General features: G+C 39.8%; 48 protein-coding genes (2 of these 48 running past the window's edge). 18 read left to right on the top strand and 30 right to left on the bottom strand.

From position 1 onward, the window contains the following. A protein-coding gene (locus tag ACKWB9_RS00785; protein WP_414001070.1) for an ArnT family glycosyltransferase crosses the window boundary here: on the top strand, window positions 1-1,176 show its 3' portion. The gene continues 312 nt to the left of window position 1, outside the view; only the last 1,176 of its 1,488 coding nucleotides appear in the window; the start codon falls outside the window, past its left edge; the stop codon is at window positions 1,174-1,176. Here ACKWB9_RS00785 and bioD read toward each other — a convergent pair. Genes bioD through ACKWB9_RS00770 form a run of 3 tightly spaced genes read right to left on the bottom strand, consistent with a single transcriptional unit; the run spans window position 1,168 to window position 3,325 of the window. Continuing rightward, window positions 1,168-1,785 (bottom strand): dethiobiotin synthase, encoded by a 618-nt coding sequence (bioD, locus tag ACKWB9_RS00780; RefSeq protein ID WP_414001069.1) that lies wholly within the window; start codon window positions 1,783-1,785, stop codon window positions 1,168-1,170. The genes ACKWB9_RS00785 and bioD overlap by 9 nt on opposite strands. Then, entirely contained in the window at window positions 1,785-2,171 is a 387-nt protein-coding gene (locus ACKWB9_RS00775) for a putative signal transducing protein (RefSeq protein ID WP_414001068.1), read from the bottom strand. Before ACKWB9_RS00775 ends, bioD begins: the two co-directional genes overlap by 1 nt. A 5-nt stretch (window positions 2,172-2,176) precedes the next feature. Then, on the bottom strand, window positions 2,177-3,325 hold the full coding sequence (locus tag ACKWB9_RS00770) for an aminotransferase class I/II-fold pyridoxal phosphate-dependent enzyme (RefSeq protein WP_414001067.1): 1,149 nt from the start codon (window positions 3,323-3,325) through the stop codon (window positions 2,177-2,179). 354 nt (window positions 3,326-3,679) lie between these two features. Here ACKWB9_RS00770 and ACKWB9_RS00765 point away from each other — a divergent pair, with 354 nt between their 5' ends. Continuing rightward, on the top strand, window positions 3,680-4,084 hold the full coding sequence (locus ACKWB9_RS00765) for a DUF2975 domain-containing protein (protein ID WP_414001066.1): 405 nt from the start codon (window positions 3,680-3,682) through the stop codon (window positions 4,082-4,084). 1 nt (window position 4,085) lies between these two features. Next, a complete protein-coding gene (locus ACKWB9_RS00760) occupies window positions 4,086-4,289 on the top strand; it encodes a helix-turn-helix domain-containing protein (RefSeq protein WP_414001065.1) in 204 nt (67 codons plus the stop codon). A gap of 52 nt (window positions 4,290-4,341) precedes the next feature. Here the strand turns inward: ACKWB9_RS00760 and ACKWB9_RS00755 are convergent, their stop codons facing one another. The 6 genes from ACKWB9_RS00755 to ACKWB9_RS00730 all read right to left on the bottom strand — a co-directional run bounded on the left by ACKWB9_RS00755 (window position 4,342) and on the right by ACKWB9_RS00730 (window position 14,192). Next, on the bottom strand, window positions 4,342-4,620 hold the full coding sequence (locus ACKWB9_RS00755; protein ID WP_414001064.1) for a F0F1 ATP synthase subunit epsilon: 279 nt from the start codon (window positions 4,618-4,620) through the stop codon (window positions 4,342-4,344). 75 nt (window positions 4,621-4,695) lie between these two features. Beyond that, on the bottom strand, window positions 4,696-6,204 hold the full coding sequence (atpD, locus tag ACKWB9_RS00750) for a F0F1 ATP synthase subunit beta (protein ID WP_414001063.1): 1,509 nt from the start codon (window positions 6,202-6,204) through the stop codon (window positions 4,696-4,698). Between the two features lie 335 nt (window positions 6,205-6,539). Further along, a complete protein-coding gene (locus ACKWB9_RS00745) occupies window positions 6,540-9,293 on the bottom strand; it encodes a TonB-dependent receptor (protein WP_414001062.1) in 2,754 nt (917 codons plus the stop codon). A 187-nt stretch (window positions 9,294-9,480) separates the two neighbouring features. Further along, complete coding sequence (glmS, locus tag ACKWB9_RS00740) at window positions 9,481-11,325, bottom strand: glutamine--fructose-6-phosphate transaminase (isomerizing) (protein WP_414001061.1); 1,845 nt, start codon at window positions 11,323-11,325, stop codon at window positions 9,481-9,483. Window positions 11,326-11,484: 159 nt separating this feature from the next. Continuing rightward, the gene (locus ACKWB9_RS00735) at window positions 11,485-13,377 is read right to left on the bottom strand and encodes a DUF4270 domain-containing protein (RefSeq protein WP_414001060.1); all 1,893 of its coding nucleotides are present in this window, start codon (window positions 13,375-13,377) and stop codon (window positions 11,485-11,487) included. Between the two features lie 5 nt (window positions 13,378-13,382). Further along, window positions 13,383-14,192 carry a glycogen/starch synthase gene (locus tag ACKWB9_RS00730; RefSeq protein ID WP_414001059.1) on the bottom strand — a complete coding sequence of 270 codons (810 nt, stop codon included), beginning with the start codon at window positions 14,190-14,192 and terminating at the stop codon, window positions 13,383-13,385. Between the two features lie 103 nt (window positions 14,193-14,295). Between ACKWB9_RS00730 and panC the strand changes: the two genes are divergently transcribed. From panC to radA, 6 genes are all read left to right on the top strand, one after another. Beyond that, entirely contained in the window at window positions 14,296-15,141 is an 846-nt protein-coding gene (gene panC, locus ACKWB9_RS00725; RefSeq protein ID WP_414001058.1) for a pantoate--beta-alanine ligase, read from the top strand. 13 nt (window positions 15,142-15,154) lie between these two features. Next, window positions 15,155-15,505, top strand: a complete 351-nt coding sequence (gene panD, locus ACKWB9_RS00720) for an aspartate 1-decarboxylase (protein ID WP_414001057.1) — start codon at window positions 15,155-15,157, stop codon at window positions 15,503-15,505. A 47-nt stretch (window positions 15,506-15,552) separates the two neighbouring features. Beyond that, a complete protein-coding gene (locus ACKWB9_RS00715) occupies window positions 15,553-16,518 on the top strand; it encodes a lysylphosphatidylglycerol synthase transmembrane domain-containing protein (protein ID WP_414001056.1) in 966 nt (321 codons plus the stop codon). A gap of 28 nt (window positions 16,519-16,546) precedes the next feature. After that, entirely contained in the window at window positions 16,547-17,689 is a 1,143-nt protein-coding gene (locus tag ACKWB9_RS00710; RefSeq protein ID WP_414001055.1) for an alpha/beta hydrolase, read from the top strand. A gap of 44 nt (window positions 17,690-17,733) precedes the next feature. After that, the gene (locus tag ACKWB9_RS00705; protein WP_414001054.1) at window positions 17,734-17,904 is read left to right on the top strand and encodes a hypothetical protein; all 171 of its coding nucleotides are present in this window, start codon (window positions 17,734-17,736) and stop codon (window positions 17,902-17,904) included. A 73-nt stretch (window positions 17,905-17,977) separates the two neighbouring features. Beyond that, complete coding sequence (gene radA / locus ACKWB9_RS00700) at window positions 17,978-19,339, top strand: DNA repair protein RadA (RefSeq protein WP_414001053.1); 1,362 nt, start codon at window positions 17,978-17,980, stop codon at window positions 19,337-19,339. 105 nt (window positions 19,340-19,444) lie between these two features. Here radA and ACKWB9_RS00695 read toward each other — a convergent pair whose 3' ends face one another. After that, a complete protein-coding gene (locus tag ACKWB9_RS00695) occupies window positions 19,445-20,485 on the bottom strand; it encodes an aldo/keto reductase (protein WP_414001052.1) in 1,041 nt (346 codons plus the stop codon). A gap of 53 nt (window positions 20,486-20,538) precedes the next feature. Next, window positions 20,539-21,303 (bottom strand): exodeoxyribonuclease III, encoded by a 765-nt coding sequence (locus tag ACKWB9_RS00690; RefSeq protein ID WP_414001051.1) that lies wholly within the window; start codon window positions 21,301-21,303, stop codon window positions 20,539-20,541. 280 nt (window positions 21,304-21,583) lie between these two features. On the opposite strand from ACKWB9_RS00690, the gene ACKWB9_RS00685 reads away from it, so the two are divergent. Next, entirely contained in the window at window positions 21,584-23,662 is a 2,079-nt protein-coding gene (locus ACKWB9_RS00685) for a TonB-dependent receptor family protein (RefSeq protein WP_414001050.1), read from the top strand. A 99-nt stretch (window positions 23,663-23,761) separates the two neighbouring features. On the opposite strand, the gene katG is transcribed toward ACKWB9_RS00685, so the two are convergent. Beyond that, window positions 23,762-25,975: a catalase/peroxidase HPI gene (katG, locus tag ACKWB9_RS00680; protein ID WP_414001049.1), complete on the bottom strand. Its 2,214-nt coding sequence runs from the start codon at window positions 25,973-25,975 to the stop codon at window positions 23,762-23,764. A 405-nt stretch (window positions 25,976-26,380) separates the two neighbouring features. Between katG and ACKWB9_RS00675 the strand changes: the two genes are divergently transcribed. Further along, window positions 26,381-26,758 carry a hypothetical protein gene (locus tag ACKWB9_RS00675; protein ID WP_414001048.1) on the top strand — a complete coding sequence of 126 codons (378 nt, stop codon included), beginning with the start codon at window positions 26,381-26,383 and terminating at the stop codon, window positions 26,756-26,758. A gap of 106 nt (window positions 26,759-26,864) precedes the next feature. Here the strand turns inward: ACKWB9_RS00675 and ACKWB9_RS00670 are convergent, their stop codons facing one another. Next, a complete protein-coding gene (locus tag ACKWB9_RS00670; protein ID WP_414001047.1) occupies window positions 26,865-28,406 on the bottom strand; it encodes a glycine--tRNA ligase in 1,542 nt (513 codons plus the stop codon). Window positions 28,407-28,442: 36 nt separating this feature from the next. Next, on the bottom strand, window positions 28,443-29,339 hold the full coding sequence (locus tag ACKWB9_RS00665; RefSeq protein ID WP_414001046.1) for a hypothetical protein: 897 nt from the start codon (window positions 29,337-29,339) through the stop codon (window positions 28,443-28,445). Between the two features lie 285 nt (window positions 29,340-29,624). Here ACKWB9_RS00665 and ACKWB9_RS00660 point away from each other — a divergent pair, with 285 nt between their 5' ends. Beyond that, the gene (locus ACKWB9_RS00660) at window positions 29,625-30,086 is read left to right on the top strand and encodes a ComF family protein (RefSeq protein ID WP_414001045.1); all 462 of its coding nucleotides are present in this window, start codon (window positions 29,625-29,627) and stop codon (window positions 30,084-30,086) included. 48 nt (window positions 30,087-30,134) lie between these two features. After that, window positions 30,135-31,754, top strand: a complete 1,620-nt coding sequence (locus ACKWB9_RS00655; protein WP_414001044.1) for an Ig-like domain-containing domain — start codon at window positions 30,135-30,137, stop codon at window positions 31,752-31,754. On the opposite strand, the gene ACKWB9_RS00650 is transcribed toward ACKWB9_RS00655, so the two are convergent. Beyond that, entirely contained in the window at window positions 31,738-32,526 is a 789-nt protein-coding gene (locus ACKWB9_RS00650; RefSeq protein WP_414001043.1) for a nitrilase family protein, read from the bottom strand. The two genes, ACKWB9_RS00655 and ACKWB9_RS00650, sit on opposite strands and share 17 nt — an antisense overlap. Window positions 32,527-32,564: 38 nt before the next feature. Next, window positions 32,565-33,044 (bottom strand): ankyrin repeat domain-containing protein, encoded by a 480-nt coding sequence (locus tag ACKWB9_RS00645; RefSeq protein WP_414001042.1) that lies wholly within the window; start codon window positions 33,042-33,044, stop codon window positions 32,565-32,567. 250 nt (window positions 33,045-33,294) lie between these two features. Here ACKWB9_RS00645 and ACKWB9_RS00640 point away from each other — a divergent pair, with 250 nt between their 5' ends. The 3 genes from ACKWB9_RS00640 to ACKWB9_RS00630 all read left to right on the top strand — a co-directional run bounded on the left by ACKWB9_RS00640 (window position 33,295) and on the right by ACKWB9_RS00630 (window position 36,495). Further along, complete coding sequence (locus tag ACKWB9_RS00640) at window positions 33,295-35,487, top strand: PAS domain S-box protein (RefSeq protein ID WP_414001041.1); 2,193 nt, start codon at window positions 33,295-33,297, stop codon at window positions 35,485-35,487. 1 nt (window position 35,488) lies between these two features. Then, window positions 35,489-35,899 carry a response regulator gene (locus tag ACKWB9_RS00635; protein ID WP_414001040.1) on the top strand — a complete coding sequence of 137 codons (411 nt, stop codon included), beginning with the start codon at window positions 35,489-35,491 and terminating at the stop codon, window positions 35,897-35,899. A gap of 188 nt (window positions 35,900-36,087) precedes the next feature. Further along, window positions 36,088-36,495 (top strand): response regulator, encoded by a 408-nt coding sequence (locus ACKWB9_RS00630; protein ID WP_414001039.1) that lies wholly within the window; start codon window positions 36,088-36,090, stop codon window positions 36,493-36,495. Between the two features lie 6 nt (window positions 36,496-36,501). On the opposite strand, the gene ACKWB9_RS00625 is transcribed toward ACKWB9_RS00630, so the two are convergent. Then, window positions 36,502-37,869 (bottom strand): DUF5689 domain-containing protein, encoded by a 1,368-nt coding sequence (locus tag ACKWB9_RS00625; protein WP_414001038.1) that lies wholly within the window; start codon window positions 37,867-37,869, stop codon window positions 36,502-36,504. Between the two features lie 22 nt (window positions 37,870-37,891). Beyond that, on the bottom strand, window positions 37,892-40,633 hold the full coding sequence (locus ACKWB9_RS00620) for a carboxypeptidase-like regulatory domain-containing protein (RefSeq protein ID WP_414001037.1): 2,742 nt from the start codon (window positions 40,631-40,633) through the stop codon (window positions 37,892-37,894). A gap of 110 nt (window positions 40,634-40,743) precedes the next feature. Between ACKWB9_RS00620 and ACKWB9_RS00615 the strand changes: the two genes are divergently transcribed. Further along, on the top strand, window positions 40,744-41,799 hold the full coding sequence (locus tag ACKWB9_RS00615; RefSeq protein WP_414001420.1) for an endonuclease/exonuclease/phosphatase family protein: 1,056 nt from the start codon (window positions 40,744-40,746) through the stop codon (window positions 41,797-41,799). A gap of 32 nt (window positions 41,800-41,831) precedes the next feature. Here the strand turns inward: ACKWB9_RS00615 and ACKWB9_RS00610 are convergent, their stop codons facing one another. The 9 genes from ACKWB9_RS00610 to uvrC form a co-directional block, all read right to left on the bottom strand. Continuing rightward, window positions 41,832-42,428 (bottom strand): 3-keto-disaccharide hydrolase, encoded by a 597-nt coding sequence (locus ACKWB9_RS00610; RefSeq protein ID WP_414001036.1) that lies wholly within the window; start codon window positions 42,426-42,428, stop codon window positions 41,832-41,834. Between the two features lie 81 nt (window positions 42,429-42,509). Beyond that, the gene (locus ACKWB9_RS00605) at window positions 42,510-42,968 is read right to left on the bottom strand and encodes a hypothetical protein (RefSeq protein ID WP_414001035.1); all 459 of its coding nucleotides are present in this window, start codon (window positions 42,966-42,968) and stop codon (window positions 42,510-42,512) included. Between the two features lie 93 nt (window positions 42,969-43,061). Beyond that, window positions 43,062-45,776, bottom strand: a complete 2,715-nt coding sequence (locus ACKWB9_RS00600; RefSeq protein WP_414001034.1) for a TonB-dependent receptor — start codon at window positions 45,774-45,776, stop codon at window positions 43,062-43,064. A gap of 167 nt (window positions 45,777-45,943) precedes the next feature. Beyond that, window positions 45,944-47,581: a glucose-6-phosphate isomerase gene (gene pgi, locus ACKWB9_RS00595; protein ID WP_414001033.1), complete on the bottom strand. Its 1,638-nt coding sequence runs from the start codon at window positions 47,579-47,581 to the stop codon at window positions 45,944-45,946. Then, the gene (locus tag ACKWB9_RS00590; protein WP_414001032.1) at window positions 47,562-48,854 is read right to left on the bottom strand and encodes a peptidoglycan DD-metalloendopeptidase family protein; all 1,293 of its coding nucleotides are present in this window, start codon (window positions 48,852-48,854) and stop codon (window positions 47,562-47,564) included. Before ACKWB9_RS00590 ends, pgi begins: the two co-directional genes overlap by 20 nt. Window positions 48,855-48,860: 6 nt before the next feature. After that, window positions 48,861-49,826: a tryptophan 2,3-dioxygenase family protein gene (locus tag ACKWB9_RS00585; protein ID WP_414001031.1), complete on the bottom strand. Its 966-nt coding sequence runs from the start codon at window positions 49,824-49,826 to the stop codon at window positions 48,861-48,863. A gap of 6 nt (window positions 49,827-49,832) precedes the next feature. Next, window positions 49,833-50,612: a DUF3108 domain-containing protein gene (locus ACKWB9_RS00580; protein WP_414001030.1), complete on the bottom strand. Its 780-nt coding sequence runs from the start codon at window positions 50,610-50,612 to the stop codon at window positions 49,833-49,835. A gap of 358 nt (window positions 50,613-50,970) precedes the next feature. Further along, window positions 50,971-53,274 carry a patatin-like phospholipase family protein gene (locus ACKWB9_RS00575; RefSeq protein WP_414001029.1) on the bottom strand — a complete coding sequence of 768 codons (2,304 nt, stop codon included), beginning with the start codon at window positions 53,272-53,274 and terminating at the stop codon, window positions 50,971-50,973. After that, a complete protein-coding gene (gene uvrC, locus ACKWB9_RS00570; protein ID WP_414001028.1) occupies window positions 53,258-55,045 on the bottom strand; it encodes an excinuclease ABC subunit UvrC in 1,788 nt (595 codons plus the stop codon). The genes ACKWB9_RS00575 and uvrC overlap by 17 nt, the downstream gene beginning before the upstream one ends. Window positions 55,046-55,545: 500 nt before the next feature. On the opposite strand from uvrC, the gene ACKWB9_RS00565 reads away from it, so the two are divergent. Beyond that, a complete protein-coding gene (locus tag ACKWB9_RS00565) occupies window positions 55,546-56,127 on the top strand; it encodes a 5-formyltetrahydrofolate cyclo-ligase (RefSeq protein ID WP_414001027.1) in 582 nt (193 codons plus the stop codon). Here ACKWB9_RS00565 and ACKWB9_RS00560 read toward each other — a convergent pair. The 3 genes from ACKWB9_RS00560 to ACKWB9_RS00550 form a co-directional block, all read right to left on the bottom strand. Beyond that, entirely contained in the window at window positions 56,091-56,762 is a 672-nt protein-coding gene (locus ACKWB9_RS00560; protein WP_414001026.1) for a lipoprotein signal peptidase, read from the bottom strand. The genes ACKWB9_RS00565 and ACKWB9_RS00560 overlap by 37 nt on opposite strands. 32 nt (window positions 56,763-56,794) lie before the next feature. Next, the gene (locus ACKWB9_RS00555; protein ID WP_414001025.1) at window positions 56,795-57,340 is read right to left on the bottom strand and encodes a hypothetical protein; all 546 of its coding nucleotides are present in this window, start codon (window positions 57,338-57,340) and stop codon (window positions 56,795-56,797) included. A gap of 116 nt (window positions 57,341-57,456) precedes the next feature. Further along, window positions 57,457-57,671: the 3' portion of a TraR/DksA family transcriptional regulator gene (locus ACKWB9_RS00550; protein WP_414001024.1), read on the bottom strand. Its footprint extends 169 nt past the window's final position; only the last 215 of its 384 coding nucleotides appear in the window; its start codon lies off the right edge, out of view; the stop codon is at window positions 57,457-57,459.

The following is a 57,671-nucleotide window of genomic DNA, read 5'->3' as shown; positions in this document are numbered from 1 at the left end:
TATTTTACCTATAAAATAGGATCCACCATCAGTTCCAAAAAAGTTGCGATTTGGTCGGCTATGGGCTGCATTGCCCTTCAAAGTCTTTTTGGAAGTATTCAAGGGGTCATGTCCGAACATATCTGCATGACTTTTTTTATGATCGCGATCTATTTTTTTATTAAAAAGAAAAACAGTCTTTCATTGTTATTCGTAGGCTTGCTCATGGGCATAAGTTTAATGGTAAAATTAAATTTAGCCTATGCCGCACTTTTTATCGGTCTATATGCTATTTATTTTTTTATTGATGAAAAGCGATATGGCGAAGGGTTTATTGGGGTAGGTCTATACGGTATCGGCATCATCATGGTCATACTTCTTACTATTTTGCCCTATTATTTGGAAGGGTTGGAAAATTTATGGTGGAAATCCAATTTTAAGGCACCCGTGGACTATGCGAATGCCCGGCGGTATTCCATTTTTAAGTTGATGCCTTTATTCATGGGCATACTGGCTTTTCTCCTTTTTTCCTGGAAAAAAAAGTATCTCGATTTTAAAAATCGGACGGTCCAGATTTTAACGGTCGCCATTTTTGGAGTTTTGGTTTCTTTTGTAAAAGCGGGAAGAATAAACAGCCATTATCTTATTCAGTTATATCCCTGCCTTGTTATTCTGGTGGGTATCGTAATTTCCAAATTCGATTTTCTTAAAAAGGCCAAAGTTTACCCTCTTTATCTTATCATCTTATTGCTGGTTCCCGCAGAGAGTTATTTGGAATATTATCGCATCGTAAAACACAAAATAGAAAAGGGGACTTTTTATAATGGCGAAGGCTTTTCGGCACCAAAGTATATTCTGGAAAACAATCTGGATACGGACAATATTTTATTTTTAGGGTATCACATCGGGTATTGGGTATTAGACGTAAAGCCGCCTACCAAAGCGGCTACGCACCCGAGTAACCTTACCAAGGACGAAATGTTCGCGGCCTATGAAAACCCCAGAAAAAATGCCATGGACGAGGTGCGGTATATTATGGATTCGTTACGGCCCAAAACCATTGTCGTACGAAAAAATCGTCGGGTCTTTGATCAGAAGGAAATAGTACTCAATACCTATATTGATGCGTATTTACTTGAAAATTACGAAGTACGGGCTACCGTGGAAAAGGCCGAAATACTACAGCGTTTAGAGTGATTCCAAAGAGGAACGAAATGTATCGGCATATTTTTTGATCACTTCCTTATTAAATGTTTCTTCTTCGTTAATCCTACCGATCAACGGCACTCCCGTCTTATGTAGTATAATATCCTCTGTTGATGGATGGGCATCGCCACTGAACAAAACGGAAACATTATATCCTTTTAATTTCAGCAAACCGATAGTTAGTAAAGAATGGTTTATACTGCCCAGATAGTGTCTGGAAACCACAATTACCTTATATCCCGGCATAATAATATCCAATATGGTATCTTCTTCGTTTAGAGGTACTAACAATCCCCCGGCCCCTTCAATGACCAAATGGTTTTTAGTTTGCGGTTCTTTAATATGGAACCTGTCTATGCGCTCACCATCAATTTCCGCTGCAGCGTGTGGGCTCATAGGGCTCTTGAGTTCATAGCTACTGGGATGGATCGTTGTTTTTGTATTGGAGATAAGGTCCGCTACTTTCTTGCTGTCCGTATTTGCCAATTCCCCTGCCTGAACAGGTTTCCAATAATCGGCCTGTAAGGCCTCTACGATAATGGACGAGGCAATGGTCTTTCCTACTTCGGTAGATATTCCGGTAACAAAAATTTTCTGCATCAGTGGTTCGGTTTCGTGATTATACCACAATTTAAGCACTTGTATTTTCTTTTTTCAAAGAAAGGGAAAAGTTTATGAAAAACACTTTTTCTGCCATAGTACACTTCGGATCTACTTGCTTTGCAGTTAGGACATACAATAGGATTGCCATCATTATCCAAGGCATAGGCCCGAATTTCATTATAAATCTTCAATGCGCATTCCCTATCCTTCCCGTACACTTGTAACTTTACCCCTCCTATGGCATTGCTTATAAGCGGGTCTGAATTCAGGGTGTTTTCATCCCTAAGAAATACCGGGATCCCTTCGGATTCCAATTTTCCTTTGATAATCTGCACATCTGCGGCGTATTCAAAAGTGGCCAAAAGAAAGAACGTATCTTCCATAGTAACTATATGTATTTCGACAATAACTCCAAGACCAAACCTATTTCTTCTTTGGAATTTGTACTATGAATACAAAAACGAAGCCGTTCCTGACCCTCTGGAACTGTTGGCGAGAGTATTGCCTTGACATTAAAACCTTTTTCCTGTAGGGTATGGGAAACTTTCTTTACTCTGGTATTCCCTTTTACAAGACAGGATTGAATAGCGGAACCACTGGCTACAAACCTTTGTTCCAACCCCAATTTTTTAAGCTTATCCTTGAACCCTTCAATATTTTCCTTTAATCTTCCCAATTCTTCGTGCCCTTCTTGTTTAAGGTAGTCATATGCCGAAATAATGGTGGCGATACAATGTGGTGGCAACCCGGTGGAATAAATAAGGCTCCGGGCATAATTCACCAAATAGTCCTTAAGCTTCACGGAACCTAAAATAGCGGCGCCGTGGGTACCCATTCCCTTACCAAAGGTAACCAGCCGGGCAAAAACCTCTTTTTGCAGCCCCAATTCCTGCAAAAGGCCTTCCCCTTTTTTACCACAAATACCAGTGGCATGGGCTTCATCAACAATCAAATGATAGTTATTGGAACCACAAAACTTAGTCAGTGCCTTTAGATCAGGTGAATCACCATCCATGGAAAATACAGATTCCGTGACCACATACACCTCGGCATCCTTGCTGATCTGCGCCTGAATTTTTGATTTCAAATCCGCCAAATCGTTATGTTTGAACTTATAGCTTTTGGCCAAACTCATTCCCATACCGTCCCGGATACTGGCATGGATCAATTCATCGTAAAAAATAAAGTCGCCCCGTTGCGGTACCGCACTAAACAAACCTACATTGGCATCATAACCGGAATTAAATATCAGGGCACTTTCGGCATTATGAAATTCCATTAGTATAGACTCCAAATGACCATATAATTTATGATTTCCCGTTAATAGTCGGGAACCTGTTGCCCCATTTTGTGTTATGTTTTCCGTTAGCAACAATTGAAATGTTCTGGAAAATATGGTTTCATTATGTGCAAAGCCCAGATAATCATTGGAACAGAAATCCACCAGACCGGAAGAGGTATCGCCCAAAGTACGAATGGCATTTTCCTTATCTCTTTTGGCCAGTTTGTTTTGAAGGTTTTTCGGGAAACTTGACATGCTGTCAAATGTAGGACGTTTATGGAAAAAAAGGGGCCTCCCAAGTCAATAATTGAATATTAAAATAACGTATTTAACAATTTACGACTCATAAATTTCAATGTTCAATTCTAGGTGTTCGGTTTACAAGGCCAAAGAACCATTAGTGATTGAATGGATTAAAAAATCAGTATTGTTCCACATTAAATTATTGTTTTTCAATAATTTTTATATATTTGTTATCGTTAAACAATAATTTTAATTAAAATGAAGATGTTCGGGCCAAAATCGCTTTCTATGTATTTATATTATGTCTTTTGTTTCCTGGCTTTGGGCATCTTATTACTTCTTTTGTTCATCTTGACTTCCCTTTTAATGGAGAATTATGAACTTCTAGAAAACCGATTTGGCATTAAAATTCCTCTAACCGGTTCTTATATCCAGGGAGTTTATCAATCCAATGTGATTACAACTATAGCCTTAACACTTTTCTTTTATGTTCTGTTTTTCTATAAGTTATCTTCGATATTAAAAACTTTTAAAGCAAAAACCTTGTTCACGGCAACTGCTATAAAACGATTAAATCACTTTGCATTATTTAATTTAATCGGAAGTCCACTTGCATTTGTTCTTATACATTTTGCCATAATGAAGCACACTACTTTTAGGGATTTGCCAACATACTTACTTCATCTTATACTGGGGGTTTTTATTCTTTTTATTGTTACCGTCTTTAAAAAAGGATATCAAATTCAGGCTGAAAATGATCTAACTATATAATATGGGCATTGTTGTAAACTTGGACATCATGTTGACCAAACGAAAAATGAAGAGCAAGGAGTTGGCCAAAGCCATTGGTATAACGGAGGCCAACTTATCAATCTTAAAATCAGGGAAGGCAAAAGCCATTCGTTTTTCTACCCTTGAAGCTATTTGTACTGTATTGGACTGTCAACCTGCCGATTTACTAACCTATAAACCATAAAAAAGCCATACAAATTGTATGGCTCTTTAAGTCTTATACATCCTTCGTTGTCCTAATCTGCCAGAACGATTACTTTATTGTCCTTCATCTCAATAGTTCCACTAGAGATATTTAAAACGGTCTTACCAGCTGCATCACTGGAAAACTTATTTTCATAAGCTTCATCAATACTGATGTTTCCTTCTATTTTGACCTGACCTTCCTGCAACAACGAGACAACCGGTGCGTGATCGGTTAACATTTGAAACTCTCCGTTTATTCCGGGAACGGTTACGGATGTAACTTCTCCTGAAAATAACGTAGCTTCTGGTGATACAATTTCTAAATACATATTATTAGTTAGTTAGCAATTGCAGTTGACAGTTGGCAGTAACTGAATACTGAAAACTGATTACTGCTTACTCATTTACGCTTCGGCCAACATTTTTTCTCCAGCTTCGATCGCTTCTTCAATGGTTCCTTTAAGGTTGAAGGCGGATTCCGGCAAATGATCCAATTCACCGTCCATGATCATATTAAAGCCTTTAATGGTTTCTTTAATATCTACCAAAACCCCTGGAATACCAGTAAATTGCTCGGCCACGTGGAAAGGTTGCGAAAGGAAACGCTGTACACGTCTTGCCCTACCTACGGCCAATTTATCTTCTTCGGATAATTCCTCCATCCCCAGAATGGCAATAATATCCTGTAATTCTTTATAACGTTGCAGAAGTTCTTTTACACGTTGTGCACAATCATAATGGTCATTACCCAAAATCTCCGCAGTCAAAATCCTTGACGTGGAATCCAATGGATCCACAGCGGGATAAATCCCCAACTCCGCAATTTTACGGGACAATACGGTGGTGGCATCCAAGTGGGCAAACGTGGTTGCCGGTGCCGGATCCGTTAAGTCATCCGCAGGTACGTAAACCGCCTGTACCGAAGTAATGGAACCTCTTTTAGTTGAGGTAATACGCTCTTGCATAGCTCCCATTTCCGTTGCCAATGTAGGTTGATACCCTACCGCAGAAGGCATACGTCCCAATAGTGCCGAAACCTCTGAACCTGCTTGTGTAAAACGGAATATATTATCCACAAAGAAAAGTACATCTTTTCCTTGACCTTCTCCTGCACCATCACGGAAATACTCGGCAATGGTCAATCCGGACAATGCAACCCTTGCACGTGCCCCGGGAGGTTCGTTCATCTGTCCAAAAACGAATGTCGCCTTGGATTCTTTCATCGCTTTTTTATCTACTTTAGATAAATCCCATCCGCCTTCTTCCATGGAGTGTAAAAAGTCGTCCCCGTATTTTATAATACCGGATTCCAACATCTCGCGAAGCAAATCATTTCCTTCCCTTGTTCTTTCTCCTACTCCTGCAAATACGGAAAGGCCACCATGACCCTTCGCAATGTTGTTGATCAATTCCTGGATCAATACCGTTTTACCAACACCGGCACCTCCAAAAAGACCAATTTTACCTCCTTTTGCATAGGGTTCGATCAAATCGATTACCTTGATTCCCGTAAACAATACTTCGGTAGAAGTTGAAAGGTCTTCAAATTTTGGCGCTTCACGGTGAATCGGCAATCCATCCTTACCGGATTTTGGAAGTTCCCCGAGACCATCGATAGCATCTCCGATCACATTGAACAAACGGCCGTATACATCATCACCTATAGGCATTTGAATCGCATCTCCAGTTGCAGCAACCTCCGTTCCCCTGCTCAATCCATCCGTTGAATCCATGGAAATTGTTCTTACCGTATTCTCACCAACGTGAGACTGCACCTCCAGAACCAGTTTGGACTTATCTTTATTCGTGATTTCCAAAGAATCATAGATTTTTGGAAGATCGGCGCCAGACTGAAACTCTACATCTACCACTGGTCCAATGATTTGCGAAACTTTACCTGTAACTTTTGACATTACCTTATCTGTTTATGTATTACGTTTAAAATCAAGCTGAAAAATGCTTTCATTTTCAGGCTGCAAAGATATACTATTCACGCTAAAATGAAAATTAGTTTCCACTCTTTTTTAAGCCTAAAAAAAAGCACCTGATCTAGGTGCTTTTTTTAAATGAGAATTTTCTTGAAACCCTTTGTTTTCTGTACATAAACGATGTTCCGTCAGTTTTGCCCAATCTAAAGATCAAACCTGTCGGAAACTACAAAAACCGTTTTAATCTCCCGCCAAGAACAATGAAACGGAAAACCCCGGGACACTACCTGAAGAGATTATTTGGATTTAAATTATAATCTTTAAAGGTTTATACCCCATGAAATATAAAAGATAGACCCTATTAAGCCGGTACCGGTGGCCGTAAAATACTCTTCTCCTAAAATATTGGATCCCCCGGCCTTGAATACGGATTTAATACTCGGTACGGCGTAATTGACCTGTGCGTCCAAAACAGAATATGCCGGTACCTGACCATCGGCAAAGGTGGCTTCCCAGAAAAATGTATCGCTCCATCTGTAATTGACATTAAATCCAAAGTTCTTGAACAAACTCGTATTACCAAAAGAAGCCTTCACCTTGTGTTTTGGCGTATTAAAATTTGTCTCAAAATCTGGAAAGGCCGCTCTATCAAATTCAAAATCGGCATAGGTGTAATTGGCTCCCAGATCAAAGTTCCCTAAAACCTTTACATTCACTCCAATAGTGGCTCCATAAGATTCAATATCCGCCCCTGCCGTTGTGTATACTTGATATACCTGAAAATCCTCATTTTGCAATGCCAATAAAGACAGTGTGTTGTCCCCGGCCTCTCCATAAAACGGAACAATAACGTTGGCCGTTGAGTTAAAATTTTGATACTTATTGAAATACCCGCTCAAATCTATGGAAACCTTGCCTAATTGTGCCCTATACCCTAACTCATAGGCCGTTATTTCCTCTGGTTTTACCAGGTCTGTAGTTATGGCCGTGGGTGCGCCAACCTGAACCGAATTGGCCGAGAAAGCGTTTTCATAGGCGGCCCTTCCCCTCACAGTGGCAGTATTGGAACCAGTGAGTGCGGCCCCTGCTTCGCTTAGGGTAAAGGTCCTAACGTCCCTATCTAAATTACTGGGTGCCGAGCCCACCAAAATAGCGGGCCCAAGGTTTAATCCTATAAAGAGGCTTTGCGTATCCGGGTTTCTAAAACCTTGTTGTGCCGAGACCCTAATATTATGGTTTCTCCGCTTCCCCAGGGTATAGACCAATGAACCTCTGGGCGATAAAAAGCCATCAAAAAATTCATTCTTATCATACCTTATGGACCCCGTAAATTTAAGACGGTCCTGTAACAGGTTTTTTTGAACCTGTAGGTATGCCCCATATTCCCCATAGGTAATGGGCCTGTCTATATCGGTGAAAATTGTTCCATTGGAATTTAGAACATATTCCCTAAATGAACTTCCTATTTGGATATCCGCAAAATCCTTGGTCAAATAAGAAAAATTATAATTGGCATCCACATGACGCAATTTGGTATTGTCTATGAACCTTGCGCCCGTTAATATGTCACCATCTGCGGTAATTCTGTTAAAGGCTGAAATAAACGCTGGTGAACCGGGCAAAAACCTTCCTGTATCCGCTGCTTGTCTTGCTGCGGCATGGGCAGTGGCATCATCCAACTGTATTCCTGTACCAACTCCCAGTTTTGCCCCGATAAAAGTCCTGGCATAATCTCCGAACCAATCCTCGTCCGATTTCCAGGCCCTATTGATGTTTATGGCCGCAAACCTTGAATCATATGTGTCTCCGGAATTTTCCGAAGTTAAATATCCTCTCAAGAAAAAGTTATCGTTCCTGATCTCCAGTTTATGTTGTTGCATTATAAAGTTACGGATAGCATATCTACTAAAGCCCTGATATATGGTATTACCTCTACCTACCCGGCCATTATATATAATTTCAAAATCATTGGCAAATGGTCTGTAATGCACAGAAAAATCGGTCTTTACACTTTCGGCCCCATAGTCCAGCATAACGTCTCGCTCATCATATCCGGTCCTGGTAACACGGGCAGACCCGATTGTTCCTGAAGGTAGTCCGCCCAAATCGTCAAAATCCAAGGTAGTTCCTACAAAATCCCCGTAAACGTTCAATCCTTCATATGCGGGATTTGCCCTTGTAGCTCCGGGTCTTGCCAAATCCTCTGTATTGTTCGCATGCCAATCTTCGCCCTTTAATATGGATAAATTGGCCTTTACCGCCAATTTATCATTGAATGCATGGGCAGCTCGGATTCCAAAATCATAGTATTGATTGGTTCCCGCCGCATCCTGATCGGTAAATCCCGTTTTAAAATAGGCACTTATGCCCTGAAAGTCGAACGGATTTTTACTTCTCATAAAAAGAATGCCATTAAAGGCACCGGCACCGTAGAGCGCAGAAGATGCTCCCGGTAAAATTTCCACGCTTTGCACTTCCAGTTCGGACATCCCGACCAAGTTCCCCAACACAAAATTCAGCCCTGGAGCGGAGTTGTCCATACCATCCACCAGTTGTAAAAATCTGGTATTGGCAAATGTGGCAAATCCTCTTGTATTTATAGATTGAAAGGTTAAACTGTTGGTGTTGACATCTATGCCCTTTAAATTCTGTAGACCGCTATAAAAAGATTCTGATGGGGTATTTGCAATTTCCTTTAGTCCAAAACGCTCTACGGAAACGGGTGATTCAAAAATCCGTTCCGGGGTCCTTGAAGCGGAAAGTACCACTTCGTCCAAAAATGTTTGCGATTCACTTAAAATCACCGTAATAGTCTGATCGTTGGCAGTTATCTCCTCCAAACTTTCCGTAAATCCTATACTTGTAATCCTTAATTGAAAAGGAGGGGTTTCCGAGGTCTGTAGGGTAAAATTACCATCAAAATCCGTAACCGTACCTATTGCCTTACCGACAATAACGATATTGGCCCCGGGAATGGGTTCGTTGTTTTGATCTACAACATTCCCGCGGATCGTTGTCTGGGAAAGACCAATATTCACAGACAAAACCAATGCTAAAAATAGTATTGTTCTCATTAGAAATTTGAGTTAAGAGTTAGTTCATGTTTCAAGATACAGATTATTTTATATGGAATATAACAAAATGAAAAAAATTATGCATGCATAGTATTATTTTTATGGAATTAGGTCTAAAACCCACAATATCAACAAAAAAAAGGCTCAATAGTATTGAGCCTTTATATATAATTCGTTATTAGGAATTTTATTCCACAGTAACCGATTTTGCCAAATTACGCGGTTGATCTACATTACAACCTCTCATGACCGCTATATGGTATGATAATAACTGCAGCGGTATCGTTGTCAATAACGGTGAAAGGCTTTCCGAAGTTTCGGGAACTTCTATCACATGATCGGCAAGTTCGGTCACCTGCTCATCTCCTTCTGTGACAATAGCGATTATCTTTCCCTTCCTTGATTTTATTTCCTGAACATTACTCACTATTTTTTCATAATGACCTTTCTTGGTCGCTATGACAAAGACCGGCATTTGTTCATCGATCAAGGCAATAGGGCCGTGCTTCATCTCCGCCGCAGGATAACCTTCGGCATGAATGTAGCTAATTTCCTTTAATTTTAACGCCCCTTCAAGGGCTACGGGAAAATTATACCCCCTTCCCAAATAGAGGCAATTGGTAGCATCTTTATAAACATCGGATATAATTTCAATAAGCGTATTGGATTCCAAAGCTTTTTCCACTTTGTTGGGTACGTTTTCCAATTCGGTCAAATATTCATGGTATTCCGTCTCCGAGAAAATTCCTTTTGCCTTGGCCAGTTTTAACGCTATCAGGGTCAAAACCGTAATTTGGGTAGTAAAAGCCTTGGTAGAGGCCACTCCTATTTCAGGACCGGCATGGGTATAGGCCCCGGCATGGGTCTCACGGGCAATGGACGACCCCACTACATTACATACCCCAAAAACAAATGCTCCTTTCTCTTTGGCCAACTTTATGGCGGCTAGGGTATCCGCTGTTTCTCCGGACTGTGAAATGGCAATAAGCACATCCTTATCCGTTATCACAGGGTTTCTATACCTAAATTCCGAGGCATATTCCACTTCTACCGGGATACGGGCCAAATCCTCAAAGATATATTCGGCCACTAGGCCAGCGTGCCATGAGGTTCCACAGGCCACGATAATAATTCTATTGGCATTCAGGAACTTCTCCATGTTATGATCGATCCCTGCCATTTTAATCAATCCCTGATCGGCAAGCAATCTTCCTCTATAGGTATCCTTAATAGCTCTTGGTTGTTCATATATTTCCTTGAGCATAAAATGGTCATAACCCCCTTTTTCAATCTCCTCCAAATTCATCTGAAGTTCCAAAATCCTGGGATAGGCAACAGCATCGTCCTTGATCTTCCGTAGTTTGATTTCCTTGCCCAAACGTACTATGGCCATTTCTTCATCCTCCAGGTACACTGCATTATTGGTGAACTCTATAAAGGGGGAGGCATCCGAGGCAATAAAGAATTCATTTTCACCTATCCCTATGGCCAAAGGGCTTCCCAACTTGGCTACAACGATCTCATCCGGTTTTTGCTTGTCAAAAACCGCTATGGCATACGCTCCTACCACTTGATTTAGAGCTATCTGTACTGCCTGACCCAACATAACCCCCTCGGTCTTTTTTACTTCTTCGATCAAATTGACCAGTACTTCGGTATCCGTATCGGAAGTAAATGTATAGCCTCTTTTGGAAAGCTCTTTTTTTATGGACTCGTAATTCTCTATAATTCCGTTATGGATAATGACCAAATCCCCGGAATTTGAATAATGCGGATGTGAATTAACATCATTTGGCACTCCATGGGTAGCCCATCTTGTATGCCCTACCCCCAAGCTTCCTGTCAAGGAAGTTTCTTTGGCCTTAAGCTTAAGGTCCTCTACCTTTCCTTTTGTTTTTGTCAAATTTATCCGAACCCCATCGAATATGGCAATCCCCGCACTGTCATAACCTCTGTACTCCAGTCTTTGCAACCCTTTGATTATAACAGGAAATGCTTCTCTATGACCAATATATCCTACAATTCCGCACATAATTTGATTTTGTTTGGTGGTTTATCAAAAAGAATTATATAAAAATACTGGAATACTTAAAATTTTGTTCCAGTTCTTGGATGTAAAACGATTTATTTCTATATAATGGTATAGGCTAAAACGAAAAAACAGGATTAGAAGTATTTGAAGCTCAAAAATTTAGTCTATCCGGGTATAGAAAATCTCCAATTTTAATCTTTTTTCAAAATCGGGGTCATTTTCGGGAAGATCGGGCCCAAACAACACCGTGCTCAACGGGGTTATCGTAGCTGTGGTAGGCACATCTTTTTCTCCTTCGGTAAGCATGGCATTGGAAACACTTATATTCTGAATATTTGAAGTTAAGGTCAACCCCAAGACAGCATTTGTAGAATCCCTTACTATAATGTTGTTAATATGATCTGTAATCCGAACCGTATATTTTATACCATCCCCATTGGATTTTTCAATAACACCATCATAGTTAAGGAATTGCCCAAAAAGGTTATCCGATTCGCTCCGCTCCGTATTGAAATTATATAGCTGTGCGCCGGTCTCGGCATTATACAAATACAACCTCGGTGGTTCTATGGTACCTCCCACGGCATTCAATTGTTCCCTATCTATATGAAAAACAAGATTGGCCTCGTTAATGATCCAATTCTCCTGTTTGATTTCATCAATAACATTCTCGGCCCCGTCCAAGGCTTCAAAAAGATTAATTTGGGTCATAATCCCAGCACCACCTTTTACATAAATTCTTGAGGCGTTTTCCCCATTGTCCAATGTAGAAGCTATTTCAGGAGGGTATGCTTCATTTTTAAAGGTATTTACCGCATTCCCGGAAATAGGGGCCCCGGCTTGAGGTTGTGATAAAAAAGAAAATACAAAGTTCCTTTCTTGCAATTCTATAGGATCACTGGCAGTACTATTTGCTATATGTCTCTTGAACGTATATGTTAAGGTAATATTGGCCCTCCTTAAATCTAAGAGCAGGAGCAAATCTTCATTATTTACAGCGCTAAGCGAAAAGTGTAACCCCCTCATAAATTCATTAAAATTTGCTGTGCTTAACAACTCCGAACTCCCTTCTTTATCCAAGATATTATCCTGAAAAAATTGAGGATTCAACCTTACCCTTATCCCCGGGGGTTGTCTATTAAAAGTCAACGATTCATCTACATCCTCTGTAGTTTCATCATCTTCCCTAGGAATCAACCACTCCTCATCGCTTAACATATGCACATCATCAAACAAAACATCCGATACAAAAGCGGGAGAAAATTCCTGGGACGAAAAATATTGCTGTGCTTCTTGAAAGTTGGCATTGGGATCCAAATCCCTCAAAAAAAATGTAGACCGCTCAACCTTTAAATTAAAGTTAATGTCCTTATCCTTAAATTCCTCGTACACTTCATCGTTAAAATAAATACTGTCCAACTCTATTCTTCTAGCGAAATTATTGGGGAATATAGTTTCATTATTCGAATCATTTATTCCATCACCATTTGCATCTACACTATTCGGATTAAGAGGGTCTGTATTGCCAACTGTTTCAGCTCTATTGGAAACCCCATCACCATCACTGTCATTATCCGGATCCGTTGGCTCCAAATCAAATGCATCCTCTACACCATCATTATCACTGTCCCTAGAGCCGCTCCTCGTCAAATAGGGTATGTACAAAATAACTTCTTTAACGGTTTCCTCCTCATCTATGGTAGCAACATTTTCATCGGTTTCCGCATTATCTTCCCTTGCTTGGGAGAATATCCCAAAAGTGGGATTACCGGACGCCAATGAAACTTGAGAGGTAATAAAAGCATCCGTTTTTCCGTAGACCGGATCGTTAAAGCTCCCTAATTGGTAAATAGGCAATTGGTCGGTCCTTACCGCCTCTATATTCTTATTAAAGGCGAATACATCATAAACCCTCTTCCCCGTAACGAACGGATCCGTTCCTACTACCCCTGCACCAACAGTAGTAAGATCTTCCTCACAGGAGTTAAAAAATACCACAACCACGGCTATACCCAATACCAGGGAGATAGGATACTTTACATTAAAGTTCATTCAGATTATTTTAAAACTTCGGTGTTATAAAAATTAGCATATGCTTCCTCAAATTCTTGGAAGGAAACATAAGGCAACACTGGTTTTTCTAGGTTGGAAATATGTGTTTTTATATCCTCCGGAATCTCTTCCGAGGCTAAAATAACGGCATCTGAAAAATCTACGGCAACTTTTAACAAATTATTATACGTAGGTTGGCCCAATGCGGCAATTTCTTCCTCTGGGATACCATCAAAAGTTATGCGTTTTAACATATCTTTGTCCAACTCCCCTTCAAAAGTTTTACCATACACGGAGAGTACTATTTTACTGTCCGCAAAAAGAGGTTCGTCCGAATAGTATTTTTTAAGGTAAAGTGGCAATAAGCTGGCCATCCACCCATGAACATGGATGATATCCGGGGACCAGTTTAACTTTTTTACAGTTTCCATTACTCCTTTTGCAAAGAAAATGGCTCGCTGATCATTATCCGGGAAAAAATTACCCTGCTTATCCGAAAATGTAGCTTTACGTTTAAAATATTCTTCGTTATCTATAAAATAAACCTGGATACGCTCTCTGGGAATAGAAGCTACCTTAATAATCAAAGGCATGTCCATATCATTGATTACCAAATTCATCCCGGACAAACGGATAACCTCGTGCAATTGATGCCTTCTTTCATTAATATTTCCATATCTGGGCATGAAAATCCTTATCTGGCCACCATTGCTGTTAACCATTCGGGGAGCTTCATATGACATTAAGGAAACTTCGTTTTCGGGTAGATAGGGAACTAATTCTGAAGATACGAACAATATCTTTTTACCATTCATAAAGGCTATTTTTTATTTTTCGCTTGAACGTAGCTGCGAAATTACAAAAAATAAAGAGATTAGCGGTATTTATAGTAAGTTTGCTCGCCAATGAACGGTATGCATGTTAGTATTTGAAACCAAAAAAGAACTTCAAAAAAAATTAATGGCCCTATGGTCGGAGGATAACCTTGGATTAGTGCCTACAATGGGAGCGCTCCACGAGGGGCATGCTTCTTTGATCAGAAAAGCCCTTGACGAAAATACGCATGTAATCGTTAGTATCTTTGTTAATCCTACCCAGTTTAATAATACCGAAGATCTTGAAAAATATCCCCAGACTTTATCCGCAGATGTGGCGTTAATCAAATCCATATCGGATGATATTCTGATCTTTACCCCCACCATTAATGAAGTATATGGGAAATTGGTTACGCATAATGTTTATGATTTTCAGGGTCTTGACAAGGTCATGGAAGGCCGGTTCAGGGATAATCATTTTAATGGGGTAGGCACTATTGTTGAATTGTTGTTGACCCTGATCAAACCAACAAGAGCCTATTTTGGGGAAAAAGATTTTCAACAACTCCGTATTATTCAAAAACTGACAAAATTGCGCAACATTCCGGTCAAAATTATAGGTTGCCCAATTGTTCGCGAACCCCATGGCTTGGCCATGAGTTCCAGGAATGAAAGGTTAAATATGGAACTGCGACAAAAAGCCGGCTTTATTTATGAAACCCTAATCGCAGCAAAAGATAAGTTTGGCACGGAAAATGCCTTACAAATAAAGAAATGGGCAATAAAAAGGTTTAAGCGACATAAGGATCTTGATCTGGAATATATTGAAATCGTGGATATTGAGACCTTGGTCCCAGCCGAACAAAAAACAAAAAACAAGAAATATAGGGCGTTCATTGCCGTTTATGCCGGAGGTGTACGACTTATAGATAATATAGCCCTGAATTGATTAATTTTGTCCCATGCAAATAGAAGTTGTAAAATCCAAGATTCACCGTGTAAAGGTAACGGGTGCTGATCTTAATTATATAGGTAGTATAACCATTGATGAGGATTTAATGGATGCCGCAAATATAATTCAAGGGGAAAAGGTGCAGATCGTTAACAACAATAATGGTGAACGTTTGGAGACCTATGCTATTCCGGGCCCAAGGAAAAGTGGGGAAATCACATTAAATGGTGCAGCGGCAAGAAAAGTTGCCAAAGGTGATGTTCTTATATTAATTACCTATGCGCGTATGGATATCGAGGCCGCCAAAAAATTCAACCCATGGTTGGTATTCCCTAATGAGGAAAATAATTTATTGACCTAAACTATGGAATATCTTGGTTAAATATCAAGTTTCAACTATCGTACATTTTGACCAATTCCCTAAAAAAAACCTTAAAGATCGTTATTCCGATATTAATCGGTTCCGCGCTGGTACTCTACTCTTATTTAACCACGACCCCGGAAAATCGCGAACAAATATGGGACTCTATAATAAATGCCAATTTATGGTTGGTAGGGCTGTCCATTCTCATTGGAATATTGAGCCATGTATCTAGGGCGATCCGTTGGAACTACCTTCTGGAGCCTTTGGGGTATAGACCCAAGCTCCGAAACAATATCCTGATTATTTTCATTTCCTATTTTGCCAATTTACTGGTCATTAGATCAGGTGAAATCCTTAGGGTAACGGCTCTGGACACCTATGAAAATATTCCTTTTGAAAAAGGCCTCGGCACCGTAGTGACCGAACGGATTATTGATGTCATCATGCTACTGTTCGTGATTTTCATAGCGCTACTGCTCCAAACCAAGGTTATTTTTGAAATTCTGGAAAAAAACGGAATAGGGCTGGCAGGATCAATCGGGATATTGATCGCAGGAATATTGGGGCTTCTGATCGCCATCAGAATCATAAAAAAATCACCTTCGCCCATTGCCGTTAAAATCAAAACCTTTCTTACGGGTCTTCTGGACGGGGTCTTGAGTATTTTTAAAATGAAGCGCAAGATTGCATTTATATTTCACACCCTATTGATCTGGGTATGTTATATCGGCATGTTCTGGGTTATTAAATTTACAGTTCCGGAAACCGTGGACCTATCATTGGGACAGCTTTTAGTAGCTTTTATAGCAGGTTCATTTGCTATGGTGGCCACTAATGGCGGCCTAGGCCTCTTTCCCATTGCAGTGGCCGCTACATTGGCCGTTTTTGGAATAAGCGAGAATTCCGGGGAAGCTTTCGGATGGATTATGTGGAGCAGCCAAAACCTCATGTTAGTCGTTTTTGGTGCAATATCTTTTCTGCTCTTACCGTTATTGAACAGAAACAGATAGTATTCTCCATACTAGCCAAAATAATTGCATGCAACGTATTTTTCTTCTTTTACTGTTAAGCATAGGATCAATAACAACGGCCCAGGTCAAACAAGAAATCTTTGAATCTTTTAAACTTCAGGAAAGAAGGGATGTACAATATTATTTTCCCGAAAATCTGGACGACACCAAAAAATATCCGTTGATCATAGTGCTAGATGCAAAATATCTCTTTGATCAGGTAGTGGCCACTTCAAAGTTTTATAGCCAATTTCATGGGATGCCCGAAAGTATTATAGTCGGCATCGATCAAAGCAAGAACGATATTAGATATGAAGATTGTGCTTTTGAGAAAGATAGCGGCCTACCTACCGAAAAAGGCAAAAAATTCTTTGAATTTATTGGTATGGAACTCATTCCATATTTAGATCTGAATTTTAGCACAGCTCCTTTTAAAATGATCGTAGGTTATGACATTACGGCCAACTTTCAAAACTATTGGTTGTTTAAAGATCGTTCCCTCTTTAATGCCTATGTATGTATTTCACCAACTTTGGCACCAGAAATGGAAAATCGTGTTCCTTCCCGTTTAGGAAGTTTTGACAAGCAAATTTTTTACCAACTTATTGTAGAAGGTGAGCAAAATAGGGATACTCCTGCCATTATGGCCATGGATAAGGGTATTAAGGCAATTGATAAGGAAACCTTGCATTATTTCTTTGACCAGTATCCGGGCGCAGACCATATTTCCATAGCTGCCTATGGAATAGGCAGGGCCTTTGACAATATTTTTGGCATGTTCAAACCTATAAGCCCCAAAGAGTATAAAACAAAGATACTTACCTCCGAAGAACCTGTTTTTCAATATTTGGAGGACAAATACCAGGATATTGCCGATCTTTTCGGTTTCAGCAAGCCTGTAGAACTCAACGATATTATGGCCATATATGCCGCTTCCAGAAAAAAAGAGGATTTTGAATCTTTAAAACCGTTGTCCAATTTATGTAAAGCGGAGTATCCGGACAGTATGCTCGGTTTTTACTTTGAAGGCGAATATTATGAGCAATTGGGCGAGCCTAAAAAAGCGCTGAAAACTTTTGAAAAAGCTTTTCAAATGGAAGAAATAGACTTCCTGACCAAAGAAATGGCCTTGGAAAAAATGGATGCCCTTAAAGCCGATTTTGGATTCTAAAATAACTTTACCCTACCTATCCCAATAAACTTTACCTACTTTTTATGATCAAGGGCAATTTTAAGTATTACATATTTTCGGGAATTTTATTCACCTATTATGGATTAAAAGGTGAATTTGTTTTACTCTATAGCGGTACTGCGCTATTTATGGCCTGGGCTTCTTTTTTTATTGCCTTTAGCAATTACAATAAGGAAAATTCCAGGGATGAATAACCCTTTCCCAAAAACAAACCCTGAACATTTTCAAACTTCTTGCTACCTTTAGCCCAAACAGGAAAAGCAAGGGATGGCCAAAACAAAAACGGCATTTTTTTGTCAAAACTGCGGTACACAATACGCTAAGTGGGTAGGGCAATGTTCTGCTTGTAAAACATGGAATACCGTTATTGAAGAGGTAGTTCAAAAAGAGGATAAAGCTAGTTGGAAAGCTCTTTCCAATACTGCGAAAAAGGTTTCAAAACCATTATTGGTCAATGAAATAAGTACGGAAAAAGAACTTCGCTTAAACATTTTTGATCTAGAATTTAATCGGGTCCTAGGCGGTGGATTGGTTCCTGGTGCATTGGTGCTCTTAGGGGGGGAACCGGGAGTGGGGAAAAGCACGTTGCTCTTGCAGATCGCTTTAAAACTGCCGTACAAGACCTTATATGTTTCGGGAGAGGAGAGTCAGAAACAGATAAAAATGAGAGCAGATCGTATTCACCCCCATAGCGAAACCTGTTTTATCCTTACCGAAACCAAGACCCAACATATATTTAAACAAATAGAAGTTACCGAACCGGACATCGTAGTTATAGATTCCATACAAACCCTTCATTCTGACCATATAGAATCCGCAGCGGGCAGTATTTCCCAAATACGGGAATGCACTGCGGAGCTTATCCAATTTGCCAAGGAAACGAATACTCCCGTTGTTTTAATTGGCCATATTACCAAAGATGGTTCCATTGCCGGCCCTAAAATTTTGGAACATATGGTAGACACCGTTCTCCAATTTGAAGGGGACCGCAATTATGTGTACAGAATACTGCGTTCTTTAAAAAACAGATTTGGATCAACTGCGGAACTGGGCATTTATGAAATGCACGGTGGCGGACTTCGTGAGGTAAACAACCCCTCCGAAGTACTCATTTCCAAAAATGACGAAGGTCTTAGCGGCACGGCAATTGCCGCTACGGTAGAAGGCATGCGCCCCTTACTTATTGAAATCCAGGCCTTGGTAAGTACAGCAGTCTATGGAACGCCCCAACGATCCACTACAGGTTATAACGCCAAACGTTTGAACATGCTCCTGGCGGTTTTGGAAAAACGTGCCGGATTCAAACTGGGCGCTAAAGATGTGTTCCTAAATATTACAGGAGGTATATCTGTAGATGATCCGGCCATAGACTTAGCGGTAGTAGCCGCTATTTTATCCAGCAATTCAGATATTCCCATTGAAAAAGGAGTCTGTTTTACGGCCGAAGTGGGTCTTGCGGGAGAAATACGCCCTGTGCAACGGGTGGAACAACGGATTTTGGAAGCGGAAAAATTGGGCTATACTTCTATAATTGTATCCAAGAACAATAAAATTGGCCTAAAGAATACCAAGATAAAAGTGCAATTGGTTTCCAAAATAGAAGATGTGGTAAGCCATTTATTTGGCTAACGCTTGCTCCTAAAAATCCGGGCTGCCAATAACAGGACCAATATCACGGCCAAAATCAATACCAGCTGGCCAAATCCTACTTTTAAAAAAACAAAACTTATCATATTATGGTGCCGGGTTTGGAATCTGGTTATAAATCTCCTCTATGCCTGTTAATACATCATCCGAAAGGGTAACATCAATACTCGAAATGTTTTCCTGAAGTTGTTTCATAGAAGTGGCCCCAATAATATTGCCCGTTACAAACGGCCGTGAATTTATAAACGCCAATGCCATTTGAGCCAATGACAGATCATGGGCACGGGCAAGTTCATAGTATTTTTGTGTGGCCGCTATGGACATCTTACTACTGTATCTGCTATAATTGGGAAATAAGGCCAATCGCGACCCTTCGGGCAATCTATTCCCTAAATACTTTCCGCTAAGCACGCCAAAACCTAATGGGGAATACGCCAACAGGCCGATCTGTTCGCGCATCGCAATTTCGGACATGCCGATCTCGAACAAACGATTCAATAAACTGTACGGATTCTGAATCGTAATGCATCTTGGTAAAGAGGCGTGAACCTTACTTTCCTCCAGAAAGCGCATGGTACCCCATGGTGTTTCATTGGAAATGCCCACATGGCGTATTTTACCTTCCCGGACCAAATCGCGTAATGTTTCCAGTACCTGATGTATATTGTCTTCCCAATGATCGGGGGTATTATGATTATATCCCCTTTGCCCAAAATAATTGGTGTTCCTTTCCGGCCAATGTAGTTGGTATAAATCAATATAATCCGTTCGTAAACGTTCCAAACTTCCATCGACCGCCGTAACAATAGATTCTTTACTGAAACCTGAAGTTCTTATAAACTTGGAGAATTCCGCCTTGCCCGCTATCTTACTGGCAAGAATAACGTTATCCCTGTTGCCCGTTTTTTTGAACCAGTTCCCAATAATTTTTTCGGTAACCGATTTTCTATCAGGATGTGGGGGAATAGGGTAGAGTTCCGCGGTATCAAAAAAGTTGACCCCCTGATCAAATGCATAATCCATTTGTTCGTGCCCCTCGGCCTCCGTATTCTGGTTGCCCCAGGTCATGGTGCCCAGACATATCTTACTCACTTCAATATCCGTATGGGGAAGGTTGGAATAAATCATTAATTAAGGGTTCGGGTTTTTAAAGACGCAAAAATACAAAAATAAGCACTATACTATTCCGCTATCTCTACCAATATGGGGCAATGATCGCTATGTTTTGCTTCGGATAAAATAACCGAACGTTTAAGCCTGTCCTTTAAAGTTTCATTTACCATTCCATAATCCAAACGCCAACCTTTATTGTTATTTCTGGCATTGGCCCTATAGCTCCACCATGTATAATTATGGGGTTCTTTGTTAAAGTGGCGGAAACTGTCTATAAAACCGCTTTCTATAAAACCTCCTATCCATTCCCGTTCAACAGGTAAAAACCCCGAAACGTTTTTGTTCCTTACGGGATCGTGAATATCAATAGCTTCATGGCAAATATTATAATCTCCCAAAACAATAAGATGGGGTCTTGTTTTCCTTAGCTCATCCGCATATTTTTGAAAATCGGCCATATAGGTAAGCTTGTGCTCCAAGCGATCCATATTGGTCCCGGAAGGCAGGTACATACTCATTATGGAAATCTCACCGAAATCCGCACGGATATTCCGTCCTTCAAAATCCATATACTCTATTCCCGTGCCGTATTCAACATGGTCGGGTTCCGTTTTGGTCAAAATTGCCACGCCGCTATATCCTTTTTTTTTGGCACTGAACCAATAATTATACCCATACCCTGCAGCTTCAAAAAGAGATAAATCCAACTGATCTTGGTTGGCCTTTATTTCCTGAAGACAGACCACATCCGGATCCACGGTTTTCAACCAATCCAAAAAACCTTTGTTCAATGCGGCACGAATGCCATTAACGTTATAAGATATTATTTTCATTATTGCTACTGCTTATTCTTTAGAATTACTGTGATCCGCCGGTCAATAACCTTCGCCACGGTCCATTTACATGTTATAAGTTATATTTCAAAAATAAAGCTTTAATGCGTGTTATAGTCGGCATGGTCCATATAAATTAATCCTCGGGGGCAATTATAAATTTACCTCCCGTTTAGCTCGAATTATGCAATAGAAAATCTATTACGTCTCGAAATTGCTTCAAAACCATCTTAGATGATTTTGGGTTTTAATACCTATTTTTGAAACTATAATCGCTTTCATGAAATACCTTTTTTACGCCCTCTTCCTATCTGTCGGGTTTTTAAGTCTTGGACAAGAAACCATAGAAAAGGACAGTATTACCGTTTTACAGGAAGTGATAGTTAGTGATACCCTGACCGCAAAAAACAGTATTGGTATTGTTCCTTCCCAAATTATCGGAGCCAAAATCTTTCAAAATCATAGTCCGGTGGATCTGGTGAATTCCATTAATCAGGTTTCAGGAGTATATACCCTTTCGGGAGCATTGAATACCAACAGGATTACCATTAGGGGCGTTGGTGCCCGTACTCCTTTCGGTACGGATAAATTACGTTTATACTACAATAACATTCCGGTGACCAATGGCACCGGTTTTTCAACGATCGAGGCTTTTGATTTAGAAAACCTTACTTCGGTCGAAATAATAAAAGGGCCTAAAGCAACAGGATTTGGGACCAATTTAGGCGGTGCCATTGTATTGAATACCAAACGAATAAGAAACCGATCTACAAGATTGACCAATAACACAACAATCGGTTCCTATGGGCTTTTTAAGAACAGTCTGGGTTTTACGCATTCCGATGATACTTTTCATTTGACCCTACAATATGGTCATACCGAAATAGATGGTTATCGTGAGAACAACCGTTTTGAAAGGGACGGTCTATTGTTAAACTCGAACTTTAAATTAAGCCAAAAGAGCGAACTGGGCCTTTTGATAAACCATATTGATTATACGGCCCAAATTGCCAGTTCTATTAGCCAATCCGCTTTTGATGAGGATCCTACCCAAGCTGCTTTCACCTGGAAATCTGCCCAGGGATTTGAAAGCAATAATTACACCTTAATTGGACTTACCCACCATTATACGATCAATTCTTGGCTAAAAAATACGACCAGTCTCTTTTATACCTATCTAGATCATTATGAGCCTCGCCCTTTTAATATTTTGGACGAATACACCAACGGTTATGGTTTTAGGACTTTATTTTCCGGCAAACGGAATTTGGCAAAAAAAGAACTCTCTTACACTTTGGGCGGTGAATTGTATAAAGACGAATACACTTGGGAAACTCTTGACAACCTATATGAAGAAAATAATGGCAACGGAAGCCTTGAAGGTGAACAAATATCGGACAACAAAGAATTCCGAAGGCAATTTAATGGGTTCGCTACGTTGACCTACCCCTTTTCGAATGCGTTCTCCGCACAGATCGGCATCAACATCAATAAGACCAAATATGATTTCAGGGATTTGTTCAATACAGGAACGGGCAATAAAAATGCCGAAAGAAACTTTGATGTCTTATTGCTTCCGAGCCTGGATCTTAATTATAGGGTGTCTTCCAACGGAAATCTCTATGCGAATATTAGCCGTGGCTATTCCAATCCAAGTCTGGAAGAAACTTTAACGCCCGATGGATTGATAAATCCCGATATAAAACAAGAAACCGGAACCAATTACGAGTTGGGATTAACACTTGGAAATACACAAAAAAAGCTAAAATTTAATATGGCCATTTATAGGATGGACATTAAAAATCTTTTGGTGGCGGAAAGAGTGGGAGACGATCAGTTTATTGGTAGAAATGTAGGAAAGACCAAACACCAGGGTCTGGATCTGGATTTAAGTTATAGCATTCCACCCATTGTGAAAATAAATCTGACCCCGTTTATCAGCTATACATTTAGCGATCACAGTTTTGTGAATTTTGTGGATGACGACAATGATTTTTCCGGCAATCCTTTGACCGGGGTTCCCAAACACAGGTTAAACTCTGGAATACAGGCCAATTTTGGAAATGGCTTTTACATAAATACCGTTTTCCAATTTGTGGATGAAATTCCCTTAACGGATGCCAACTCATTATCCAGCGACTCTTTTTCCATCTTAAACACCAAAATGGGCTACCGGACTTTACTCTTTAAAGACTTGACACTTGGGATAAATTTCGGGATCAATAATATTGCGAACACCAGATACGCGCGATCCGTATTGATCAATGCCAGAAGTTTTGGTGGCAGGGAACCCAGATATTTTTATCCCGGAAACGATAGAAATTATTATGGGGGTTTACGATTAAGCTATCCGTTATGAACAGGTTTGCTTCTATTTTATAAATCCACCCGTTGGGACAAATAAAAAAGCATCCCGAACCAAATCGGGATGCTTTATATAAATCTGCACCTTAGTTATTTAAGCCAAATCAAAACGGTCCAAGTTCATGACTTTGTCCCAAGCGGCAACAAAATCCTGTATAAACTTTTCTTGAGAATCCCCACTCCCATAAACTTCCGCAATGGCCCTAAGTTCTGAGTTGGAGCCAAAAATCAAATCAACACGGGTTCCCGTCCATTTCAATTCTCCGGTTACTCTATCCCTTCCTTCAAACACCTGGTCATCTTCTGAAGTAGCTTCCCAAGTAGTTCCCATATCCAATAGATTGGTAAAGAAATCATTGGTCAATGTTTCTGGCCTATTGGTAAAAACACCGTGTTTGGAATTATCGAAATTCGTATTCAAAACACGCATTCCCCCAATGATGGCAGTCATTTCGGGAGCGGTCAATGTCATTAACTGGGCTTTGTCCACCAACAATTCCTCGGCAGATACGGAATAACGCTCTTTTCTATAATTTCGGAATCCATCCGCACGTGGTTCCAATGCCTCAAATGACTCGGCATCCGTTTGTTCATCCGTAGCATCGTTACGACCAGGGGTAAAGGGCACGGTTATCTCATAACCTGCATTCTTGGCGGCCCACGCTACACCTACACATCCTGCCAAAACGATCGTGTCCGCCAGTGAAACTTTTTTGCCACCCGATTGCGCATTGTTGAATGCTTCTTGAACTTTTTGCAGCGCACTCAAGGTTTTGGACAATTGTGGCGGATCGTTTACTTCCCACGTTTTTTGAGGGGCGAGACGAATACGGGCACCATTGGCGCCTCCACGTTTATCGGAACCGCGATACGTTGAGGCCGAAGCCCATGCTGTACCGACCAATTCTGAAATCGAAAGCCCTGAACCCAAGATTTTACCTTTTAAATGGGCAATATCGTTAGCATTGATCAATTCATGGTCTATGGCCGGAACAGGGTCTTGCCAGATCAAATCTTCCTGTGGCACCTCAGCACCCAAATACAATGATTTTGGCCCCATATCGCGATGCGTCAACTTAAACCAGGCTTTGGCATACGCATCTGCAAATTCATCGGGGTTTTCATAAAAATGTCTGGAAATTTTCTCATAGGCCGGATCCATCCGTAAAGACAAATCTGTGGTCAACATAAACGGGTCGTGTTTTATGGACGGATCATGTGCATCTGGCACCGTACCGGCACCGGCACCATCTTTTGGTTTCCATTGATGGGCTCCCGCAGGGCTCTTGGTCAATTCCCATTCATAACCAAAGAGATTTTCAAAAAATTTATTGCTCCATTGGGTCGGGGTATCTGTCCAGGCACCTTCCAACCCACTGGTAATCGTATCGGCTCCTTTGCCCGAACCAAAATTATTTTTCCATCCCAAACCTTGCATCTCAATAGAGGCCGCAGCGGGTTCTTCTTCCACATATTCCGCATCGTTGGCCGCACCATGGGTCTTTCCAAAGGTATGCCCTCCGGCGATCAGGGCCACGGTCTCATAATCGTTCATGGCCATACGGCCAAAAGTCTCGCGAATATCATCAGCCGCCGCAATCGGATCGGGAACACCGTCCGGGCCTTGCGGGTTTACATAGATCAATCCCATATGTGTAGCTCCCAACGGGTTTTCCAATTCTCGGTCTCCTTTAAAGCGATCTACGCCCAACCATTCTTTTTCCTTCCCCCAATAAACATCCTCTTCGGGTTCCCAAACATCGGCACGCCCTCCGGCAAAACCATACATTTTCAGTCCCATGGATTCGTGTGCGCAGTTCCCTGCAAGAATCATTAGATCTGCCCAGGAAAGTTTCTTGCCATATTTCTGTTTTATGGGCCAAAGCAACAACCGGGCCTTATCTAAATTGGCATTGTCCGGCCAACTATTCAAAGGAGCAAAACGCTGCATTCCTGCACCTCCGCCGCCACGACCGTCCGAAATACGATAGGTGCCAGCGGCATGCCATGCCATTCTAATAAAAAGTGGACCGTAGTGCCCGTAATCCGCAGGCCACCATTCCTGGGAATCCGTCATTAAATCATAAAGATCTTTTTTAACTGCGGCCAGATCCAACGATCTGAATTCTTTGGCGTAATCAAAACCCTTCCCCATTGGATCCGATAAATCCGAATTTTGACGAAGAATACCTATATTCAATTGATTGGGCCACCAATCGCGGTTTCTGGTACCACCGCCTGCCGCCTGCTCCATGCTTCCGTTTAAAAACGGACACTTGGTCACATCACCATTATTTGTATTATCCATGTAAAAATTATTTTGAGTGTTTTATTTTTTTAAAAGTACAGCACTTATCCATACGATTACCGATCACATTATTTTTTTGAGCTATCCAAGTATTAATAATTTTTATGACGATGGAAAAAAGTATTGTTTTTGATTATTACTGGTCACAAAAAAGAAAAATGATCGAACTAGGACTTATACAATAGCATCATTTTACATCAGATGACTTTTTCACAGTTTTTTTGATGTTCTAAAAAATTGAACTCCTGGTTTCTACCCCGCTTTTGGTCCATTCCTTTATGAACTTTAAGTACTTTCCCGAACCTATAAAATGGGTCATATTTATTTTTTAGTATCTTGTAGTCATACACTGTGTGATTGTATATTGCTGTTACGCAGCAAATTAAAATAACTAAAACTATAGCTATGGCCTGCCCGAACACTCGAATTAGAAAAACCGGTTCTACCAATCCGTTTGTTGGCTTTTCGTTACATTCTAAAAGTGCGGCGGCTATGGAAGCACGGCAAATAGGTGATGCACTGGGGCACATAGCTGCCGATACCTGGTTTGCTACTAAAAGCTGCGAAGCACCTTGTGAAACGGTAACGAATACTGTAGTAAGAGTTAGGGTAACCACTCCTATCAAAAGAGGTTGGTGGGTTTTATTTATTGTTGTCTGGATTATCCCGATACCTATTTTTTTATACGGTTGGAAAGCACATGCCGTTGCGGACTGGGAAGCTTTCTTTATGTGCCGTAATCTTGGACAAATAGTTGGTATACAAGATATTGATGAACCCTAAAATTCAGGGTTCGGAAGAATACTTGTCTTTACTTTCTTTAAATACTGCTATAACAGTATTAACTCCATTGATCATCGGAGTTTTTGAAGGGGACAACCTTCACCGATCAAATTCTCTTTAACCATTCCCGCATATCCACCGCTGCCGAAATTATTGCCTTAAGTTCGCTGATCTTCACACGTTGTTGTTCCATACTATCCCTATAGCGAACGGTTACGGTCTTATCTTCTAAGGTCTGGTGGTCCACGGTAATACAGAATGGGGTCCCGTTGGCGTCCTGTCTGCGATATCTTCGTCCTACGGCATCCTTTTCATCATAGGTGATATTGAAGTCCCATTTAAGGTCATCTGCAATACCTTTGGCCAATTCCGGCAAACCATCTTTTTTTACCAAAGGCAAAATAGCGGCTTTTGTAGGTGCCAATACGGCCGGTAATTTTAACACGGTCCTAGTCGTGCCGTTTTCCAATGTTTCCTCTTGTAAAGAATTGGAGAAAACGGCCAGGAACATACGGTCCAAACCTATTGAGGTCTCCAAGACATAGGGTACGTAATTCGTATTGGTCCCGTGGTCAAAATACTGGAGTTTTTTGCTGGAATGTTTTTCATGGGCCCCCAAATCAAAATCCGTTCGGGAATGGATTCCTTCCAATTCCTTAAAGCCAAAAGGAAAACGGAATTCTATGTCCGCGGCGGCATCCGCATAATGTGCCAATTTTTCGTGATCGTGAAAACGGTAATTATCGGCTCCGAGACCTAAGGAAAGATGCCATTTCATACGTTTTTCCTTCCAGGTTTCGTACCATTCTTTTTGTGTGCCGGGCTGAATGAAAAACTGCATTTCCATCTGTTCAAATTCACGCATCCTAAAAATGAATTGTCTGGCTACAATCTCGTTCCTAAATGCTTTTCCGGTCTGGGCGATACCAAAGGGGATTTTCATCCGACCTGTTTTCTGAACATTTAAAAAGTTCACAAAAATACCCTGTGCGGTTTCCGGACGTAAATAGAGATCCATGGCACTTTCAGCACTTGCCCCTAATTTTGTCCCGAACATTAAATTGAACTGCTTTACATCCGTCCAATTTTTGGAACCGGACATGGGACAGGAAATATCCAACTCCTCAATAAGCGCTTTTACATCGGCCAAATCCTCATTTTCCAAGGATTTTCCCAACCGTTTCAGTATGGCGTTCCCACGTTCTTGATATTCTACGACCCTTGGATTGGTAGCCAGGAATTTTTCTTTATTGAAGGTTTCACCAAAACGTTTTGCCGCTTTTGTAACTTCTTTTTCGATCTTAGTATCTATTTTGGCCACATAATCCTCGACCAAAACATCTGCCCGGTATCTTTTTTTGGAATCCTTATTATCTATTAACGGGTCATTAAACGCATCTATATGGCCGGAAGCTTTCCAGGTGGTCGGATGCATAAATATGGCGGCATCGATTCCTACAATATTGTCATTGAGCTGTACCATGGCCTTCCACCAGTACTCCCTAATGTTCTTTTTTAATTCCGCCCCGTTCTGTCCGTAGTCATAAACGGCACTAAGTCCATCATAAATTTCACTGGATTGGAACACATAGCCGTATTCCTTTGCATGGGAAATTACTTTTTTAAAATCGTCTTCTTGCTTTGCCATGCGGCAAAAATAGAATTTTAACTAAAAAAAGAGCAATTATTTCAACTGAAATTCCGAGGTAGCCAGTAGTCTTTCGTCCTCAAAAACGTTTAGGGTATAGATGCCCTCATCCAAAGATCCTTCGGGAATGGAAATATAATCACATACCAACATTTCGTCCCCCGTGAACAATACTTCCACTCTTTTACTATAAACGTTTCCGTTGACCGTAATGGTATTGGCATTATCTTCTATCACCTGTTTATCAATGTCCAAAAACTGTATATAGAGTACTTTTTCCGTATTTGCTTCACTGGGGTCGGGCATAATGGTGAAACAGCCCCTAATCTTTTCTATGGTAGAGGCCTTATTGGTCTTAATGGGCCGGGTTCCCCTCAATCTATAGGAAGCCGCTTCTGGATATTGCAACTTAAGATAACTCTTGGTCTTGAGTTGTTGGTTCAATTCTAAAATTTTTCTTCGTTGCAAAGCTTCCGCTTCTGCCAGAGAACTACTATTGGCCCTAAGTTCTTCCATTTGCCTACGTGTCTCCTCATATTTATCGCCCAGCAACATATTGTTATAACGAAGAAAGTTGTTCTTTAATTTAAGGCTATCGTTCTTTGCCTCAAGCCTGCGAAGTTCTGTTTTAAATTCCCTTAGTTTATCTATAGTAAATGTTAACCGCCCTACAGAATCAATTAATTGTTGCACTTTATATTTGGAATCCTCTAATTCGATCTCGTTTACCTCATTTAATGCGGAAAGGCGATCAACGTCGGCCTTCATTATCGTAAGGTCTTTCACTAAAATAGCTTTCTCCTGCTCCAAAAAATCTATTTGGGCCGTGGATTGTGCATAGCTATAATAAAAGGCGATTAAAATGCCTATGACTACAGCGACCAAAGCAGCAAGGATTATTTTATAATTGAATTTATTATCTTGACTTTCCATCCAAAAAATGGCCTTTTAGTAGGTTAATTTAAACTGTAAGATTTGTTTTGCACTAAGCTTTCAAATATACTAAATGATATAAACACCCTCCTATTGCCAGTTGTGTGTTTTGGATGTAATGCTCGATTAAATAGAGGAGAGAAGCTTCTGTGTACCGTTTGTCGACATCAAATACCGCTCACCGAATACAACTTTAACGTTGAAAATGGGGTAGATCGTATTTTTTATGGACGAATTAACATAAAAAAGGCCAGTTCTTTCCTCTTTTACCCGGAACAGGGAATTGTGAAAAACCTCATCCATAACCTTAAATATAGGAATCAGGAACAAATAGGAAAATTTCTTGGGGATTGGTATGGTCAGACCATTAAGGAAAATGGTTTTCTAACGGAGATAGATTATGTAATTCCCGTTCCATTGCACAAAAAGAAGTTAAAGAAAAGGGGGTATAACCAGACGACTCTATTCGCACAACAATTGGCATCCCATTTAAAAACCGAATGCTGGCCGAATGCCTTGATTAAAACGGCCAATACCCGTACACAGACCAAAAAGACCAGATTGGCTCGCTGGTACGATAACAGGTCCCTTTATGAACTCTCCGATCCCAGCCTGTTGGAAAACAAAAATATCCTTTTGGTGGATGATGTTATTACTACCGGGGCTACCATGGAAATCTGCGCCCAAACCCTAAAAGATGTTAAAGGTATATCAATATACATAGCCAGTATGGCCGTAGTTTCCTAACTTCCGTTTTCTGTAAAATATATCGTTTCTTTGCCCTAGAAGAGTATTATGAACATGTTACGAAGGATCTTAGCTTCACTTTTTATCTTATTAATGGCTTTAGGACTGTACCAGTGCGCCCGTAGGGGTACACCAACTGGCGGTCCCAAGGATAAGACCCCCCCCGTGCTTTTAAGGGCCGAACCCCCAAATATGACCATTAACTTTGACAAACAAAAGATAAGGCTCTATTTTGACGAACTGGTGAAATTGAAAGACGTTCAAGAGCAATTGATCGTATCTCCTCCCTTAAAGTATCCCCCGCAATTAAGCCCCCAAGGAGGAGCCAATAAGTATATTGAGATTTTGATCAAGGACACTTTATTGGAAAATACGACCTATACCCTAAATTTTGGTCAAAGTATAGTAGACAATAATGAGGGGAACCCCAATCCGTTTTTGACGTATGTGTTGTCTACGGGCGATTATATAGATTCCCTGGAATTGGCAGGTGTGGTCAAAGATGCCTTTAATAAAGAGGCCGATGAGTTTATAAGCGTAATGCTGTATAAAATTGATACTGCGTATACCGATTCTACCATATATAGAAGGCCCCCGGATTATATTACCAATACTTTGGACAGTACGATAATCTTTAGATTGAAAAACCTGAAAGAGGGAAAATACTCCCTATTGGCCATTAAAGATGCGGCCAAAGACAATATTTTTGACCAAAAAACGGATAAAATAGGTTTTGTTACGGATACCATTAACCTACCTACGGATTCCATTTATCTGCTCAACCTCTTTAAGGAAATTCCGGACTACGGCGTGGCCGTACCCTCATTGGTTTCTAAAAACCGTATCAGTTTCGGTTATTATGGCCAAGGTAAGAACATTAAGATCACACCGCTGACTTCTTTGCCCGATACTGTAAAAAGTATCGTATTAAAAGAACCCGAAAAGGACACCCTTAATTATTGGTTCACTCCGTTTGAAATGGATTCCATCATATTTACGGTCACTAACGAAACCTTAAAGGTGATAGACACTTTTATTGTAAAAAATAGAAAAGTAGGTTTTGATTCCTTAAGATTAACGGCCAACCAAAGGGGAAATATAGATTTTGAACAAAAGTTCAAGATTACTGCAAACACTCCGATTGTCTGGACGGATACTTCAAAAATATCCGTGACAATTAAGGATTCCATCCCTTTAAATTACAGTTTGGAACTGGATAGTCTGGGAAATAAACTAGATTTTAATTTTCCATTGGAACCTAACGAATCGTATACCATAGATATTTTACCGGATGCCATTCAAGATTTCTTTGGAAATACAAATGACACCCTATCTTATAGACTTAGCACAAAAAGCCTAGCCGATTATGGTAATCTGCGCGTAAATTTAAACGGGAACATAACCTATCCTATTTTTGTACAATTGACCGACGAAAAAGGGGAAACGCAACGAGAGATCTATGCCGAACAGCCGATGGTTTATGAATTTAATAGCATAAACCCTGGAAATTATATGATCAGGGTCATATTTGATGAGAATAAAAACGGAAAATGGGATACCGGTAGTTTCCTAAAAAAGATACAGCCCGAAAAGGTAAGTTATTACCCTGGCACTATAGAGATGAGGGCAAATTGGGAGAAAATCGAGACTTTTAACCTATTAGATTAAAATTATCCCTATCCTCCAAAAACCTGAATTTTCTTCGATTGGTCCTTATATTGTTCTTATAGAGCGTGACCTTTAAGATTTCCTCTTTCCGGGAAAAGGCCAATTGTTCCCCCAAAACATCATATACGGCAGAGTGGCCTACATATTCCCGGCCGGCATCATCCATCCCAATCCTGTTAACACCTATACAATAGGCCATATTTTCAATGGCCCGTGATCTTAAAAGCGTATCCCAGGCATTAATTCTAGGCTTTGGCCAATTGGCCACATAGATCAAAACATCATAATCGGCCATATTTCTGCTCCATACCGGAAAACGAAGATCATAACAGATCAGGGGGCAAATAAGGAACCCCTTAAAGTTAACCACAATCCTATCATTTCCAGATCTATACACCTTGTCCTCTCCCGCTAAAGTAAAGGTATGGCGTTTGTCATATTGTTGATAATTTCCATTAGGTCTCACAAAAAATAAGCGGTTGGTATACGCATCATTTTCAAAAAATGGCAGACTGCCCATAATTGCCACCTGCATTTCCCGGGCCTTTCGTTGCATCCATTCCAGGGTAATCTGCCCTTCTTTATTTTCTATATGTTCCGGTGTCATGGTAAAACCCGTATTAAACATTTCCGGGAGTACAATAAGGTCTGTATCCTCAGGTATTTCATCAAACTTGTCAGAAAACATTTGTCTGTTTTTTTCGGGTCGTTCCCAATGCAATGTCGTCTGCACTAATACTACTTTTAGTGTTTCTTCCATTTTCTGATTCATATAGCTATTTTTAAACAATACTTAAGATCATCCAGTTTTCAGCTGTCTTCTTCCAATAAATTGATCAGGGCAGGCCTTCCTTGCATTTTGGCATGATCCATAGCCGTATTGCCACGGGAATCCTTGATAGATTTTTCCACACCATTGTCTACAAGCAGTTTTGCAATTTCCAAACGATTAAAAGTAACCGAATAGATAAGGCTTGTTCCGCCCATGGTATTTCTTTCATTTACATTGGCCCCTTTTTCAATAAGTAGCTTGGCAATTTCCTTATATCCCTTAAAACAAACGCCCATTAAAGCAGTATTCCCAGAAGCATCCTTGGCATCTACCTGTGCGCCCATTTCCAATAAAAGAAGGGCTATATCTTTATGTCCATAATAAGCCGCCAAAATAAGCGGTGTAGAGCCCCTTGGATCCTTACTGTTCATTAAAGCGGGTTTCTTTTCCAAGATATCCTTCACTTTGGAAAAATCCCCATTTCTTATTTCATTAAAAAAAGCTTCGTTACCATTCATCCCTAAAAATATAAAAAACCATTATAACAAAATGGGTCCTAGACCTCTATCCGTAAATTATAAGGACAACTATTTTAGTTTCCAAAAAAATGAGTTCGACCAAAACCGATATCCTTTAACCATAAAACATGTTTTATACCATTCCCTACGTTCAGAATACGAAAATTATTGCCATTCGATTGGTTTCTTACAATTTTTGAATATTTTCTTACGTTAAAATAAAAGTGTATCTTAGTTAAAACTATTTCGTTTGGAAACTTTATCTGTTAACTTTCTTATAAAAGATTCTCCTGCGGCCGTTGCCATTTTGGACAATGATCTGAAGTTTATCAGTTATTCCAATATATGGCTCCATAACTTCGGAGGAGACCAAACCGATCTGCGGGGCAAGAAAATTTTTGACGTGGTCAAAAATACACCCCCCTCATTCGCAAAAGCACTAAATGAATGTCTTAAAGGGACCAAAAATGAAAACCTGGGGGAAAAAATCATATTGCCCGAAGGCCGTATTCAATGGCTCAAATGGAGAATAAAAGCCTGGGATGATGAGGGTTCCGTTAAAGGTGTTATTCTCACTATGGAAGATATTACCATAGCACAACGGGACAAAGAACTTTTGCTAAAAGCGGAAAAAGTTTCAAGAACGGGCGGGTGGGAAGTGGATCTACTCCAAAATAAGGTGTATTGGAGTCCTGTAACCAGGGAAATCCATGAAGTACCCAATGATTATGTACCTTCTTTGCAAGAAGGAATCAATTTTTATAAGGAAGGGGAACATCGGAACAAAATAACAGATCTGGTCAGCACTGCCATTGCAGACGGTACACCTTGGGATACTGAACTCGTTATAATTACGGCCAAAGGAAATGAAGTCTGGGTAAGGGCAAAAGGAGAAGCGGAATTCATTAACAATTCATGTGTTAGGCTCATAGGAACTTTTCAGGACATAGATGAACAAAAAAAGGCAGAACTTAAATACAAAGAAACGGCGGAACGCTTAAAAGTAGCCACAAAGACCGCAAATATTGGTATTTGGGAATACTGTATTCTCAAAAACAATCTAGTTTGGGACGATAATATGTATCGGTTGTACGGTGTTAAAAAACAGGATTTTTCCGGGGAATACGAAGCCTGGGAATCTGGTGTTCATCCAGAAGATAAAGAAAGGGGAAAGCTAGAGGTAGAACAAGCTATTTCGGGCAAAAAAGAATTTGATACGGAATTCAGGGTCCTCTGGCCTGACGGTACCGTAAGAAATATAAGGGCAATTGCCAAAACGGAACGTGATGCCAAAGGGAATGCCATTAAGATGACAGGGGCCAATTGGGACATTACAGAGCTAAAGCAGACCCGGTTAAAACTAGAACGTAACAAGGAATCCTTTACGGAAACCTTTAAAAATTCAGCTGCCGGAATGGCCCTAGTGGGTTTGGATGGAAGATGGATACGTGTAAACGAGGGTCTTTGCAAAAGTTTGGGGTATACGGAAGAAGAGCTATTAAAACTGACTTTTCAAGATATTACATACCCTGACGATCTGGACATAGATCTTGGTCTGTTTCAAGAGGTATTGGACAACAAAAGGGATAGTTATCAACTGGAAAAAAGATATTATCACAAAAGTGGCCGTTTAGTGCACACTATTCTTACGGTAACCGTGGTAAAGACCATTGAAGGGAATATTTCTCATTTTATTTCCCAAATATTGGATATTACCTCCAGAATAGAAGCGGAAAAAAGATTAAAGACTTTGGTCGAGATTACCAAAGGGCAAAATGACAGCCTTTTGAATTTTGCCCATATCGTTTCACACAATTTAAGATCGCATTCCAGTAACATGTCCATGCTCGCCAAATTCTTAATAGCCGAGGAAAATGAACGGGAGAAGAAAAATTTAAACGATATGCTTTTTAATGCGACCGATAGACTATCGGAAACAGTACAGCATTTAAACGAGGTCGTTCAGTTTAAAACAGGTGCTTTAGAAAACATGCAAAGCACAAGTCTTTTAAACACCTTGGCAAATATTGAAAAGAGTATCGAGGGACTTCTAAGGGATAAAGGTGCGGTATCTTATATAAATGTAGAAAAATCACACTTTGTAAATGCCGTTCCCGCATACTTAGAAAGTATTTTTTTGAATTTGTACACCAACGCCATTAAATATAGTGCCAGTGATAGGAGTCCGGTTATTAAGATTACTTCTATGATCGAAAATGACACGGTTCTTATAAAATTCAAGGACAATGGACAGGGTATCAATTTAAAAAGACATGGTAATAGTATATTTGGCATGTATAAGACTTTCCATAAACATAAGGACGCAAAAGGGATAGGGTTGTTTATCACTAAAAATCAAGTAGAATCCATGAACGGGACCATTTCTGTGGAAAGTGAGGTTGATAAAGGGACTACTTTTTGCATAACATTAAAAGAGGGGTAAAATGAAAATGGCCAAAATAGAGCATTGTTGCCTAATAGACGATGATCCCATATTTATTTATGGAACCAAAAGAATTATGAAGGAAATGGACTTTTGTGAGTCCGTTATCGTCTATAACAATGGTCAAGAGGCCCTTGATGGGTTATTGGCAATTTCGGAATCCGGTGAAAAAGTCCCCCAATTGATTTTTTTAGATTTGAACATGCCTATTATGAACGGATGGGAGTTTTTGGATGAATTCACAAAGATTTCCAATAATATATTTAACAAGACCATAGTTTATATCATAAGTTCTTCTGTAGACCCCAGGGATTTGGAAAAAGTAAAGAATTATAAAACGGTCAATAATTATATTCTGAAACCAATAACCCCTAATGATTTGGAAAGTATTTTGGGTACAGTAATGGTCTAAAAAGACAAATCGCTAAACATCAAACAAAAATAATATTTTTATTTGATGTTCAAATCTCTCATATTTAGTCATTTAAGTTATACTCGACTTAAAAAAAGTGTTATTTATTTTATTACTTTATAGAAAAAATCTATTTTCTTCTTTCTTTTGTAAACGAAGGGTGGATAAAAACTATATGGTTTTAGGTTATGAGTGTATTTAATGCTTGCTGTATTATAGATGATGATGAGTTTTTTGCATTTAAAGCAAAAAGGTTAATGAAGGAGACGGGTTTTTGTGAGAACATATTGTGTTACAGGGACGGACAAGAAGGAATAGACAGTCTTATTGGCCTCCTCATAGAAGATATTCCCTTTCCGGAAATTATCTTATTGGATTTGAATATGCCCCAAAAAAACGGCTGGACCTTTTTAGAAGAATTTGATAATATTCCAAAAGCGCAAGTAAAGAATACAAAAATATACATTACAAGTTCCTTTGTAAGTCCAGAGAATATGGCCAAGGCAAAAAAATATGAAATAGTCGAAGATTATATCGTTAAACCCTTGACGGCCGAATCCCTTGAAACGATCATTACTTCGAAAAAGGGGGTGTAAGACTATTTATCTTTCCCCGGGATCGAAATCTTCCGGGGCGGTTTGGGGCAAATTAGTGGTTCCTTGGTTTCCGGTATCATTATAGATAGTCCATTCGGAAAAAGTATATTCGGCATTGGCTCCTGTTATTTCAGCATTCCTTATCGCCCTCCCATCTTCAAATTCATGGTCCGTACCGGTACCATCCTCGCCTACCCTTCCAAAAGCATCTATTATCTGTCCAAAGGGATCGATCAGTTGTAAATTGTCGTCCCCATTGGAATCGGCCGGAGAATTTGTACCTATGGCCACATCCGGAACAAACCCATAAACATTTTCAAACGCCACGGCATTGGGTGAAATAACCAAGGTACTTTCCCCATCTATAACATAATCCGACAGGTCCAATGAGGAGCTAATTTCAGTACTCGCATTGGTATAGCGCACTAATTGCCAACCATTGAGAGATAATGTTTCATCGGAAGCATTGTAAAGCTCTACAAATCTTGCCCCGGAATTATTGTCCGGATCTGCCAATTCCGAAAAAAAGATATGTGGAGATGTAAATTCATTTATTAAATCCGGACACCTTTCCTGAGTGAAATGGATATCTTGTAAATCTCGGACAATCAAATGATAATCCTCATTTTCTCTTAACAATACTCCTGTTATGGACCCATTTCCCTCTGGAAGTATCTCAGATCGAAAATCCGAGAATCCACTATTTAAAAGAACGAGTTCATTGTCATCGCAATCGGTCAAAATACGTTCTGTCTCTTCTCTCTCTATGGCAAAAGCCGCACCCAACCCGCTTTCTGCAATTTCCAGATCATTAAATTGTACCAACGTATTGGTATGGTATTTCTCAAGACCTTGAATTGAAACCTGGGTCGGTTCAATATTTATCACCTCTTCGCATGAAATAAAAAGATGCTCGCCGATAGCCGATGCCGGGAGCCTTCCGATCGAAATATTCCCAAAAGCGCTGAACACTCCTCCCAGTTTGAAAACATCCCTCGATTTTCCCAAATAAAGTCCTTTGAGCTTTATAAATACCTTCTTTCCCACATCAAAAAATAAATGCGAATCCCGAAGATCGATCTCTATTTGAAACCCCGCCCCGGGGTCCACCGGTCTATCCTGAAAATGAAGGGCACTGAAAAAATTACCTGCCTTATCCGAAGAGACGATATAGCCTTCAATGATCAGGTCTTCCTGAATCTGAAAAGTTTCACCCTCGTATAAGTCCTTCACTTCTGTATAGGAGGTATTTGCGACCAGTTCCGATGTACAGGCTTCTTCCGGAGCATCAAAACCTCCATTCTTTACACACCCCAAAAACGACATGCCGTACAAAAGCATTCCCATTGTTATTTTGATCGCTCTATTCATCATTACAACTTAATTTCCCATCTCCTTAAAAACTGAATGCTATATTTAAAAAATAGGTGCGCCCATAGCCATACCAATATTTTGGTGCAAAAGATGGCGAACCACTTAAATTATCCTGTCTCAATTGGCCAAAATTGCCATTTCTGCTCTGTTCATACCCTCCAGTTCTAAATACTGCATCAAAAACATTATTTACACTTAGAAAAATCCCTAAATATTTTCCTTTTTTCAACCACGATTTTCCTCCTGTTAAATTCAATACATAGAAATTATCCAAAGGGGCCTGTGCCAATAAGGCAGCAACGTTTTCTTCATTGGCATCCCTAAAACGTTCCCCGGTATCCGGATCCAGCAAAAAACTATTTGTACGGGTTATCGTAGATATATGGGCATAGTTATTTGCCAAATAGTTTGCTGTCATCCCCACCCACCAATATTTGGGGTCACGATATTCCATACCAATCGAAAATGCTTTTTGAGGCCCTTGTGCCAGCTTATAATCCTTGATTGACGCTGGCCCCAAATCTTTTGACCCGCTCACATCTATTAATTCCTCATCCACCCCCGCCGTATCAAAATTTATGGTCACCAACGGATTACTCGCATAAAGATATTTACCAATAGCGGCGACTCCCGATAGTTTTACCGATGCGGAAAGCTCATATTCCATACCAAACTCAACACCCATATGCAACTTGTCCAAATCCGTTAGCACTTCCTGCACAAAATCTGAACCGACCCCGGAGTCCACAAAGAAAAAATTGATGTCCGTCGTGTTCTGAAACCTCGTATAAAAACCTGTAAGTCTCCCCGTAAGTCTGGGCATTCTCAAAAAGTAACTTACGTCCACTGTAGAGATGGTCTCGGACCGTAAATCGGGAACAATGGTATTGGATTCCCTAGGGTTCACAAAAACATTCTGAAGTACGGGCGCCCTTTTAACATAGGCCGTATTTGAGGTGATCCAATGTCTGCCCGTTAATTTATGCGTAAGTCCTCCTTTGATCCCAAAATCGGAAAAACTTATTTCCTCGCTCTGCCCCAAGGAATTTTCAAAGAACCGCTCATTTTCAAAAAGACCATTTCGTAGGTATTCAATAGTTGAAAATTGTCCCGACAAAAAACCCTTCCATCGGTTAAAATCCAAATTCAGTTGTATAAAGGCATCGGTCTTATTGGCCGATAATTCATAATTATAATTGAACACATCGCCGTTTTCTTTACGGGTGTCCGTTATCAGGTCATTTCTGGTATTGGAAAAGGGATCGATATCCTCATGAAAATCCGCCCCCAATAAGTCATTGATCTGTGCATAGTTATCGGACTTTAAGGTTGTATGACCCAATCCAAAATCTATTTTAAATTTGTTATTCAATTTATAATTTCCATTGACCTTTGTGGTGAATCGACTATTATCTGCCGTATCATCGTACAGTATATAGGCAGCCTTTCCGTTCTGAGACCCAGCAGTATTAGCCCTATAGACATTTTCCCAATTTAACTGCGGGTCGTTCAAGAAACCGGTTCGGGCAATGGCCGCACTTACAAAATTTGCACCTATGGGACTATTGATGTAAAAACTTGGCAAATACCTATAATAGGTCGGATCTGGGTTAGGAGCGTTATAGTATCCCAATCTACTTCTTGCAGTACGGCCCGTTTGGAAAGCCATCCCAAACTGCAAATCAAACTTCGCCGAATCATAAAAGTAATTGAGCATTATTACCGGTTCCGCTATCTTTCGCTCTCTTGTGTTCCTTATTCTTCCATCTTGGGACCCCCAATACGGATTGTATCCGCTTCCGACCAAATCATACACTTCTTCTGTAATTGCAGAGGAACGCCCCCTTCTATTGGAAGCCAAAAAAGCCGTAAGCAATAAGCCGTTCTTTTTGTTCGGCTGATATTGCAAAGCACCATAAATTGAATAAGCATCGTACAAAGTACCCTCTATATAACCTTCCTTGGCCCATCTTCTGGATGCCGAAAGCATATAGGCCAATCCATTTTTTTGCAGACCGGAATTATAGGTCGCCATAATTCTACCTGCATAGGTCCTGTTCGATACCGAGGAAGAAATCCGAACTCCAGGACGTAATCCAGCCGGTCTTAAATCTATATTGGTATTCCCTGAAATTCCACCAAATGTATATTCTGAAGGGGACAACCCATTAGAAAATTCCTGATTCCTGACTACATCGTTAAGCCCGCCCCAATTATTCCATTGTGGCCTGCCATCAAAAAATTTGTTCATGGGAAGGCCATTTAGAAGAACTTCCCCATTTTGGGCATCATAACCCCTTATTCTAAAAAAAGCCTGACTAAAATCAAAAGCGGCCCTATTTAAAAATACATCCCTGGTCGATTGTAAAAGACCCAATGCACTTGAACTGGAACCATCATCTGAAAGTTCGTCATCCGATAGCGTAATAAGATTGTCGTTTTTTTCAATATTTATATCCCTTTCCAAATAGATAATCCCCATATCCAACGTTTTATTTTCCAGGGATAATGGAACTCTTTTGACCAAAAAATCAGGATATGTGACGGTTAAAATATAATCCCCTTTTAAAGGAGTTATCAATTGAAAATTTCCTGATTTATTTGTTTGGCATGAAATACGTTCTCCTTCAATGGCAATGACGACTCCCGTTAAAGGAGTTTTGTCGATTCCATTATAAACAGCCCCTGTTACCTTTGAAATATCCTGGGCGCAGAGACAAGTTAATTGTGCCAGGAACAATAAGAACAAATACTTCTTGAGCATTTTTATGGGTTAGTGCAATGAAAGTAAAAAATTACAAGTTATCAAGAAAGTTATAAATTAGTGCGAAAATTCTGTTTAATTTGATTTATTTGGGAAAAAATAAACATGTAATGCTGTCCAAAGTTCTTTGCCTTTTACTTTTTGGTTCTTATTTGGGTATCGGCCAAAACGACCCTCGGTACAAGCTCCGTACAATTGCTTTCTATAATCTGGAAAATCTTTTTGACACAAAAAACGATACCTTGGTCTTTGATGATGATAGAACTCCAGAGGGCAAGGATAATTGGACCCTTGAACGCTATCAAAAAAAGCTTGCCCACCTATCCAAGGTCATTGCCCAGATAGGGGCAGAAAAAAGGTCATACGCCCCGGATATTGTTGGGGTCTGCGAAGTTGAAAACAAGCAAGTGCTCGTAGATTTGATCGATTACCCCAATTTGCGGGAAAAAAATTACGGAATAGTTCATTTTGATTCACCGGACGAACGGGGAATCGACGTAGCGCTCCTCTATAAAAAAAAATCATTTCTTCCTATCTCATTAAAAAGTCATCGGTTGTTATTGATTGATGATGAGGGAAATAGAAATTATACCCGGGATCAGTTGGTGGTCGAAGGGCTTTTGGATGACGAAAAAATGTACTTTCTGGTCAACCATTGGCCCTCAAGAAGCGGTGGCGAGACAAGAAGTAGGCCCTATCGGATAAAAGCCGCCCAACTGAACAAACGTATCGTAGATTCTATTAGAAGATTGGATATTAATGCCAAGATTATCGGAATGGGTGATTTTAACGATGACCCCATAGATCCTAGTTTTAAAAAAGTGCTTAATGTCAAAGGAAAAATTAAGCAATTGGATTCAATTGACCTGTTCGGGCCCATGGAGCAATTATTTAAAAAAGGGTCGGGTTCCCTAGCCTATAGGGATAAATGGAACCTGTTCGATCAAATCTACATGACTTCCAATTTTTTAAATCCCTCCAAAAGTTCCTACTCCTACTGGAAAGCGGGTATCTTTACCCCCGATTATCTTATTGATCCCAAAGGCAGATATAAAGGATATCCCTTACGCACTTACGCCGGTGGCAACTATATTGGAGGTTACAGTGATCATTTTCCCGTATATATTTATTTGATCAAGAAAGTAGATTCAAAAGATGCCCCTTAATTTAATCGGAATCCTTAAAGGAACAGGGGCGATTAATCTATTATCTCTTCTAGTCGAATATTTCGCCATTTTACCTTTATCCCGCCACCATCGTGAATTTGCAGTGCTATGGCACCTTCTCCGGCCCCTATTTTTTCATCGGTAAGGGTAATCATTTGGGTTCCGTTCAACCATGAGGTAATGGTATCTCCGGACACTTTGATCTTCATTTTATTCCATTTCCCTTCTTTTAATGCCTTGTCTTTTTCCGGATCCGGTTTAATCAGCCAACCACGGCCGTAGGACTCATAAACCCCTCCTGTACTCTTTCCGGGAGGAGCTACCTCTACCTGCCAACCACTTACTTTGGTCCCTTCTACGGTAGACCTTATAAATACGCCGCTGTTCCCATCTGCCTCTTGTTTAAATTCCAACTCCAAGATGAAATTCTTATAATAATCTTTGGTCGCCAGATAACCGTAGGCCTTATCAGGGCCACTTTCACAAACCAACAGTCCATCTTCGGCGTACCATTTTTCTGTACCGTATACGACCCAACCATCCAGATCTTTGCCATTAAATAGTGATTTTTGCTGCGCAGAAACGATAATCGAGAAAAAGAGTAGTGCGAGTGTTATTCCATTTTTCATTTGCATTAAAATTTGTTGAACGCTTATTAGGACACCTCTGATTACCATCGGCATCCTCAGGGGATTATTTATAAAGGTCTGTTAACTGAACCACTGGGACCAAGGAATCCTACTGAGAATAAGCAACAATCCTATGCCGTAAAATATGGCTATACTTTTAAACTTCTTATCCCCTTCAACAAATTTCTTATGGCGGGACCAACCTATCGTTATAAAAACTATGGCCAAAATATTAATGGCCGGGTGTTCTACGGCCAAAAGTCTTGCAGCGGACGTTAAGCCCCCCATCCCAAATTCCTGAATGGCACTTGACCCGCTCGGGGACAAAAAGTATAATCCCAATCCGACCAATAACTGCAAATGACAAAGAATAAGCGCGAACAGGCTAATTCTAAAATCCTTGTGCATTGCAAAAACCCTTTTGGATATTAGGCCTGTAATGGCATTGGCCACTGCCAAAAATAATATTGCCAATGCCACATATGCCAGATAGGAATGTAGATGTTGTATCCAAGTGTAAGCTAATCCTGATTCTTCCATGATTGTAATTTTTCGTTTCTAAAAATACTGATTTTTGAGCATAAAAAAGCCCCACCTGAACGATGGGGCCATAATAATTTACTGGTGGCGGTCCTAAAAGGTATAACGTGCACTTATGTTAAAGGTTCTTCCAAAACCAAAGAAGACCTTGTTGTCCGTTGATATCCCCTTATAGGTTGCATCACTGCCTTCTGCAAAAGTATTGGTCAAAGATTCTGCAATATATTCCGTATTAAAGGCATTATTTAGGTTAGCGGCAATATTTATCATATTAATTCCGCCAAGACTAAATTTATAATATATTCCTAAATCAAATAAGGAATAGCTTGGCAGACGAAGCGAACCCTTGTTGTCCGAACTACTAAAATCCTCAGCATTTAAAAATGCATACAATCTGGAAGCTGAATATAAGGTACTGCTGATCTTTAGGTTTTCAACCGGGCGGACGATCATCTCAAGGCTAGTAGTGAACTGTGCCGCATCACCTACTTTTACCCCATCCAGGAATAAAGTAACATCGGGATCAATAACATTACGATCATCGTCCAAAGCCGCTCCATTGGCATTTCCCCCGTATTCCCAATCCCCCAAGGAAAGCATTCCCCTAAACTGTACGATATCCGAAGCTCTGTAATCCGCTTCGATCTCGATTCCTTGGTGAATTTGCTCTACACCGTTAATGTTGGCATTCCCTTCATCCCCTATAGGGGTCTCTATGCTCACTCTTTCAAATCGGTCTTTCCAAGAAGTTCTGTATAAATTTATTTTGGTCCTAAAATCCCCAAGATTAAGGCCATATCCCAATTCCAGCCCCAGAATTTTCTCATTGGTCAAATCAGGATTCAATTCATTTTCAAAATTAAGGAACACGGCATCGAACAAGGGTTGTTTGGAATAATAGCCGGCATTGAAGAATACATTATTTGCTTCATTAACGTTAAAATTGGCTCCGCCTTTTATATTACCTCCCAAAATATTTTCCCAATCGGTTTCCTGTAAAGGGTCTGAATCCAAATAATTAAAATAATCTATTCTTTTAAAACCTTGTTGGGAAATACCTCCCTGTACAAATGCGGAAACTACGCCGTCTGTATATTCCAACTGCCCAAAAGCTCCGTACCACCTTACCAGACCATCGTTATAATAATCTATTTTTTCTTCCTTATCAATGTTCCTGAACACGTTCACTATAGAACCAAAATCTGAATCGATTACACCATCCGCTCTTATGGTATGATCCGGATTATTGATATCATCATCATCAAAATAACCGTCCGCACCTAACAAATTGTCCACTCTTCTATAATGAATGCCCTTGTAACTTCTTAGATCTATTCCCAAATCATAACTCCAATTATCATTGATCTGTGTATTATGATTGGCGATGAAACCGAACCAATTATGGGAGTTGATCGATGCCCGTCTGATTATCCCGTCCCCAAAACTGGTGACTATCTGTTCTCCATTGGTATTTGGTGACAGTTGCCGTGGGTTCCCATTGTTATCATTATTGTAGAATGTAACTTCTTCACCAGCATTAAACCTGGATATTAAATCATAATCTACCTGTCCGGTTTCCGGAATCCTATACCTGCTGGAATTGGCAAAACCAAAGCTCGGCCCTACACCTATATCTCCTGTTCCGCCACCTCTACCATAAGAAGCATACGCCGAAGTGGATAATGTGGATTTCCCACTGGTTTTCCATTCCCATGTCAAAGAAGTGACGGGCTTATGATAAAAATTCCTTCTCCACCCAAATTCTTCCCCATTTAAGGTACCTCCGTTAAAGTTATAGCGAGTACCATATTCTATATGGTCTTCCAATGTAGCAACATTAAAAAAGCTCGAGGTCCTTTGATTGTGTACCTGAGGTGCACCGGTCAATATAAATTGCAGGTTATGATTCTCATTTATTTCATAGCCTAATCCAATAAAGTAATTAAATCCTTCAAATTTTGTCCCTTGAATGTATCCATCGCCAGCTGTTCTCCCCAACAATAGGGAGGCGGCAAAACCATTTTCGGATTTGCCCGTATTGTATGAAACCGTAGTTTTTAAATATCCATTATTACCCCCTCCATAAGAGATCGTGCCGCCTTGCTCCTTTTCAGTAGATTTTGTTATGATGTTAATAGTGCCTCCAACAGAAGAAATAGCCAATTTGGAGGAACCCAGACCTCTTTGTACCTGAATAGCCGTCGTCACATCGCTTAGACCGGCCCAATTACTCCAAAAAACCCTTCCGTTCTCCATATCGTTTATTGGGATGCCATTGATCATAATGGCCGTATTCTGGGAATCAAACCCCCTTACATTGATTCTTCCGTCACCAAATCCCCCACCTGTTTTTGTAGCATAGATAGACGGTGTGGCCCTAAGGATTTCCGGAAGTTCTTGTGAACCTAATTTCTCCCGTATCTCCGAAGCTCTAATTGTTGAAACGGCAACAGGTGTTTCACGATCCCTCGCAATATCCAATATACCTGTTACGACCACTCCTTCCAATTCCTCGGCACTAGGGTCCAAAATTATTGTGCCCATGTTATTCATATGGGCAAAAGGGACATTCTTAGTAATGAACCCAATATAAGAAATCACCAAAACCCCTGAATCTTGGTTTATATCAATACTAAAATTTCCATCAAAATCAGTAGAAGTTCCATTAGTAGTTCCCTTAATCAAAATAGTGGCTCCGGGAAGTGGCAACCCCGTTTCGCCATCGTTTACGGTACCTGTAATCGTTCTTTGCGAGAATGCGGTCGTAGCTATTAAAATAGCAACGACCATCAAATACATTTTTTTCATTTTTCTAGTGTTTAGTTTTTAATAGTCGCTGTAAAAGTCCTCTATTTTAGAGCTTCCAACGTTAAGAGAACATTAAATTAGTCATCTTAAATATAAGTTAAAAAACCTTACAAAAACACTGTAAATGAACAGGTTATGAAATATTAAAAAAATGAAAAAGAATAGGTTTAATTCTTAAAATTTTGCAGAAGTGTTGTTGTTGAACTATCATGTATTGCGATATCCGAACCCTCTATATCCTTTAGAATGGTCCCGGCCAATTGTTTGCCCAGCTCAACGCCCCATTGATCATAGCTAAAAATGTTCCAAATTACTCCCTGAACAAATATTTTATGCTCATACAAAGCGATCAACGCACCTAAACTTTTAGGTGTCAGTTTTTCTATTAATAGGGTATTTGTGGGTTTATTGCCATGAAATATCTTAAACGGTGTCAACTTTAGCGCTTCTTCTTCTGGAATCCCCTTTTCCCTAAGTTCTTCTATTACCTCCTCCTCTGTCTTACCGTTCATCAAAGCTTCGGTCTGTGCAAAGAAATTGGCCATTAGTTTGTTATGATGGTCCACATCGCCATAAAGTGATTGTTTAAAGCCAATAAAATCTGTTGGAATCAATTTTGTGCCTTGATGAATCAACTGGAAAAAGGCATGTTGGGAATTGGTGCCAGGCTCTCCCCAAATTATAGTACCGGTCTCATAGGCCACTGGATTACCTTGCCTGTCCACACTTTTTCCGTTACTCTCCATAATGCCCTGCTGTAGGTAAGCTGAAAAGCGACTTAAATATTGCGTATAAGGTATAATGGCCTCCGTTTCGGCTTTATAAAAATTGTTGTACCAAACACTTATCAAAGCCATTAAAACGGGTATGTTCGATGAAAATTCACTTTCTTCAAAATGACGATCCATTTCATTTGCCCCATCTAATAGTGATTGAAAGTTATCGTATCCTACGGCCAATGCTATGGAAATACCAACGGCACTCCACAATGAAAACCTACCACCTACCCAGTCCCACATTGGAAACACATTATCCTCGGCAATACCAAATTCCGCAATCTTCTCGGTATTTGTAGATACGGCCGCAAAATGTTTTGCTATATCCCCTTGTTCGGCATGTTTTAAAAACCACTTTTTAATGGTTGTTGCGTTGCTCAATGTTTCCTGAGTGGTAAAAGTCTTTGAAACCACAACGAACAAGGTGGTTTCGGGGTTTAATTCCCGAAGTATTTCACGAACATGATCGCCATCTACATTGCTTACAAAATGCATCTTGAGATGGTTCTTATAAAATTTAAGTGCTTCTGTGACCATAGCGGGTCCCAAATCCGAGCCTCCTATTCCAATATTGACAACATCTGTAAAGGTCTTGCCCGTAAACCCTTTTTTATCACCATTGATTACGGCATCACAAAAATTCTTGATATGATTTCTAACCCCGATAACTTCGGGCATCACATTTTTACCGTCTACAATAATATTATCATCTTTCTTTGCCCTCAAAGCCGTATGCAATACAGCCCTGTCTTCTGTTTCATTGATCAGGTCTCCATGAAAATATTTGGAGACAGCATCTTTAAGCCGTACCTCCTCGGCCAACTGCAAAAGTAATTGTACAGTCTCTTTGGTAATCCTGTTTTTGGAAAAATCAAAAAAGAAATCGTTCCAGGCAAAACTAAAATCCTCTATTCTTTTGGGGTGGTCGGAAAAAAGTTCCTTTAGGTGAAGTTCTTTGGAATCTAAATAATGTTGGGTCAGTTTTTTCCAGGCCTTCGTTGTGGTAGGGTTAGTTTGATTTAGTGCCATTTTCTTCGTTGAGGGTTAACAAATTTTTTTCTTCAATTTTTTCTGGATAGATTATGCAGTCCAATTGATTCTTTTGTGGATCGATATAGGCAAAGTAATCGGGTCTGAGTGGTTCTGGAAGTGGTTCCGCCTGTGGCAGGTCTTCCCGCAACGGATCTACCTGTCTTCCATTTTTCCAAAACCGATAACATACATGTGGGCCTCCGGTATTGCCCGTCATCCCGATCCACCCAATAACATCGCCCTGTCTTACAAATTCCCCTTTTTTCACTTTTTGGTTCTTCATGTGCAGATACTGGGTGGAGTAGGTGCCGTTATGCCTGATCTTTACATATTTCCCGTTCCCGCCCCTCCGTGTAGATTCCGTAACGATACCATCCGCTGTTGCCAGTATCGGTGTTCCGATAGGTGCCGCATAATCGGTTCCTTTGTGGGGTCTTATCTTATATCCGTAATACCGGATACGCCTTTTAAGATTGTACCGGGAAGATATTCTGCTAAATTTAACCGGGGCCCTCAAAAATGTTCTTCTGAGGTTGTTCGCATCCTCATCATAATAATCAATGATATTCTTTAGGGAATCATTTTCATAGGCAAAAGCATAGATGGGCTTTCCGTTATGTTCAAAATAAGCCGCTTCTATTGGTTCCGCTCCCGCATAAACCGAATCATTAATGAATTTTTCCTTGTATATGACCTTGAATTTATCCCCTTTTTGAAGCCTAAAAAAATCAATGGTCCATGCATATATTTCAGAAAGACCGTTCGTAATATTGTAATCGATACCTTGATCCAAGATCGCTTCGGACAAAGAAGTCTCAATAACTCCGGAAGCTTCTCGCTCCACATATTTTACTTTTCTCTTGTTCCTGTAGGCAGTTACGCTATCCCTTAAATCCACTACCGTATAATTAATACGGTCATTTTCATAGATAAAAACCTGTGCTTTTTCCGTGGTGTCCTTAGATTTTAAAATGGTGTACGGTTTTCCCGCAGCTATTCTACGCACATCGAACGTATCCTTAAAGTCTTGTGAAATCTTAAAAATCTTTGGATAATCCACATTATTGGCCAGCATCAACTCCCCAAAACTATCCCCTTTTTTAACAGTGTCCTTTATAACTATGAAATCTTCTATATTAAAGCCGAATTCTTTTGTAATAATCGGTTCTTGGTTGGCCCTTACTTCAACGGTCCCCTTTTGAACGGGTTTACCTTCCTTACAAGAGACGAACAATGCCAACGTTAGTACTATGCCCCAATATTTTCGCATTTTTATTTATTTGGTTTTATCAGGATTAAAGATATGGTCTACCCATTGCTTTCCCCAATCGTTTAATTCTTGATCTGAATAGATTTTGGGGAAAAAGATTACTTTTTGAAAACTCGGGGGCAGGTATTTTCTCCAGTTGGTCCCTCCTGTGGCATCCAAATTGCCCGATTCTTTCCCCAAATAACGATGTGCGGACCCCATGTGCATTAAGGGCCAGTTTACATTTGCATTTACATCCAAGGCCTTTAACGCTTTTATAAGTGCCCCATTCTGTTTTTGTTCCTCGGATAGCCCTAAATATTTATGATAAATGGTACCACCTTCTACCTGCCTCGCAATGCGTATTAATCTTGGTGTATATCTATATTCGAATTGTTTTAGGGTCAATGTCTTCTCTCCTGTAGTTTTATCCGTTGCCCCATTTTTCCAGTAGATATGCTCATATAGCTCCTCTATGGTATTTTCTGCGGAAAAATCGTCTTTTCTGGAGTAGTGTACCAAATTTTCCATTGGAGTGGCATAAATTTCTATCATCCGATATTGTGCGGACTGAAATCCACTTGCAGGCAAAAGTGCCATACGGTATTGAAGAAATTGTTCACGCTCCATTCCCTTGATCATAATCCCAAAAGAAGATATCAAGGCCGTATAATAGCTGTTTATGCGCCTTACTTTTTCAATAAAAAAATCCAGATTTTGGGACTTATCGTCCACCAATTGTTTTTGCTCATGTAATATGAGCTTAAAGTACAACTCGGTAATCTGGTGGTACATTATGAAGATTTCCTCATCCGGAAAATGAGTTCGCGGCACCTGTAGGCTTAACAAGGTGTCTAAGTGAATGTAGTCCCAATACGTAAGATAACGTTGGTATAACAGGCCGTCCAAGTATGAACTTAGATCCTGACCCGAGTCCCTGTATTTTTCCTCAAGTTTTGAAATTTGGGACTGAATCCGCTCTTTTTCCTTCATTTAAGTCTAGTCCATTATAATCTTAAATTGATGTTTTAGACCATTATAACCATCCAAATCCGCTTTTATGGCCCCAACGGCCAAATCGGCCTTTATTCTTATGGGAATCCTATTATCATCATTGGACACCCAAAGGGACAAACTTTCCTGCTCCTTAAAAACACGTCCAGATTGTACCAATGGTCTAAATTTAAGACATTCTACCTTGCCATATTTGGTTCGGACGATCTCCTTGCCCAAATATTTAAGTTTAAAATTGAATATCCCATCATCATCGTACAACATTTTTAAGTCTATGGCCTCTCCCTCGGTCAAATCCTGAAGTTCATAATTATTCCTTAGAAAGTAAAAGGCAGAAATCAGATCTTGAATGCTGTCATGCAGCACAAAATTAAGTTTTTTCTTGTTTTTTTTATCATTAAGTACCGCTTTATCCTTTTCATGGTCAAAATTTATCTCAATATCCTTGGTATAACCACCTTCATTGATTTTACGGACAAACCTATAAGGCTTTCCATCTACCTTATCAAAATAACTTTCATAGGTATCGTCTACCTTAAAAAAGAAACTGGCAAAACCCGTAGTCTCCCCATGGCCCACAACATGATAGACCGGAATGGTATCCAATTTGGAATTTTTTACCTGCAGGGTAGCGTAACTGGCATTCAAAAAGCCATAATGTATTCTAAATTTTAACCATTCCCCAGGTTTAAAAGCCGATTCTCTCTCCTGGGCATTAAGTCCATAAAATAGCAATAAAAGAAGGAAAGGCAATGTTCTTTTCATAACAATGGTTTTATAGGTAAAATTACAAATTGTGATTGTCCAAAAATGTACCTGACCATAATTTAAACAAAATTTATTCCAAAGTATTGTATAAAAAAAAGCCCAGTTCAACAACTGGGCTTTTCCTAAATAACCAACCAAACTTTAAATTATGAAAAACCAATACTTAAAGTTGTAAGGGAACCACCCCTTACCTGAGTGTAAAGTTATAACAAGAACCATGTTCCGAAGTAGGTTTTAACTTACTTTAACGCTTTACTTAACAGTAATTAATATTTAAAGGGCATATTTGTGAATATATTAAGAAAAATAAGGAATTAAAGCTATTTTTTGAATACCAAAAAACAGCAACGATTACTCAAAACCAATATCCTACGCTTATAAAAATATTGGAATTATCGCCTTCTGGCGACCAGGAATAAATTAATTGTACCGGACCCAAAAAGGACTCCCATCCATAGCCGATACCATAACCGGAATAATTGGGGGCCGTAAACCATTCTCCCGTCCTAAAAATATCATCTTCCACATTGGCGTAGTTAGCGGAAAGTAAGAAGTGGTTCTTTTTGGCAAATTCAAAATCCAACCGCCCATAGGCCTTTACATAACTGTTTCCGGGAAGGCTCAAAAAATCATATCCGAAAAAGGGCACAAAGTTATTGATGAGATTGGTACCATAACCGCCAAGGACAAAATCAAAGGAGGTAACACTGGATGTTCCCAACTTAAAACCACCTTCCGTTTCTATATTTATGGATAGATTCTTTAAAATAGGCAAGGCCATACCCAGTCTAGCCTTGGATATTGAAAAGTCCTTGAAGTTATCATTAAAATCGGAAGATAATAGGTAATAATGAACATCCCCATCAAAAAATAGGCCTCGGGTAGGAAAGTACTTATCATCATAGGTATCCAATATCAGATTACCAAAAACGCTAAAAAAGTTGCTTTTTTCAAAAAAAGTCCTTCCCTGGGAAGAATTTAGTGCCATTGTTTCGGGCATTCCAGAAGTTTCCCCCAGTGTCCTTGTACTATACTTTAAAAATTTGTGCTCTACCCCAGTGGTAAATGCAAATTCCTCACGTACCACGGTCTGTAGGTAAATTTGATTGGTAAAGTCAGCTATATCAATATTTATTGTATTTACGGCTATTCCTGGAGGAATATCAAAGTTATTCCTAATAATGTCAAAATCTATTTCTTTTTGAAAATCATTAAACCTTGAACTTAATCCAAAACTCCAATAACTACCTTTATCGATATAATATTCAAAATTATATCTGACATTATCCCCGAGCATTAGATCAAAAGAAGCGACATCATCTTTAAAAAACAGATTTTTCCGGGTATAGTTGATAATTGCCGCACTCTTGTACAGGTCATCATAATGAGCCCCCAACCTTAATAGAGAGGTATTGGGCGTTTCGTCCAAACGCAAAATCAAGTCTTCGCCAGATCGGTTGGAGGTCAGTTTATATCTGTTCGTCTTAAAGTTTCCCGTGGCGGCCAAATTGCTAATGCCCTGTTGTAATTTTTTGAACGCTACCGGTTCTCCAAGGTCAAATCTCAGCTTTCCTTTTACGTATCCTCTGGTATGGCTATTGTTCCCTTCTATGATCAGCCTATTGATAACAACACTATCCTCTAATTTAATCCGATCCATGGTATTCCCCGCTCTCTTATATTTATGGGAAACACTTTTTAAATCTTCGAATTTTTCAAAGGCCGCTTTTTTTCCACTCCTAATGATCTCATCAATTTTATTAAAATCTATGACCGAGTAGTTTTCAATTTGAGGTTTGATATAGATATCCGTTTTGGCAGACTTCTCTACCATGTCCGCTACCGTCCTGTAATTATTGATCTGTAGCAAAATCTCCGTTGCGGATACCAATGCTTCCCTTTTGGCCAAACCATGTTGCACATCTACACCTATTATAATGTCCGCTCCCAATTCCTCTACTAGATCAATGGGATAATTGTTGACCACCCCACCGTCTATCAGCACTTTATCATCAATACTGGAAGGTTCGAACAGGGAGGGCAAGGTGCCACTGGCCATAATGGCTTCGGGCAAATAACCCGAATTGAGCACTACCTCTTTTCCTGTCTCTATATCCGTAGCCACACAAACGAACGGGATGGGCAGTTTAGAAAAATCCTCCACATCCTTTACGTGATATAATAATCGGACCAATTCATTGTAGATATTCTGACCTTCTGAATAAGCCGGAGGAATACTGACTTTAAAATTATTGAACGGCAATGTTAGGGCATAACGTTCCGAATCCTCTTTTTCATAAAAGGTTTTTGCACTTCTGGGCAGATTGTCTTGTATAAGGCTGCCAAAATCCCTTGCCCTGAACATAGAGTCCAGTTCGGTCGCGGAATAGCCCGAAGCATACAAAGCACCGATTATGGCACCCATACTGGTTCCGCCGATATAATCTATTTGTACCCCAGCTTCCTCAATGACCTTTAACGCTCCTATATGGGCCAACCCCTTTGCCCCGCCCCCGCTCAATACGAGTCCTACTTTTTTATCTTTTTCTATTTTATGACTTTGGGCGTTTACAATCAAAAAAATGCAGGTGAACAATACGGTAAAAACAACCCTAGGTCCATAAGCGGCCGTTGGTCTATATTCAATGGAACGACTCATATATTTTCTTTGCCTTTGACATACCCACTACCTGGGATAAATTATCCAATGATGCTTCTTTGATCCGTTTTGCGGATTTAAAATTTTTCAACAAATCCCTCACCGTTTTTTCTCCCACACCTTCAATTTGTTCCAATTCGGAATTAATAGCTGCTTTACTTCTTTTATTTCTGTGAAAGGTTATCCCAAATCTATGGGCTTCATTACGCAATTGCTGTATAATTTTTAGGCTTTCCGATTTTTTGTCCAAATAAAGGGGTATCGGATCCTCCGGAAAATAGATCTCTTCCAACCTTTTGGCTATTCCTACGATTGCAATCTTTCCCCTTAAGTCCAGAATATCCAGGCTTTTTAAGGCTGATGATAATTGTCCTTTGCCCCCATCTATTATGATTAACTGTGGCAATGGTTCCCCTTCTTCCAACAACCTTCTATACCTTCTAAACACAACCTCCTCCATAGATGCAAAATCGTCCGGTCCGGTAACGGTCTTTATATTAAAATGGCGATACTCTTTTTTTGAGGGTTTTCCATCTTTAAAAACAACGCAGGCCGCAACGGGGTTTGTGCCCTGAATATTACTGTTGTCAAAACATTCTATGTGGCGCGGTTCTGCAGAAAGTCTCAAATCCTTTTTCATTTGGGCCATTATCCTATTGGTATGCCGGTCAGGATCTATAATCTTAATTTGGTTAAAGCGTTCCTGTCTATAAAACTTGGCATTGCGCTCGGACAATTCCAGAATACGTTTTTTATCCCCCAGTTTTGGAATGGTTACTTTTAAGCCCTGGTCCACCATAACCTTAAACGGAAGATACAGTTCCCTAGAGGTTGAATTGAACCTTTGTCTGATTTCAAAAATGGCCAATTGCAAAAGCTCCCCATCATCTTCATCCAATTTTTTCTTTATTTCCATGGTATGTGATCGCACTATGGACCCATGGGACAATTGAAGAAAATTTACATAAGCGAAGGCATTGTCCGAAATAATGGAAAAAACATCTACATTACTGATCTTGGGATTAACTATAGTAGATTTTACCTGATAGTTTTCAAGAATATCTATTTTATCCTTTATTTGCTGCGCCTCCTCAAACTTCATTTCACCGGCCAATGACTTCATCTGTGTTTTAAAATAACTCAGAGACGACTTGAAATTTCCTTTGATTATTTCCCGGATGTCGTCAATTTGGCGTTCGTATTCCCCTAAGGTCTGCAATCCTTCGCATGGCCCCTTACAGTTCCCTAAATGATATTCCAGGCAAACTTTATATTTCCCGTCATTGATCTTGGACTCCGAAAGGTCATAGTTACAGGTCCTAAGTGGGTAAACACTTTTTATCAGGTCCAAAAGCGTCCGTACCGTTTTCATGCTTGTATATGGACCATAATACTCGGAACCGTCCTTTATGATCCGCCTGGTAGGGAAAAGCCGTGGAAAGCGTTCTTTCTTTAAACAAAGCCAAGGATAGGATTTATCATCCTTGAGCAGTACATTGTATCGCGGCCTGTATTCCTTGATCAGATTATTTTCCAACAGCAGGGCATCGGATTCAGTAGGTACCACTATATGTTTAATACGAACTATTTTCTTTACCAAAACACGTGTTTTCCCATATTCATGGTTTTTGGTAAAATAAGACGAAACCCTCTTTTTTAAATTTTTGGCCTTACCTACATAAAGAATGGTATCACTTGAATCATAAAATTGATATACCCCAGGACTGTTTGGAAGCGAACTCAATTGAACATTGATCGGAATTTGAAGCATAGCAAATGGGAATCTCTACTATTCAAAAATATAATTTAATATACGTGCTTCCCATAAAATATGCAGTACTTTTTAGATTTTTAACTTTATTCCTATAAGAATGATCTTTGTTAGACGACAAGGTTGACTTTCTTTTCCAAACCGTTATGTAATGGTTTCATAATTAGAATGTTAAAAAGTCTAAAATAAGTTATAAATTGCGTTTTAATCACAACTCATTGTCTATCAATTAATTAAGATATTATCCATTTATTATTTATTCCTATTAAAGTTAATTTTTTCTAAAAAATGTGCTTTTAATCGATGAAAGAGTGCTTTTCAAAGAAATTTAATTATTTTTTTACCTATATTTAACTCAGAATAAAAAACCCCGAATACATGGAAAGTTATATAATAACCCTAGGCACTTACTTGATCTTAATGCTATTCTTCAAAGTTTTCTTTGCCGTCGCAGCAAAAGAATAAAGTAATACTCCTTACATTATGGGCATCTTTCAACTATGTTGAAAAAAGACTTGCGCAAAAAGTACATTACTAAACGGAATTTCATTTCCCCCTCCTTACTTGTTACCCATAGCCTTTCTATAGCCAACAACCTTTTAAAACTCCCTATATGGGATTTTACCAACTATCACCTCTTTCTGTCCATTATTGAGAAAAAAGAAATTGACACTGCCTATATACTTTCGATCCTACAGGGCAAGGACAAAAATGTTATAGTCCCGAAAATTGTAGAAAATCATCTTGAGCATTATTTACTTACGGATGCTACAAAGCTAAAAAATAACGGATGGGGCGTTCCCGAACCTGTTGATGGGATTTGTATTGAAACAAGTAAAATAGACGTAGTCTTTGTCCCATTATTGGCGTTTGACAAAAAAGGGCATCGTATAGGTTATGGAAAAGGGTTTTATGACGGGTTCCTTAAAGAATGTAAAGCAGAAGTGATCAAAGTAGGGCTGTCCTTTTTTGAGGCCGAAGAAAAAATTACCGGTATTTTTTCAAACGATGTTCCCATGAATTATTGTGTAACGCCCAATAACACCTATTCTTTTGGGGCAGACTCCTTCAAATCTTCCTGAACAACGTTCGGATCGTTTTCCCCTATTTTTTTAAAGGCACGCTTATTAAAGACCAATAAAATCCCCACACCGGTACTTATTGCCGTATCCGCTACATTGAATACAGGTTCAAAAAACCGAAAATTATTTCCTCCAACAAAAGGAATCCAATCTGGCCAAGTGGTATCTACCATTGGAAAATACAGCATGTCCACTACTTTGCCATAAAAGACCTTTCCATAGGGTTCATCGGAAAAAAGTGTGGCTACTTCATTATAGCTGTCATTAAAAATAAGTCCGTAAAAAACGGAGTCCAATATATTGCCAAGGGCCCCGGCAAAAATCAATGAGACCGCAATGGTCAAAGTTTTGGAGGAGTTCTTTCGGATGACATCAAAAAGCCAATATCCTATCCCTATTATGGCAAATAATCTAAAAATGGTGAGCACCAGTTTTCCTGCCGCATCCGATATGGGAAGTACATCGCTCAATTTGGCACCCCAGGCAGCGCCTTCATTTTCTATAAAAAGAATCTTGAACCAATTGAATACGTCTACGGACTCTCCCAATTCAAAATTGGTTTTAATGTATATTTTGCTCCATTGATCAACGATCAGGATCAAAACTATGAGAACTATAGACTTCTTTAGGTTCATTATTCTTTTTTCAATGGGCAAAAATAGAAATATTATTCGGTTTTATTCAGTATGATGTTTCCGGTAACCGTATTTAACGTATATCTGTTATGGCCCTTGGGAATCGTATTCTTGTCCTGTGTACCGTATTTTGTCCTTGCATTTATCTGGGCAGCAATGGCGTTTACCAAAATATCCCCGCTCTGTGTCCTTACATTAACTTGTTGTGCGACCTCCTTTAGTTCACAGGAACCTTCGGAAAGGGCAATATTCAGCTTCTTATACTTTCCTTGTGCAAGTACTCTTGATCGCGTTCCGTAGAGTGAAACCCATTTCCATTCAGGAACCGTTATCCTTAATGCAATGGATATTACCTTATGTGCACTCAGTTTATCATTGGGGTTTTTGAAATTGGGCCTAAATCCTGCATTGACCCATACCGAATTCCCGTCCTTGACTATATTCAATTTCAAATCCTTTTTATACTCACCGTCAATTTTACCTTCAATACTAATTTCATCGGTTTTAGAACGTGTATCCAAAAACACTTCAAAACAATTGTTCGCATCTATCTTGATCGAGGTGATGTTTTTATCCAAAACCGATTTTTTTATCAATTTCTGGGAGGAAATCGATAAGGGTATCACAAACAGAATAAGGTAGAATACTGACTTTTGCACGGGTAGCATTAAAAAAACGCCCTAAGGCGTTTCATTTATTTTTGCATGTTCTTGGCTTCTATGCTCAACGTAGCATGGGGAACCAGTTTTAATCGCTCTTTATTAATAAGCTTACCGGTTACCCTGCATATGCCATAGGTTTTATTTTCTATTCGCAGCAACGCATTTTTAAGGTCCCGAATAAATTTTTCCTGTCTAATGGCCAATTGCGTGTTAGCTTCCTTGCTCATGGTCTCCGATCCTTCTTCAA

Origin of the sequence: Maribacter spongiae, assembly GCF_047345125.1 — a bacterium.
Lineage (GTDB): Bacteria > Bacteroidota > Bacteroidia > Flavobacteriales > Flavobacteriaceae > Maribacter.
Note: the sequence above shows the minus strand (reverse complement) of the source record. Positions and strands in the feature narration are given on the sequence as shown.

Bases quoted from the DNA above. Each gene is read 5' to 3' on its own strand.
- bioD (WP_414001069.1), bottom strand. From the start codon at position 1,785: ATGCAGAAAATTTTTGTTACCGGAATATCTACCGAAGTAGGAAAGACC.
- ACKWB9_RS00775 (WP_414001068.1), bottom strand. From the start codon at position 2,171: ATGGAAGATACGTTCTTTCTTTTGGCCACTTTTGAATACGCCGCAGAT.
- ACKWB9_RS00770 (WP_414001067.1), bottom strand. From the start codon at position 3,325: ATGTCAAGTTTCCCGAAAAACCTTCAAAACAAACTGGCCAAAAGAGAT.
- ACKWB9_RS00765 (WP_414001066.1), top strand. From the start codon at position 3,680: ATGGAGAATTATGAACTTCTAGAAAACCGATTTGGCATTAAAATTCCT.
- ACKWB9_RS00760 (WP_414001065.1), top strand. From the start codon at position 4,086: ATGGGCATTGTTGTAAACTTGGACATCATGTTGACCAAACGAAAAATG.
- ACKWB9_RS00755 (WP_414001064.1), bottom strand. From the start codon at position 4,620: ATGTATTTAGAAATTGTATCACCAGAAGCTACGTTATTTTCAGGAGAA.
- atpD (WP_414001063.1), bottom strand. From the start codon at position 6,204: ATGTCAAAAGTTACAGGTAAAGTTTCGCAAATCATTGGACCAGTGGTA.
- ACKWB9_RS00745 (WP_414001062.1), bottom strand. From the start codon at position 9,293: ATGAGAACAATACTATTTTTAGCATTGGTTTTGTCTGTGAATATTGGT.
- glmS (WP_414001061.1), bottom strand. From the start codon at position 11,325: ATGTGCGGAATTGTAGGATATATTGGTCATAGAGAAGCATTTCCTGTT.
- ACKWB9_RS00735 (WP_414001060.1), bottom strand. From the start codon at position 13,377: ATGAACTTTAATGTAAAGTATCCTATCTCCCTGGTATTGGGTATAGCC.
- ACKWB9_RS00730 (WP_414001059.1), bottom strand. From the start codon at position 14,192: ATGAATGGTAAAAAGATATTGTTCGTATCTTCAGAATTAGTTCCCTAT.
- panC (WP_414001058.1), top strand. From the start codon at position 14,296: ATGTTAGTATTTGAAACCAAAAAAGAACTTCAAAAAAAATTAATGGCC.
- panD (WP_414001057.1), top strand. From the start codon at position 15,155: ATGCAAATAGAAGTTGTAAAATCCAAGATTCACCGTGTAAAGGTAACG.
- ACKWB9_RS00710 (WP_414001055.1), top strand. From the start codon at position 16,547: ATGCAACGTATTTTTCTTCTTTTACTGTTAAGCATAGGATCAATAACA.
- ACKWB9_RS00705 (WP_414001054.1), top strand. From the start codon at position 17,734: ATGATCAAGGGCAATTTTAAGTATTACATATTTTCGGGAATTTTATTC.
- radA (WP_414001053.1), top strand. From the start codon at position 17,978: ATGGCCAAAACAAAAACGGCATTTTTTTGTCAAAACTGCGGTACACAA.
- ACKWB9_RS00695 (WP_414001052.1), bottom strand. From the start codon at position 20,485: ATGATTTATTCCAACCTTCCCCATACGGATATTGAAGTGAGTAAGATA.
- ACKWB9_RS00690 (WP_414001051.1), bottom strand. From the start codon at position 21,303: ATGAAAATAATATCTTATAACGTTAATGGCATTCGTGCCGCATTGAAC.
- ACKWB9_RS00685 (WP_414001050.1), top strand. From the start codon at position 21,584: ATGAAATACCTTTTTTACGCCCTCTTCCTATCTGTCGGGTTTTTAAGT.
- katG (WP_414001049.1), bottom strand. From the start codon at position 25,975: ATGGATAATACAAATAATGGTGATGTGACCAAGTGTCCGTTTTTAAAC.
- ACKWB9_RS00675 (WP_414001048.1), top strand. From the start codon at position 26,381: ATGGCCTGCCCGAACACTCGAATTAGAAAAACCGGTTCTACCAATCCG.
- ACKWB9_RS00670 (WP_414001047.1), bottom strand. From the start codon at position 28,406: ATGGCAAAGCAAGAAGACGATTTTAAAAAAGTAATTTCCCATGCAAAG.
- ACKWB9_RS00665 (WP_414001046.1), bottom strand. From the start codon at position 29,339: ATGGAAAGTCAAGATAATAAATTCAATTATAAAATAATCCTTGCTGCT.
- ACKWB9_RS00655 (WP_414001044.1), top strand. From the start codon at position 30,135: ATGAACATGTTACGAAGGATCTTAGCTTCACTTTTTATCTTATTAATG.
- ACKWB9_RS00650 (WP_414001043.1), bottom strand. From the start codon at position 32,526: ATGAATCAGAAAATGGAAGAAACACTAAAAGTAGTATTAGTGCAGACG.
- ACKWB9_RS00645 (WP_414001042.1), bottom strand. From the start codon at position 33,044: ATGAATGGTAACGAAGCTTTTTTTAATGAAATAAGAAATGGGGATTTT.
- ACKWB9_RS00635 (WP_414001040.1), top strand. From the start codon at position 35,489: ATGAAAATGGCCAAAATAGAGCATTGTTGCCTAATAGACGATGATCCC.
- ACKWB9_RS00630 (WP_414001039.1), top strand. From the start codon at position 36,088: ATGAGTGTATTTAATGCTTGCTGTATTATAGATGATGATGAGTTTTTT.
- ACKWB9_RS00625 (WP_414001038.1), bottom strand. From the start codon at position 37,869: ATGATGAATAGAGCGATCAAAATAACAATGGGAATGCTTTTGTACGGC.
- ACKWB9_RS00620 (WP_414001037.1), bottom strand. From the start codon at position 40,633: ATGCTCAAGAAGTATTTGTTCTTATTGTTCCTGGCACAATTAACTTGT.
- ACKWB9_RS00615 (WP_414001420.1), top strand. From the start codon at position 40,744: ATGCTGTCCAAAGTTCTTTGCCTTTTACTTTTTGGTTCTTATTTGGGT.
- ACKWB9_RS00610 (WP_414001036.1), bottom strand. From the start codon at position 42,428: ATGAAAAATGGAATAACACTCGCACTACTCTTTTTCTCGATTATCGTT.
- ACKWB9_RS00605 (WP_414001035.1), bottom strand. From the start codon at position 42,968: ATGGAAGAATCAGGATTAGCTTACACTTGGATACAACATCTACATTCC.
- ACKWB9_RS00600 (WP_414001034.1), bottom strand. From the start codon at position 45,776: ATGAAAAAAATGTATTTGATGGTCGTTGCTATTTTAATAGCTACGACC.
- pgi (WP_414001033.1), bottom strand. From the start codon at position 47,581: ATGGCACTAAATCAAACTAACCCTACCACAACGAAGGCCTGGAAAAAA.
- ACKWB9_RS00590 (WP_414001032.1), bottom strand. From the start codon at position 48,854: ATGCGAAAATATTGGGGCATAGTACTAACGTTGGCATTGTTCGTCTCT.
- ACKWB9_RS00585 (WP_414001031.1), bottom strand. From the start codon at position 49,826: ATGAAGGAAAAAGAGCGGATTCAGTCCCAAATTTCAAAACTTGAGGAA.
- ACKWB9_RS00580 (WP_414001030.1), bottom strand. From the start codon at position 50,612: ATGAAAAGAACATTGCCTTTCCTTCTTTTATTGCTATTTTATGGACTT.
- ACKWB9_RS00575 (WP_414001029.1), bottom strand. From the start codon at position 53,274: ATGAGTCGTTCCATTGAATATAGACCAACGGCCGCTTATGGACCTAGG.
- uvrC (WP_414001028.1), bottom strand. From the start codon at position 55,045: ATGCTTCAAATTCCGATCAATGTTCAATTGAGTTCGCTTCCAAACAGT.
- ACKWB9_RS00565 (WP_414001027.1), top strand. From the start codon at position 55,546: ATGTTGAAAAAAGACTTGCGCAAAAAGTACATTACTAAACGGAATTTC.
- ACKWB9_RS00560 (WP_414001026.1), bottom strand. From the start codon at position 56,762: ATGAACCTAAAGAAGTCTATAGTTCTCATAGTTTTGATCCTGATCGTT.